Annotated in this window: 34 protein-coding genes; 22 read left to right on the top strand and 12 right to left on the bottom strand. The window is 73.7% G+C overall.

The window, feature by feature from the left end:
* From ACWCXH_RS32890 to ACWCXH_RS32875, 4 genes are all read right to left on the bottom strand, one after another.
* The coding region (locus tag ACWCXH_RS32890) for an amino acid adenylation domain-containing protein (RefSeq protein WP_449805158.1) at window positions 1–13391 on the bottom strand (13391 nt) is incomplete at its 3' end.
* A gap of 103 nt (window positions 13392–13494) precedes the next feature.
* On the bottom strand, window positions 13495–15777 hold the full coding sequence (locus ACWCXH_RS32885) for an ATP-binding cassette domain-containing protein (RefSeq protein ID WP_449805157.1): 2283 nt from the start codon (window positions 15775–15777) through the stop codon (window positions 13495–13497).
* A gap of 188 nt (window positions 15778–15965) precedes the next feature.
* Entirely contained in the window at window positions 15966–16322 is a 357-nt protein-coding gene (locus ACWCXH_RS32880) for a DUF5132 domain-containing protein (protein WP_449805156.1), read from the bottom strand.
* A gap of 305 nt (window positions 16323–16627) precedes the next feature.
* Window positions 16628–18322, bottom strand: coding sequence for a DUF885 domain-containing protein (locus ACWCXH_RS32875; protein WP_449805155.1), 1695 nt, complete (start codon window positions 18320–18322; stop codon window positions 16628–16630).
* Between the two features lie 218 nt (window positions 18323–18540).
* On the opposite strand from ACWCXH_RS32875, the gene ACWCXH_RS32870 reads away from it, so the two are divergent.
* From ACWCXH_RS32870 to ACWCXH_RS32850, 5 genes are read left to right on the top strand one after another with little or no spacing between them, the layout of a single operon-like run.
* Window positions 18541–20124 carry an ABC transporter substrate-binding protein gene (locus ACWCXH_RS32870; RefSeq protein ID WP_449805154.1) on the top strand — a complete coding sequence of 528 codons (1584 nt, stop codon included), beginning with the start codon at window positions 18541–18543 and terminating at the stop codon, window positions 20122–20124.
* 14 nt (window positions 20125–20138) lie between these two features.
* The gene (locus ACWCXH_RS32865) at window positions 20139–21107 is read left to right on the top strand and encodes an ABC transporter permease (protein ID WP_449805153.1); all 969 of its coding nucleotides are present in this window, start codon (window positions 20139–20141) and stop codon (window positions 21105–21107) included.
* A gap of 2 nt (window positions 21108–21109) precedes the next feature.
* A complete protein-coding gene (locus tag ACWCXH_RS32860; RefSeq protein ID WP_449805152.1) occupies window positions 21110–22975 on the top strand; it encodes a dipeptide/oligopeptide/nickel ABC transporter permease/ATP-binding protein in 1866 nt (621 codons plus the stop codon).
* Complete coding sequence (locus tag ACWCXH_RS32855) at window positions 22972–23763, top strand: ABC transporter ATP-binding protein (protein WP_449805151.1); 792 nt, start codon at window positions 22972–22974, stop codon at window positions 23761–23763. The genes ACWCXH_RS32860 and ACWCXH_RS32855 overlap by 4 nt, the downstream gene beginning before the upstream one ends.
* Window positions 23760–25058: an NAD(P)/FAD-dependent oxidoreductase gene (locus tag ACWCXH_RS32850; RefSeq protein ID WP_449805150.1), complete on the top strand. Its 1299-nt coding sequence runs from the start codon at window positions 23760–23762 to the stop codon at window positions 25056–25058. The genes ACWCXH_RS32855 and ACWCXH_RS32850 overlap by 4 nt, the downstream gene beginning before the upstream one ends.
* Here ACWCXH_RS32850 and ACWCXH_RS32845 read toward each other — a convergent pair.
* Window positions 25048–26112, bottom strand: a complete 1065-nt coding sequence (locus ACWCXH_RS32845; protein ID WP_449805149.1) for an alpha/beta fold hydrolase — start codon at window positions 26110–26112, stop codon at window positions 25048–25050. The genes ACWCXH_RS32850 and ACWCXH_RS32845 overlap by 11 nt on opposite strands.
* A 295-nt stretch (window positions 26113–26407) precedes the next feature.
* On the opposite strand from ACWCXH_RS32845, the gene ACWCXH_RS32840 reads away from it, so the two are divergent.
* A complete protein-coding gene (locus ACWCXH_RS32840; protein ID WP_449805148.1) occupies window positions 26408–27691 on the top strand; it encodes an amidohydrolase family protein in 1284 nt (427 codons plus the stop codon).
* A 100-nt stretch (window positions 27692–27791) separates the two neighbouring features.
* On the opposite strand, the gene ACWCXH_RS32835 is transcribed toward ACWCXH_RS32840, so the two are convergent.
* Window positions 27792–28973 (bottom strand): glycoside hydrolase domain-containing protein, encoded by a 1182-nt coding sequence (locus ACWCXH_RS32835; protein ID WP_449805147.1) that lies wholly within the window; start codon window positions 28971–28973, stop codon window positions 27792–27794.
* Window positions 28974–29190: 217 nt separating this feature from the next.
* On the opposite strand from ACWCXH_RS32835, the gene ACWCXH_RS32830 reads away from it, so the two are divergent.
* Complete coding sequence (locus tag ACWCXH_RS32830; RefSeq protein WP_449805146.1) at window positions 29191–29655, top strand: ATP-binding protein; 465 nt, start codon at window positions 29191–29193, stop codon at window positions 29653–29655.
* Window positions 29656–29804: 149 nt separating this feature from the next.
* Here the strand turns inward: ACWCXH_RS32830 and ACWCXH_RS32825 are convergent, their stop codons facing one another.
* The 3 genes from ACWCXH_RS32825 to ACWCXH_RS32815 all read right to left on the bottom strand — a co-directional run bounded on the left by ACWCXH_RS32825 (window position 29805) and on the right by ACWCXH_RS32815 (window position 32961).
* Window positions 29805–30164 (bottom strand): hypothetical protein, encoded by a 360-nt coding sequence (locus tag ACWCXH_RS32825; protein ID WP_449805145.1) that lies wholly within the window; start codon window positions 30162–30164, stop codon window positions 29805–29807.
* A gap of 239 nt (window positions 30165–30403) precedes the next feature.
* Entirely contained in the window at window positions 30404–31909 is a 1506-nt protein-coding gene (locus ACWCXH_RS32820) for an FAD-dependent monooxygenase (RefSeq protein WP_449805144.1), read from the bottom strand.
* Between the two features lie 323 nt (window positions 31910–32232).
* Entirely contained in the window at window positions 32233–32961 is a 729-nt protein-coding gene (locus ACWCXH_RS32815; protein ID WP_449805143.1) for a hypothetical protein, read from the bottom strand.
* Between the two features lie 800 nt (window positions 32962–33761).
* On the opposite strand from ACWCXH_RS32815, the gene ACWCXH_RS32810 reads away from it, so the two are divergent.
* The 12 genes from ACWCXH_RS32810 to ACWCXH_RS32755 all read left to right on the top strand — a co-directional run bounded on the left by ACWCXH_RS32810 (window position 33762) and on the right by ACWCXH_RS32755 (window position 46050).
* The gene (locus ACWCXH_RS32810; protein ID WP_449805142.1) at window positions 33762–35015 is read left to right on the top strand and encodes a M16 family metallopeptidase; all 1254 of its coding nucleotides are present in this window, start codon (window positions 33762–33764) and stop codon (window positions 35013–35015) included.
* On the top strand, window positions 35012–35875 hold the full coding sequence (locus ACWCXH_RS32805; protein WP_449805141.1) for a GNAT family N-acetyltransferase: 864 nt from the start codon (window positions 35012–35014) through the stop codon (window positions 35873–35875). Before ACWCXH_RS32810 ends, ACWCXH_RS32805 begins: the two co-directional genes overlap by 4 nt.
* Window positions 35876–35933: 58 nt before the next feature.
* Window positions 35934–37025 carry a hypothetical protein gene (locus tag ACWCXH_RS32800; protein ID WP_449805140.1) on the top strand — a complete coding sequence of 364 codons (1092 nt, stop codon included), beginning with the start codon at window positions 35934–35936 and terminating at the stop codon, window positions 37023–37025.
* Window positions 37026–37027: 2 nt separating this feature from the next.
* On the top strand, window positions 37028–37966 hold the full coding sequence (locus tag ACWCXH_RS32795) for an ABC transporter ATP-binding protein (RefSeq protein ID WP_449805161.1): 939 nt from the start codon (window positions 37028–37030) through the stop codon (window positions 37964–37966).
* Window positions 37966–38721 (top strand): ABC transporter permease, encoded by a 756-nt coding sequence (locus ACWCXH_RS32790; RefSeq protein WP_449805139.1) that lies wholly within the window; start codon window positions 37966–37968, stop codon window positions 38719–38721. Before ACWCXH_RS32795 ends, ACWCXH_RS32790 begins: the two co-directional genes overlap by 1 nt.
* The gene (locus ACWCXH_RS32785; protein ID WP_449805138.1) at window positions 38714–39550 is read left to right on the top strand and encodes a hypothetical protein; all 837 of its coding nucleotides are present in this window, start codon (window positions 38714–38716) and stop codon (window positions 39548–39550) included. Before ACWCXH_RS32790 ends, ACWCXH_RS32785 begins: the two co-directional genes overlap by 8 nt.
* A 112-nt stretch (window positions 39551–39662) precedes the next feature.
* Window positions 39663–40358 (top strand): hypothetical protein, encoded by a 696-nt coding sequence (locus ACWCXH_RS32780; RefSeq protein WP_449805137.1) that lies wholly within the window; start codon window positions 39663–39665, stop codon window positions 40356–40358.
* On the top strand, window positions 40349–40954 hold the full coding sequence (locus ACWCXH_RS32775) for a histidine phosphatase family protein (RefSeq protein ID WP_449805136.1): 606 nt from the start codon (window positions 40349–40351) through the stop codon (window positions 40952–40954). Before ACWCXH_RS32780 ends, ACWCXH_RS32775 begins: the two co-directional genes overlap by 10 nt.
* Before the next feature lie 123 nt (window positions 40955–41077).
* Window positions 41078–42010 (top strand): hypothetical protein, encoded by a 933-nt coding sequence (locus ACWCXH_RS32770; RefSeq protein ID WP_449805135.1) that lies wholly within the window; start codon window positions 41078–41080, stop codon window positions 42008–42010.
* 52 nt (window positions 42011–42062) lie between these two features.
* A complete protein-coding gene (locus tag ACWCXH_RS32765) occupies window positions 42063–44111 on the top strand; it encodes a PEP/pyruvate-binding domain-containing protein (protein ID WP_449805134.1) in 2049 nt (682 codons plus the stop codon).
* Between the two features lie 65 nt (window positions 44112–44176).
* Complete coding sequence (locus ACWCXH_RS32760) at window positions 44177–45667, top strand: ARMT1-like domain-containing protein (RefSeq protein ID WP_449805133.1); 1491 nt, start codon at window positions 44177–44179, stop codon at window positions 45665–45667.
* Between the two features lie 50 nt (window positions 45668–45717).
* On the top strand, window positions 45718–46050 hold the full coding sequence (locus ACWCXH_RS32755; RefSeq protein ID WP_449805132.1) for a hypothetical protein: 333 nt from the start codon (window positions 45718–45720) through the stop codon (window positions 46048–46050).
* Here ACWCXH_RS32755 and ACWCXH_RS32750 read toward each other — a convergent pair.
* Complete coding sequence (locus ACWCXH_RS32750) at window positions 46023–46565, bottom strand: helix-turn-helix domain-containing protein (RefSeq protein WP_449805131.1); 543 nt, start codon at window positions 46563–46565, stop codon at window positions 46023–46025. The two genes, ACWCXH_RS32755 and ACWCXH_RS32750, sit on opposite strands and share 28 nt — an antisense overlap.
* Before the next feature lie 395 nt (window positions 46566–46960).
* Window positions 46961–48010, bottom strand: a complete 1050-nt coding sequence (locus ACWCXH_RS32745; protein WP_449805130.1) for a LacI family DNA-binding transcriptional regulator — start codon at window positions 48008–48010, stop codon at window positions 46961–46963.
* Window positions 48011–48476: 466 nt separating this feature from the next.
* Here ACWCXH_RS32745 and ACWCXH_RS32740 point away from each other — a divergent pair, with 466 nt between their 5' ends.
* From ACWCXH_RS32740 to ACWCXH_RS32730, 3 genes are all read left to right on the top strand, one after another.
* Entirely contained in the window at window positions 48477–49799 is a 1323-nt protein-coding gene (locus tag ACWCXH_RS32740; RefSeq protein ID WP_449805129.1) for an ABC transporter substrate-binding protein, read from the top strand.
* A gap of 139 nt (window positions 49800–49938) precedes the next feature.
* Window positions 49939–50916 (top strand): carbohydrate ABC transporter permease, encoded by a 978-nt coding sequence (locus tag ACWCXH_RS32735; RefSeq protein WP_449805128.1) that lies wholly within the window; start codon window positions 49939–49941, stop codon window positions 50914–50916.
* Window positions 50913–51818 (top strand): carbohydrate ABC transporter permease, encoded by a 906-nt coding sequence (locus tag ACWCXH_RS32730; RefSeq protein WP_449805160.1) that lies wholly within the window; start codon window positions 50913–50915, stop codon window positions 51816–51818. Before ACWCXH_RS32735 ends, ACWCXH_RS32730 begins: the two co-directional genes overlap by 4 nt.
* Window positions 51819–52039: 221 nt before the next feature.
* On the opposite strand, the gene ACWCXH_RS32725 is transcribed toward ACWCXH_RS32730, so the two are convergent.
* A partial coding sequence (locus ACWCXH_RS32725) for a sigma factor-like helix-turn-helix DNA-binding protein (RefSeq protein WP_449805159.1) occupies window positions 52040–52162 on the bottom strand: 123 nt, incomplete at its 5' end.

The raw sequence follows: 52162 nt of genomic DNA, 5'->3' as shown, positions 1-52162 counted from the left end.
ATGTCCGTCCCCGCGCCCAACCGCGTGTACAGCGCGGCGAGGCCCGCCTGGAGCACCATGAACAGGCTGGTGCCGGTGCGTCGCGCCAACTCCACTAGAGCGGCGTGCAGTTCGGCGTCGATCCGGAGTTCCAGCAGGTCGCCGCCGTACGTCATGGCGGCCGGGCGCGGCCGGTCGACGGGCAGCGGCAGCTGCTCCGGCAGCCCGGCCAACTTCTCACTCCAGTAGGCGACTTGTCGGGCAAACACGCTGTCCGTGTCGTGCTCGTCGCCGAGGATCTCGTGCTGCCACAGGGTGTAGTCGCCGTACGTCACCGGCAGCGGCGGCCATGCGGGCGCCCCGCCGCCCCTCCGGGCGGCGTAGGCGGTGGCGAGGTCGCGGGCCAACGGGCCCATGGACCAGCCGTCGCCGGCGATGTGGTGCATGACCAGCAGCAGCACGTGCTCGTCCGGCGCGACCGCGAACAGCTCCGCCCGCAGCGGTACGTCCGAGGTCAGGTCGAAGCCGCGCACCGCCGCCTCGCGCAGCAGCGCGGGCACCTCCGCCTCGCCGGCCGTGTGCACGGCCAGCGGGACGGCCGCCTCGGTGACGTCCAGCACCCGCTGGTACGGGACACCGGCGGTGTGCGGGAAGACCGTACGCAGGGTCTCGTGCCGGGCCACCACGTCCGCGAGCGCGGCGCTCAGCGCGCCCCGGTCGAGGTCGCCGGACAGCCGCAGGGCCAGCGGCATGTGGTAGGTGGCACTCGGCGCCCCGAACTGCTGGAGGAACCAGAGCCGGCGCTGGGCGAACGACAGCGGCATCGGCTCGCGACGGGGCCGGGGCGCCAGGGCCTGACGCGCGGTGGCGGCGTCCTGCAGCCCGGCCGCCAGCCCGGCGGGCGTCGGCGTACGGAACAGGGCTCGCAGCTCCAGCTCGACCCCGAGGGTCGCCCGGACCCGCGACACCAGCCGGGTGGCGAGCAGGGAGTGCCCGCCCAGGTCGAAGAAGTCGTCGTCGACCCCGACCCGCGGCAGGCCCAGCACCTCGGCGAACAGCTCGCACAGGATCTGCTCCTGCGGCGTGCGCGCCGCACGGCAGCTCCCGGCCGCTCCCGGCTCGGGCGCGGGCAGCGCGGCCCGGTCCAGCTTCCCGTTCGGCGTCAGCGGCAGCGCATCGAGCAGCACGAACGCGGCCGGCACCAGGTAGTCGGGCAGGCGCTCGCGCAGGTAGGCCGCCAGTGCCGCCGTGGTGGCCGGCTCCGGTGCCGAGGGCACCACGTACGCGACGATCCGGGTCTCCCCCGGCCGGTCCTCGCGGGCGAGCACCGCGACCTGGGCCACACCCGGGTGCGCGGTCAACTCGGCCTCGATCTCGCCCGGCTCGATCCGGAAGCCGCGGACCTTCACCTGGTGGTCCACCCGGCCGGCGAACTCCAGCTCGCCGTCGGCGCGCCAGCGGACCAGGTCACCGGTGCGGTACATCCGCGCACCCGCCGGTCCGTACGGGTTGGCGACGAAGCGCCCGGCGGTGAGCCCGGGCCGGTCCAGGTAGCCGCGGGCGAGCCCCGTCCCGGCCAGGTACAGCTCGCCCAGCACGCCGGGGGCGACCGGCCGCAGTGACGAATCCAGGACGTACGCCCGGCAGTTGGCGATCGGACGGCCGATCGGCACCGGGAGCGGGCAGTCGGCGGGGTCGGCCGGCAGCGGGTAGGCGGTGATCACATGGGTCTCGGCGGGGCCGTAGTGGTTGTGCAGCGCCCGGCCCGGCCGACGGGACTGGAAGCGCCGTACGGCACCGCCCAGGCGCATCGCCTCGCCGGCCTGCGCGACCAGCCGTAGGTCCGGCAGGTCCAGCCCGGCCTCCTCGGCGGCCTCGGCCAGCGCCTCGACCACCAGGTTCGGTGCGAACAGCTCGGCGACGCCGTGCCGGTCCAGCCAGTGCGCGAACAGCTCGGCGCTGCGGCGCTGCTCCTCGGTCGGCACCACCAGGGTCTTGCCGTAGAGCAGCGCGGAGAGCACCTCCTGCACCGAGACGTCGAAGCTGATCGCGGTGAACTGCGCGGTGCGCGTGCCCGGTTCGCCGCCGACGGCCCGGTGGTGCCACTCCAACAGGTTCAGCAGTCCGGCGGCGGGCATCACGACGGCCTTGGGCCGGCCGGTGGAGCCCGAGGTGTAGATGACGTAGGCCGGGTGGCGCGGGTCCACGGCGACGGCCGGGTCGTGCTCCGGCCGTTCATCGGAAGGCGTGACGGCCGCGAGGTCGTCGAGCACCACGGCCGGCCGGGCGTCCTCCAGCATGTACGCGATGCGGGCGGCCGGGTAGTCCGGGTCGATCGGCAGGTACGCCGCACCGGTCTTGAGCACCGCGATGACGGCGACCACCAGCTCGGCGGAGCGCGGCAGCCGCAGGGCGACGACCTGCTCCGGCCCGACCCCGCGCGCGATCAGCGCGTGCGCCAGCCGGTTGGCCCGGCGGTTCAGCTCGCGGTACGTCAGCACGGTGTCCTCGAACACCACCGCCTCGGCCTCCGGGGTCGCCCGCACCTGCGCCTCGAACAGCGTCGGCAGACCGGCGGCGGGAGCCGGGCACGCGGTGTCGTTGCGCGCGACCAGCAGCTCGTGCCGCTCCTCGGCGGTGAGGACGTCGATCCGGCTGAGCGGCCGCCCGGGCTCGGCGACCACCGCCGCCAGCAGCCGCAGCCACCGGTCGACGAGGGCCTCCACCGTGGCGTGGTCGAACAGATCGGTGCTGTACTCCACCCGCCCGACGATGCCCTCGGCCGGCCCGCCGGTGCCGCCGCGCTCCAGCAGGTGGAAGCCGAGGTCGAACATCGCCGTGGGCGTCCGCACCAGGAGGATCTCGGCGCTCAGACCGCTCAGCGTGAACTCGGTGCGGGGCACGTTCTGCAGCGCGAGCAGCACCTGGAACAGCGGCTGTCGGGCGAGCGACCGGGACGGGTTGAGCGCCTCGACGACGTGGTCGAACGGCAGGTCCTGGTGGGCGTACGCGCCGAGCGCGTCCTCCCGCACCCGGACCAGCAGCTCGGCGAACGAAGGGTCGCCCGAGGTGTCGGTGCGCAGCACCAGGGTGTTGACGAAGAAGCCGACGAGATCGTCCAGCGCCTCGTCCGTCCGGCCGGCGATCAGGCTGCCGACCGGGATGTCCGTGCCCGCGCCGAGCTTGTCCAGCAGCGCCGCCAGCGCGGCCTGCAGCACCATGTAGACGCTGGCCCCGTGCTCCCGGCCCAGGCGAACCAGTGCGCCGTGCAGCTCCGGGGCCAGGTCGATCGCCAGGTGGCCGCCCCGGTACGAGGTGGTCGCCGGACGGGGCCGGTCGGCAGGCAACCGGATCTGCTCGGGCAGGCCGGCCAGCCGGTCCGTCCAGTAGGCCGACTGCCGGGCGAACAGGCTCGCGGGGTCGTCGCGGTCGCCGAGCAACCGGTCGTGCCAGAGGGTGTAGTCGGCGTACTGCACCGGCAGCGGCGCCCAGCGCGGCTCCTCGCCCCGGCGGCGCGCCGCGTAGGCGGTGGCCAGGTCGGCGGCCAGCGGGCCCAGCGACCAGCCGTCGCCGGCGATGTGCTGCACCACCAGGAGCAGCACGTGCTCGTCCGCCGAGAGCTCGAACACCTCCGCGTGCAACGGCGCTTCGGCCGCGAGGTCGAACCCTCGCGCTGCGGCCCCGGTCAGCAGCTCCGGCAGGACCGTCTCGTCGGCCGGGGTGACCGAAAGCCTCGGCCGCACCTCTCCAGCGGCGAGCACCTGCTGATACGGCACGCCGTCCACCGCCGGGAAGACGGTGCGCAGGGTCTCGTGCCGGTCGACGACGTCGCCGAGCGACTCCTCCAGGGCCACGACGTCCAGCGGTCCCGAGAGCCGCCACGCCAGCGGGATGTTGTAGATCGGTCCGGTGCCCTCCAGCTGGTGCAGGAACCACAGCCGCCGCTGCGCGGACGACAGCGGTACCAGCTCGGGCCGCTCCGCCCGTCCCAGGGCGAGCCTGGCCCGGTCGGCGCCGCCCAGCCCGGCGGCCAGCCCGGCCACCGTAGGGGTCCGGAACAGGGTTTGCAGCGCCAGCTCCACGCCCAGGGTGGCGCGCACCCGGGCCACCAGCCGGGTGGCCAGCAGCGAGTGCCCGCCCAGGTCGAAGAAGTCGTCATCGACGCTGACCTGCGGCAGGCCCAACACCTCGGCGAACAGCCCGGCCAGCACGTGCTCCTGGGGAGTGTGCGGCGCCCGGCCGGTTCGCGCCCCGGTGAACTCCGGCTCGGTCAGGTCGCGCCGGTCGAGCTTGCCGTTGACGTTCAGCGGCAGGGCGTCGAGGCAGACGAACGCGGCGGGCACCATGTAGTCCGGGAGCCGCTCGCGCAGGTGCGCCCGCAGTTCCTCCGGCTGCGGCTCCGTTCCGGTGGCGGGCACCAGGTAGGCGACCAGCCGGGTGTCCTCCGCCCGGTCCGTCCGTGCGACCACCGCGACCCGGCCGACCTGAGGGTGTTCGGCGAGCGCGGCCTCGATCTCGCCGAGCTCGATCCGGAAGCCGCGCACCTTCACCTGGTCGTCGGCCCGGCCGACGTACTCCAGCTGGCCGTCGGGGCATCGGCGCACCAGGTCGCCGGTGCGGTACATCCGCGCCCCGGCCGGGCCGAAGGGGCAGGCCACGAAGCGTACGGCGGAGAGCCCGGGCCGGTTCAGGTAGCCGCGCGCCAGGCCGGGGCCGGCGAGGTACAGCTCCCCGGTCACGCCCGGCGGCACCAGGCTCAGCCGCCGGTCCAGCACGTAGCCGCGGAGCCCGGCGACGACACGCCCGATCGGCGGCACGCCCGGCCCTGGCAGCAGCGGGTCGCTCATCGTCGCGACGACCGTCGTCTCGGTCGGACCGTACGCGTTGATCATCAGGCGTCCGGGCGCCAACCGCGCCACCAGCTCCGGCGGACACGCCTCACCGGCCGACACCAGCGTCGGGACGGTCACCGCGTCCGACGGCAGAGCCGCCAGGACGGAGGGCGGCACGAGGGCGTGGGTGAGCGCGAGGCCCGGGTCGGTCAACGCGGTGACCGGCTCGGTGGCGGGCGCCAGGACGAGGGTGGCCCCGGTCAACAGGGCGCCGCACAGGTCCCACACGGAGGCGTCGAAGCTCGGCGAGGCCAACTGGAGCACCCGGCTGCCGGCGTCGATGCCGAGCCGGTCGGCCTGCGCGGCCACCATGGCGAGCAGACCCTCGTGGCCGACCACCACGCCCTTGGGCCGGCCCGTCGAACCCGAGGTGTAGATCACGTACGCCGGGTGCCGGACGTCGACGGGAACGGCGGGGTCGGTCTCCGGCCACTTCGACGTCTCGGCCACGGTCGCCGGGTCGTCGACCACCACCGTCGGCTGGGCGTCCTCCAGCATGAACGCGATCCGCGACTGCGGGTACGCCGGATCCACCGGCAGGTACGCCGCCCCTGTCTTCAGAACACCGAGGACGGCCACCACGAAGTCCACCGACCGCGGCAACGCCACCGCCACGATCCTCTCCGGGCCGGCACCCCGGGCGATCAACGCGTGCGCGAACCGATTGGCCCGGACGTTCAATTGACGATATGTCACCTCCTCGCCATCGCCCACCAGAGCGACCGCGTCAGGCGTCGCAGCCGCCTGCGCCGCGAAGGCTTCCGGCAGGCTCGCGCCGGCCGCCCCGCCCTCGACGGCCGGCAGCAGCTCGCGGCGTTCCTCGGCGGACAGCAGGTCGAGGCGGCCGAGCCGCCGCCGCGGGTCGGCCACGGCCGCGGCCAACAGCCGGGCCAGGCGCGCGACCATCGTCTCGACGGTGGCCGGGTCGTACAGGTCGCTCGCGAACTGGACGAAGGCGTCGATCCCGGCCGGGGAGCCGTCCTCGGCGTGCCGCTCGGCCAGCGAGAAGACCAGGTCGAACTTGGACGAGGTCGTGGTCAACTCCAGCTCGCCGACCCGCAGGCCGGGCGGGGCGAACTCGGCCCGGTCGTTGTTCTGCAGCACCAGCATGACCTGGAACAGCGGGTGGTGGGAGAGCGACCGCATCGGGTTGAGGGCCTCGACCAGGTACTCGAACGGCAGGTCCTGGTGCGCGTACCCGGCCAGCGCGGTGTCCCGGACCCGGGCGAGCAGCTCGGCGAAGGTCGGGTCACCCGAGGTGTCCGTGCGGAGCACGAGGGTGTTGACGAAGAAGCCGACGAGCTCGTCCAGCGCCTGGTCGCCACGGCCGGCGGTGAGGTTGCCGACCGGGATGTCATCGCCCGCGCCGAGCCTGCTCAGCAGCGCCGCGAGCCCGGCCTGGAGCACCATGAACAGACTGGTGCCACTGGTGCGCGCGAGCTCGCGCAGACCGCGGTGCAGCTCCGCGTCCAACTCGGCCCGCACGATTCCGCCCCGGTGCGAGGCGACCGCCGGTCGGGGCCGGTCGGCGGGCAGCCGGGTCTGCTCCGGCAGGCCGGCCAACTGCCTCGTCCAGTAGGCCGCCTGACGGGCGAACGGGCTGTCGTCGTCGGTGACCTCGCCGAGCAGTTCGTGCTGCCACAGGGTGTAGTCGGCGTACTGGACGGCCAGCGGTTCGCGCTGCGGCTCCTCGCCCCGGCAGCGGGCCGCGTAGGCCTCGGTGAGGTCGGCGGCCAGCGGGCCGAGCGACCAGCCGTCGCCGGCGATGTGGTGGAGCACCAGCAGCAGCACGTGCTCGTCCGGCGCCAGCTCGAACAGCTCCGCGTGCAACGGCAGTTCGGCTTCGAGGTCGAACCCGTGGGCCTGTGCCGCCGCCAGTGCGTCGGACAGCCCGCCCTCCGTGGTCCGGTGCACGGCCAGACCCGGGCGGGCCGCGACGACGTCCAGCACCTGCTGGTACGGCACGCCGTCCACCACCGGGAACACCGTCCGCAGGCTCTCGTGCCGGGCCACGACGTCCGTCAGCGCGGCGTGCAGCGCCTCCCGGTCGAGCGGACCGGACAGCCTCCAGGCCAACGGGATGTTGTAGTTCGCACTGGCGCCCTCCAGCTGGTGGAGGAACCACAGCCGCCGCTGCGCGAACGACAGCGGGATCCGTTCCGGCCGCCGGGCCGGCGCCAGCGCCGCCTGCGCCGGTCCGGCCCCCACCAGGGCGGCGGCCAGAGCGGCCGGGGTCGGCGCCTCGAACAGGGTGCGCAGCGCCATCTCCACGCCGAGCGTCGCCCGGATCCGGGCGGCCAGCCGGGTGGCCAGCAGCGAATGCCCGCCCAGGTCGAAGAAGCTCTCCTTGGCCCCGACCGCTGCCACGCCGAGGATCTCGGCGAACAGCTCGCAGACGATCTGCTCCTGCGGGGTGCGCGGCGTGCGGCCGGTGCCCGCCGTGACGAGGTCGGGGGCGGGCAGGGCCCGGTGGTCCAGCTTGCCGTTGGTGGTCAGCGGCAGCGCGTCCAGCACGACGAACGCCGACGGCACCATGTACTGCGGCAGCCGCTCGGCCAGGTGCTCGCGCAGGACGGCCGGGCGCGGCGCCGTGCCGGCGGCCGGTACCAGGTAGGCGACCAGCCGGGTGTCGTCGGCGCGGTCCTGCCGGGCCAGCACGGCGACCTGCGCGACGGCCGGGTGTTCGGCGAGCGCCGCCTCGATCTCGCCGAGCTCGATCCGGAAGCCGCGCACCTTCACCTGCTGGTCGGCCCGGCCGACGTAGCGCAGGCTGCCGTCGGCGGCGCGGCGCACCACGTCGCCGCTGCGGTACATCCGGGCGCCGGCCGGTCCGAAGGGGTCGGCGACGAACCGCCCGGCGGTCAGGCCGGGCCGGTTCAGGTAGCCGCGCGCCAGGCCGGGGCCGGCCACGTACAGCTCGCCGGGCACGCCCGGGGCGACCGGGCGAAGGCCGTCGTCGAGCACGTACGTCCGCAGGTCCGGGATGGCCGTGCCGATCTGGCCGGCGGCGGTGCCGGAGCGGTCGAGCGCCGCATACGTGACGTGCACCGTGGTCTCGGTGATGCCGTACATGTTGACCAGCCGCGGCGCGTCCTGCGCGTGCCGCTCGTACCAGCTCGCCAGCCGCGCGTGCTCCAGCGGCTCGCCGCCGAACACCACCGTGCGCAGGGCGAGTCGGCGGCCGGTCTCCGGGGCCTGCGCGTCCGCCTGCATCAGTTGGTAGAAGGCGGACGGCGTCTGGTTGAGCACCGTCACCCGCTCACGGGCGAGGAGCTCCAGGAACCGGCCGGGCGAGCGGCTGGTCTCGTGGTCCACGACCACCAGCCGGCCGCCGTGCAGCAACGCGCCCCACAGCTCCCACACCGAGAAGTCGAAGGCGTAGGAGTGGAAGAGCGTCCAGACGTCCTCGGCGGAGAAGCCGAACAGCTCCTCGGTGGTGCCGAACAGCCGCACCACGTTCCGGTGCGGGACCACCACGCCCTTGGGGTTGCCGGTGGACCCGGAGGTGTGGATGACGTAGGCGGGGTGGCCGGGGTCGACGGGGATGCCCGGGTCCGTGTCCGGCAGCCCTTCGAGGCCGGCGGCATCCAGCGGCAGCCGGTCCAGCCCGTCCGCTCCCGGCAGGTCGCCGATCCCGCCCGTCGTCACGAGCAGTGCGGGCCGGGTGTCCTGGAGCAGGTAGGCGATCCGGGCGGCCGGGTACTGCGGGTCCACCGGCACGTACGCGGCGCCGGCCTTGAGCACCGCGAGCACCGCCACGACCAGCTCCGCCGAGCGCGGCAGGGCCAGCGCCACGAGCTGCTCCGGGCCCACGCCCCGGTCGATCAGGGCGTGCGCGAGCCGGTTGGCCCGGGCGTTCAACTCTCGGTACGTCAGGGTGACTTCGCCGTCCGTGAGCGCGACCGCGGCCGGGTTCGCCCTCACCTGCCGCTCGAAGAGGGCGGTGATGCCGCTCCCCGGCTGCTCCCCGGCGAGGAGTTCGCCGGCCGGGAGCAGCGCGCGGAGCTCGTCGGCGGACAGCACGTCCACCTGGCCGATCCGTCGGCCGGGATCGGCGACCACGGCCCGCAGCAGTCGCAGCCACCGGTCGACGATCCCCGCCACGGTGACCGCGTCGAACAGGTCGGTGCTGTACTCCACCACGCCCGACAGCCCGTCCGCGTCGGGCTGTTCGGCCAGGATGAAGGTCAGGTCGCACTTGGCCGTCCCGGTGTGGACCAGGTCGGTCGCCACCCGCAGCCCCGGCAGGTCGAACGCGCCGAGCGGCGCGTTCTGCAGGGCGAGCATGGTCTGGAACAGCGGGTGGTGCGCCAGTGTCCGGGTCGGGTTCAGCGCCTCCACCAGGTGCTCGAACGGCACGTCCTGGTGCGCGTACGCGGCCAGCGCGTCGGAGCGCACCCGGCCCAGCAGTTCGGTGAACGACGGGTCGCCGGACAGGTCGGTGCGCAGCACCAGGGTGTTGACGAAGAAGCCGACCAGGTCGTCCAGGGCCTCGTCGGTGCGTCCGGCGATCGGCGTGCCGATCGGGACGTCGGTGCCGGCGCCGAGCTTGCCCAGCAGGGCGGCCAGCCCGGCCTGGAGCACCATGAAGAGGCTGGCGCCGCCGCCGCGGGCGAGTTCGCGCAGGCCCTGGTGCAGCTCGGCGTCGATCCGCACCGGCAGGTGGGCGCCCCGGTAGGACATCACGGCCGGGCGGGGCCGGTCGAAGGGCAGCTCCACCTGCTCGGGGAGTTCCGCCAGCTGCTCGCGCCAGTAGGCGAGTTGGTCGTTCAGCAGGCTGTCCGGGTCCGCGCCGTCACCGAGCAGCTCGCGCTGCCAGAGGGCGTAGTCGGCGTACTGGACCGGCAGCGGCGACCACTCCGGCTTCGCCCCCTCGGCGCGGGCCGCGTAGGCGGTCGTCAGGTCCCGCGAGAGCGGCCCCATCGACCAGCCGTCACCGGCGATGTGGTGCACCACGAGCAGCAGCACGTGCTCCTCGGTCCCCAGCTGGAACAGTTCGGCGTGCAGCGGCGGCTGCGCGGAGAGGTCGAAACCGTACCGGGCCGCCTCCGCCAGCCGGTCCGGCAGGTCGCGCTCGCCGACCTCGGTCACCCGCAGCCGCAGCCGTGCCGCGTCGGGGTCCAGCACCCGCTGGCACGGCACGCCGTCGGCCACCGGGAAGACGGTGCGCAGAGTCTCGTGCCGCTCCATCACGTCCGCCAGGGCGGCCTCCAGGGCCCGCTGGTCCAGGTTCCCGGACAGCCGCAGCGTCAGCGGGATGTTGTAGGTGGCGCTCGGGCCCTCCATGCGGTGCAGGAACCACAGCCGGCGCTGCGCGAAGGACAGCGGGACCGTCTCGGGCCGCTCGCGCCGCCCCAGTGCCGGGCGCGCCCGGCCCGCGATGTCCACGGCCGCCGCCAGTTCCCCGACCGTCGGCGCGTCGAACAGGTCGCTCAGCCTCAGCTCCACGCCCAGCACCGACCGTGCCCGGGCGACCAGCCGGGTGGCCAGCAGCGAGTGTCCGCCGAGGTCGAAGAAGCTGTCGTCCAGCCCGGCCTCGGCCACCCCGAGCACCTCGGCGAACAGCCCGGCGAGCAGGTGCTCGGTCGCGGTGCGCGGAGCGCGGCCCGGGGCGACCGCGGCCTGCTCGGGCACGGGCAGGGCCCGTCGGTCGAGCTTGCGGTTCGGCGTCAGCGGCAGCGCGTCCAGCGTCACGAACGCGGCCGGCACCATGTACTCCGGCAGCCGCTCGCGCAGGTGCTCGCGCAGCCCGGTCGCGGCGACCGCGGCACCGGACACCGTGGCACCGGACACCGGAACCACGTAGGCGACCAGCCGGGCATCGCCTTCGGTACGCACCACGACGGCGGCCTGTGCGACCTGCGGGTGCTCCACGAGCACGGTCTCGATCTCGCCGAGTTCGATCCGAAAGCCCCGGACCTTGACCTGGTCGTCGGTACGGCCGAGGAACTCCAGGTTCCCGTCGGCGTCCCACCGCACCAGGTCACCGGTGCGGTACATCCGCGAGCCGGCCGGCCCGAACGGGTCGGCCGTGAAGCGCCCGGCGGTCAGCGCCGGCCGGTTCAGATAGCCCCGTGCCAGGCCCGCGCCGGCGATGTACAACTCACCCGCCACACCCACCGGCAGCGGCCGCAACGCACCGTCCAGCACGTACAGCCGGGCGTTGCCGACCGGACGGCCGATCACCGGACGCCGGCTCGACCCCAGCGGCGCGACGACCGAGTTGACCGTGCACTCGGACGGCCCGTAGAAGTTCAGGCAGGACACCCCGTCGGCCGCCCGCAGCCGCTCCCACAGCTGCTCCGGAACGGCCTCGCCGCCCGCCGCGACGATCGCCGGGCGCCACTGGGGATCGTCCAGCAGTCCCCGTGAGACGAGGACCTGGAGGTACGACGGGGTGGCCTCGACGAAGTCGAGGCGGTGGCGCCTGGCGTAGTCGACGAAGGCGTCCGGGTCGGTCCAGGTCGCGTGGTCCAGGACGTGCAGCTCGTGGCCGGCGCACAGGCCGAGCAACTGGTTCCAGGAGGCGTCGAAGGAGACCGACGTGGTGAGCGCCACGCGCAGCCGGCCCCGTCCCGTGAGCGGGGACGGTGCCCGCTGCTGGCCGGCGAACAGGTTGAGCAGCCCGCCGTGCGTCGGCACCACGCCCTTGGGCCGCCCGGTGGAACCGGAGGTGTAGATGACGTAGGCCGGGTGTGCCGGATCGACCGCCACCATCGGGTCCGCCGCCGGGCGACTCGCCACCAGCGCGGCCGTCTCCGGGTCGTCCAGCACCAGCCGGTCGACGGGACCGGCCCCGGGCAGCCGCTCCCCGGTCGGGGAGTCGGTCACCAGCACCGCGGGGCTGGCGTCGTCGAGCAGGTACGCGATCCTGGCGACCGGGTACTCCGGATCGACCGGGACGTACGCCGCGCCGGTCTTCAGCACCGCCAGGATCGCCACCACGAGTTCGGCGGAGCGCGGCAGGGCCACCGCCACCAGCCGCTCCGGCCCCGCTCCCCGCTCGGTCAGGGCGTGCGCCAGCCGGTTCGCCCGCGCGTCGAGCTCCGCGTACGTCAGCGAGACGTCCCCGCACACCAGCGCGGTGAGGTCCGGAGTCGCCCGCACGTGCTCCCGGAACAGCTCCGGCAGACTCGCGGACGGGACCTCCGTCGCCGGCCCCGTGCCGACGGCCGCCAGTTCCCCGCGGTCCTCGGTGGTGAGCAGTTCGATCCGGCCCACCGGCTCGTCCGGGTCGCAGTCCGCGACGGCGTCGAGCAGTGCGAGCAGCCGCTGCTGGTGGGCGGCGAGGTCTCCGTCGCCGTACGCCTCCGGCGCGCCGTGGAGCCTGAGGAGCGGAGGGTTGCCGTCCCGGTAGTCGAACACCCAGACCGCCAGGTCGGTGGTCGACCCCGACACGAAGTGGTGCACGGAGGCGGGGTGCCCGGCGAAGCTCGGCCTGGAGTTGAAGGCCATGATGTTGACGATCAGCGGGAACGCCGTCCCGATGCTGCCGGGCGCACCGAGGTCCCGCAGCAGGTCCTCACTGCGGTACCGCTCGTGCGCGACCGCCGACTCGACCTCCCGCGCCGTCTGGGCGGCGAGTTCGCGCCACGACATGTCCGGTCGCACGGTCAGCCGCAGCGGCACCACGTTGGACATCGTGCCGGGTACCGACATCAGGTCGCGGTCGGCGGACCGACGGGCGGTGACCGGGAGGGCGAGCACCACGTCCTGCGTGCCGGTCAGCCGGTGCGCGTAGAGCGCGGTCGCCGCGATCAGCAGGCGGGACCACCGGACACCGGCCTGTCCCGCCGCCGCCCTCAGCGCGTCCGGGCGCCGCAGTTCCAGTTCCCCGGCCAGCCGGAGGGCTCGGTGCGGGTCGGTCGCGGACCTGTCGGTGAGCCGCGTCGGTGCCGGCCGGTCCGCGAAGCGTTCCGTCCAGTGGTCGCGGTCGGCGGTGAAGTCCGCCGACGCGCGGTAGGCGGCGTCGCTGTCGACCAGGTCCCGCAGTGAGCCGAACGGCGACGGCGGCACCGGGGCGCCCTCGGCCAGCGCCGAGTACACGTCACCGACGCGCTGCCTGACCAGGGAGCTGCTGATCGCGTCCAGCACCACGTGGTGGTAGTTCAGGTACCAGAGGAAGTCCGTCGGCGACAGCCTGATCAGCGCGTGGCCGAACAGCGGGTCGCGGGCGAGGTCCAGCGGGCGCATCAGGTCCCGCTCCATCCATTCCATGGCCGCCGCACGGGGTGCGGCCTCCCCGCTGAGGTCCAGGTGCGCCGGCGCCCAGTCCCAGGTCTCGCGGAGGACCTGGCGCGGGCCGTCGCCGCCGTCGACGAAGCTCACGTGCAGGGCGTCGACCTCGTCGACCACCCGGCGCAGCGCGGCCTCGAACAGCGTCGGCTCCACCGGCCCGTGGATCTCCAGGCATTCGCCGACGCGGTAGCCGGGAATCGGCGTCCGGGAGCGCTGCTCCGCGAGCCAGATCTCACGCTGGGCAGCCGTCAGGGGAAGGACGTCGCCGTCGCGACGGGGCATGGGGGTACCTCCAGGAGTGTGGGCGGGCGTACGCGCACGACGCGCCGGGCCGCGCCGACCGCGGTGGCATCACGCGGTCGGCGGGCGGGGCGGCTGGCTTCGGTCAGGCGGCGAGTTCGCCGGCCTGGAGCTGCCAGAGGGATGCGTAGAGTCCGTGCTGGGCGACGAGTTCGTCGTGGGTGCCCTGCTCGGCCACGACGCCGCCCTTGTCCATGACGTAGATCCGGTCGGCGTGGCGGACGGTGGAGAGCCGGTGGGCGATGATGACCATCGTCCGGTCGGCGGCGAAGCCGCGGAGCGTGCGCTGGATGGCGGCTTCGGTCTCGTTGTCCACGGCGGAGGTGGCCTCGTCGAGGATGACGACCGGCGCGTCCTTGAGGATCGCCCGGGCCAGGGCGATCCGCTGTCGCTGGCCGCCCGAGAGGGCGGCGCCGCGCTCGCCGATGAGGGTGTCGTAGCCGTCCGGCAGGGTCGAGATGAAGGTGTGCGCCTCGGCCATCGTGGCCGCCGCGACCACGGCCTGGTCCGAGGCCGCGAAGCTGCCGTAGCGGATGTTGTCGGCGATGCTGCCGTCGAAGAGGAACGGGTCCTGGGCGACGAAGCCGATCGCGTTCCGCAGGTCCCGGCGCGGCAGGTCGCGCACGTCCCGGCCGTCGAGCAGCACGGCGCCGGACTCCGCGTCCTGGAAGCGCATCAGCAGCTTGGCGATCGTCGTCTTGCCGGAGCCGGTGGCGCCGACGAGGGCGGTGGTCCGCCCGGCGGGGATGGTCAGCGAGAGGTCGTCCAGTGCCGGCGGCCGGCCGGGGTAGGCGAAGGTGACCTCGTCGAGGACGATCTCGCCCTGCACCTTGTCGGCGTCGAGGGGTTCGCCGGTGCCTTCGGTCTCCAGGGGCAGGGCACGGAGCCGCTGGACCCGGTCGTAGGCGGCCAGTGTGCGCTGGTACTGGTCGGCGATGCCGCCGAGGCGGTTCATCCGCATCAGCACCATCTGGGGCAGGCCGATGAGCGGGCTGAACACCTCGAACCGGAGGCTGCCGTTGAGCACCGCGCGGCCGCCGACCAGCAGGGTGCCGGCCATCGAGGTGGTCGTGCAGGCCCGGACGGTCTCGGCGTGGCGGATCGTGCTCCGGTCGGTCTGCCGGTTGCCCTCCTGGGCCGCCTCGCCGAGCCGGTCGATGCGTTCGGCCTCGTAGTCCTCGGTGCAGAAGCTCTTGACGGTGGCACCGGCTTCCAGGGTGTTGACCAGCTGGCTGTGCAGCCTGGCCCGGCGTTCGCCGGAGACGGCGTAGTCGGCCGCGACCTTGTCCTGGTAGTGGAGCGACAGCCAGGCGATGACCGGGATGGGCAGGAACGCGATCCAGGCGATCTGCGGTGCCAGCAGCAGGAACGCCGGTACCAGGAGGGCCAGGCTGGTGCCCAGCTGCAGCACGTCGTTGGCCGAGCCGGCGAAGAAGGTGCCCAGCTGGCCGACGTCCTCGGTGAGCGCGCCGGCGACCCGGCTGGTTCGCTCGCCCTCCAGGTGCCGCAGTTCGAGGTGCTGCACGTGCCCGAACGTCCGGTTCCGCCAGTCGTGCTCGATGTCCTGGCCGAGTCGGCGCCACTGGAGGTTCGAGGTGTACGACAGGCCTGCCACGGCAGCGCAGGCGATGGCCACCAGCCCTGCCAGGCCCCAGAGTTGGGCGGAGGCGGTGGTCAGGCCGAGGCTGACCAGCGGCGCCGCCTCGCCCTTGATGAGCACCAGTCCCGTCCAGCCGAGGAAAGTGCCGAGCGCCATCTCCGAGACCTGACAGGCGACGGACAGCGCGGCGGCCCGGTAGAGGCGCCGGCGGTGCGGTCCGACGATCTCCAGCAGGGGGTGTCGTTCGGTCCCGGCCCCGGACAGGTCCCGGGGCGAGTCGACCGCCGTTCGCCAGGTCTTCCGGACGACGGCCGCGGTCGCCGCGGCCACGCCGCCCAGCGCCACCAGCTGCTTGCTCAGCGCCGACCCGCGGATCAGCGCGACACCGGCCGCCACCCCGCCCCCGACGGCGAGCACGGGGCGCACGACGACGCCGCGATCGGCGCGCGGAGCCGGTTCCGGTGCGGGGCGTGCGGCCCTGGCCGTGCCCGCCATGACCAGGGTGACGGCTCGGCGGACGATCCGGCCGACGTCCGTGGCGCTGACGCGCGCGTCGTGCCGGACGAGGACCCCGCCGGTGATCGGGCTGGCCTGCGCCTCGGTGATCCCGGGAATGCGCCGAAGGGCCGAGGCGAGGACTTCGGCCGTCTGTGGCCGCCCGAGAACCGGCTTGACGTCCCAGCGCTGGCGGCCCGGAATGACCGAGCGCGGGCGCACGTCCACATCCACGGAGCGATATCCGGCTGCGGCAGCCAGCAGAGATGGCATGTGTAGGATCACCTGTTTGCGGAGGTCGCAAAACCGTCACGGGCATGACGGATTACTGCGACGGAGTGGAATGTCCCGAGAAAAGAGTGATGCCGTCGGCGAGCCTGCGGCCGACTGCCGTGTGGACGCGTTTTCCAGGGGGACCGGAATTCACGTCCACACGGCGGCCGGGGCCGCCGGACAGGCGGTCAGTTCGGCTTGCCGGCGCCGGCGGTCGCGCGGATCTTCGGGGCCCTCGCCTCGGCCTCGGCCCGGTCGGCGGCCTCGTCCCTCTCGCCGTTCGACACGGTGCCCTCGACGACCCGCCGGCCGTCGTCGGCACGGACACCGATGTCACCTGTGGCGACCTGCGCCGCCACCATCTCGGCGGCCACCTCGGCCGCGAGGTCGTGAATGTTCTCTCCGGCCTCATGGGCCGCCTTCTTCACCTCGAGGGCGAGACCGACCGACGTCTTGACGACGCCTCGCACCAGCGGCTTGAGGAGACGCTTGGCCAGTGGCGCGACGATGAGGCCGACCAGGAAGGGCGGTACTACGGGCGGCATGATGCTCCATCCTCTCTACGCAGACGTATGACAGGGACTCCGGGCACTGCCAACACCGAAGCAGCGCACAGCCGGGCGGGCGGAAGCACCCGTTTCCGGAATTCGCGATTCACCTGCGGTGCCGAATTCCTCGTCGACGGGGTCCACCGCCCGCTCTGCCGTCACCGTAGTCGAGCCATGTGCATCGAGGCCAAACAGTACCGGCCGTCTTCACCCATGCGAGTGCCCCCGGCCGTCCCGAGTAACACGAATTGCCGTACGCACGGTCGCCGGAGAATTCACCAGCCTTGTTTTCATACTTATCCTTATCGAGAATTACTGAGCTCGCGAGCCACTCGCTGCCACAGGGCCGGAAACGGCAGCCCGCCGCCTCCGAGCACGGCCTCGTGAAAGGCCCGCACGTCGAATCCGGCACCCGGGCCGGCCTCCGCCCGCGCCCGCAGCCGGCCGAACTCCAGGTAGCCCGCGCGGTAGGAGAGCGCCTGCCCCGGCAGGTCGGTCGCGTAGCGCAGCAGGTCCGAGGCGATCTGGGCATCCGCCTCGGTGGAGTTGGCGCGCGTGAAGTCCCGTGCCTGCTCCAGGCTCATCGTCCCGAGGTTGAGCCCGGTGTCGACGACGAGCCGCTGTGCGGTGAACCGCTCCTGCGCGAGGCGCCCGTACGCGTCCCACGGATCGTCGTAGAGGCCCATCTCCCAGCCGAGGCCCGCCGCGTACTCGGCCCAGCCCTCGTTGAACGCACCGAACTCGGCCGTCTCACGCCGCAGTTGCGGAAGCGACCGGTCCTCCGCCTGGCGGGCGAGATGGAAATGGTGTCCCGGCGCCAGCTCGTGGTAGATCAGGGAGGCCGAACCGATCAGCGATCTCCGGTCCAGGTCCGAGCCGTTGTAGCGGTAGCGCCCGACCGGGCTGGCCGCGGTCGGCAGCTCGTAGTACCCGAAGGTCATCCCCGCCTCCAGCGCCGGGTCCAGCCGGGCCAGCCCGTACGGCGCGGCCGGCAGGGTGGCGAACCACCGCGGCAGCAGGGGGGCCAGCCGGTCGAGGTGGCCGCGGAACCGGGCCTCGACCTCCTCGGGCGTCCGGGCATACAGCCGGGACTCGCTCCTGAGCCGGTCGTGGAACTCGGCCTCGGGGCCCGGGAAGCCCAGGGTCGCGCGCACCTCCCGCATCCGCCCGGCCAGTTCGCGGCACTGGTCGCGGCCGAGCTCGTGGAGCCGCTCGGGCGGCGTGTCGCCCCCGGTGTGCGTCCGGACGAAGTCCCGGTACGCCTCCTCGCCACCCTCGTAGCGCGCCCAGCCGACCTCCTGCGGCGCCTCTCCCCGGTAGGCCGGGTCCTCGACGAGGGCGAGCAGCCGGTCGAAGGCCGGCGTCAACTCGGCCTCCACCAGCCGCCGTACGCCGTCCCGAAGGCGTCCGCGCCCAGCCGGCCCCAGCCCACCGAGCCGGTCGTCCGCCACCATCACCCGGCGCGCCGCGGAGGACCGCAGGCCCTCGACGGTGGCCCGCACTCCGGCCAGGGCCGGGGCGGGCACCCGGAAGCCGCGCGCGGCCTGCCCGACCACCTTGTCGCCGATCGAGCCGACCACCCGCGCCAGTTCGCGCACCAGAGTCAAGTACCGCTCGACGTCAGGCCGTTCGGCGAACCGGCAGGGGCCCAGGACCGCGTCGACGTAGAGCGACAGCGGGAACATCCGGTACGGCGTGACGGCGGGCGTCAGCCAGTACCACCGACGGGCCCGCAGCTCCTGCTCGGCCAGCGCCGCGAGGACGGCCGCGGTGTCCGCGTCGGCACCGGACAGCTCCGCGCCGTCGAGCATCCGGACCCGCTCCAGCACGCCCGCCGCGAACCGCGCCCGCTCCTCGGCCTCGACGAGCGACGCCCCCGGCAGCGTCTCGACCGGGAGCCCCTGTCGGACTCTCAGCAACGGGTCCCGCTCCAGCAGGAACTCCCAGTAGCGGTCCCCCAGGTGACCGACCTCGCGACCCGGTTCGTTCGTCCTCATGCCGACATACTGGCGATGACGGACCGCCACGTCGCCCGGTCGGCGACACACAGGCCGCGGCATCCTTCGAAAGAGTGAATCAGGATCGCGCCGCCCGCCGTCCCACGCCGACGCCCACCGCTCACGCCAAGGCAAGACGCAGCTCCACTCGTTCGAACACCCCTTCCTCGCACGTGAGTTGACTCGCGACCAGCAATGTCCGGTGGCACCATGGCGCCATGTTCCGCCGCCCCCTGCCGGTCGCCCTGACGGCCACCATGACCGCGACGGCTGTCGCGCTGAGCGGCTGCTGCGGCGGCGCCCGGTCCTCGACGACCACGCCCTTGGTGGACCGCGGGACCGTCCGTATCGCGGCGGCCAGTGAGACCCCGAGCTTCAACCCGTACACCGCCTTCGGCTCCGCCCAGGCCCGCTACGCCTACGACTCGCTGGTCAACATCGCCGCCGACGGCACCGTCGTCACCGGCCTGGCCTCGTCCTGGCAGGCCACGACCACCACGGCCGTCTTCACCCTCCGCCCGGGTGTCACCTGCTCCGACGGCACTCCCCTCACCGCCTCGGCGGTGGCCCGGGCACTCACCTACGCGGGCGACCCGGCCAACCAGCTCGCCGGCGCCCAGACCGTCCTCCCGAACGTCCCGTTCACCGCCGAAGCCGACGACGTGACCGGCACGGTGTCGGCGACCACCGCCGCCCCCTTCCCGTTCCTCACCCGCACCCTCGGCCTGCTGCCGATCGTCTGCCCCGCCGGACTCGACCGGCCCCAGTCGCTGGACCGCTCCTCCCAGGGCACCGGACCCTACGTGCTGACCCGCTACACCCCCGGCGGACCGTACGAGTTCACCGTCCGCGAGGGGTACGTCTGGGGCCCGGACGGTGCGACCACCGCGGAGCCCGGCCTGCCGGCCCGAATCGTCGTCCCGGTGGTGCCTCAGGCCTCCACCGCGGCGAACCTGCTGCTCACCGGCGGCGTCGACATCGCGACCGTGAACGGGCCGGACCGCGCCCGGCTCACCGGCCACGGCCTGGCCACCACCGACGTGGCGACCGTGGTCGGGCTGACCTTCTTCAACCAGCGCCCCGGCCGGGCCCTCGCCGACCCGACGCTGCGCCGCGCCCTGGTCTTCGCCCTCGACCGCCAGGGGCTCGCCAACGTCGCCGTCGGCGGTACCGGCCGACCCGCCACCGACTTCGACGCCGAGGGCGCCGTCTGCCACGCCGGCCTCGCCGCCGCCGGCCTGCCCGCGCAGGACACCGCCGAGGCTCTGCGCACCGCCGGCTGGACCCGTACCGGCGACGGCCCGCTGACCAAGGACGGCCGGGCGCTGCGGCTCCGCCTGATCACCAGCCCCGACCTCGGCCCGACCCTGCCGTCCGTCGCCGAGCTGATGGCCCGGGAATGGTCGGCGCTCGGCGCGCAGGTCTCCCTCGTCACCGAGAGCCTGCCCGCCCTCGTCAACGCCATGTACGAGAGCGGCGAGTTCGACGTGGTGGTCGGCACCTCTCCGGGCTTCGCCCTGCCGGTCGGCTTCATCCCGTTCTTCTCCGGCCCCACCCCCGCCCAGGGCCTCAACTTCGCGGGCGTGACCAACCCCGAGTACGACGCGCTGGTCGCCCAGGCCCTCCAGGAGACCGACACGGCGGGCTGCGGCACCTGGAACCGGGCCGCCGCCGCGCTCCTGCGCTCGGCCGACGCGCTGCCGATCGCCGACGGCCGGAGCAGCGTGTACGGCCACCACACCACCTTCGCCACCACCTTCGGCGGCCAGCTCATCCCCACCAGCATCCGCCTCCACCAGTGACCGGGGGACCCACCGTGTCCGTACCACAGCTGCTGCGGCACCCCTGGACGGCGTTCCTCGGCCGCCGCACCGCCCGGCTGCTCCTCTCCCTCGGGGTCGTGCTCACCGCGTCGTTCGCGATGATCCGCCTCGTCCCCGGCGACCCGGTCCGCGCCGCGCTCGGCGTCGACGCCGCCCCCGCCCTGGTGGCCGCCCGCAGACACCAACTCGGGCTCGACGCACCCTTCCTGTCGCAGTACCGGCACTATCTCGACGGCCTCGTGCACGGCGACCTCGGCACCTCGCTGGTCACCGGGACACCGGTCGCGGAACTGGTCCGCACCCGGCTGCCAGCCACCCTGGAGATCGCCGGCCTCGCCTTCCTGGTCACCCTCGCCGTCGCCCTGCCCGGCGGCCTCCTGGCCGCCGTCCGCACCCGCGACGGCCGGCATCCGCGCACCGAGCTCGCGTTCACCGCGGTCACCGCCGGGCTGGCCGGGGTGCCGGACTTCGTCCTCGCCGCCGGGCTCACCGCGCTGCTGGCCGTCGGCCTCCAGCTGCTCCCGGTGGCCGGTGCGGCAGGCGCCGAATCCTTCGTCCTGCCGGTCCTCGCGCTCTCCCTCGCGCCCGCCGCCGTCCTGGTGCGCATCGTCCGGGTGGAGGCACTGAAGGTGCTGAACGAGGACTACCTGCGCACCGCCCGGAGCAAACGGCTGTCCCCCGCACGCCGCTACCTGCGGCACGCCGCGCCGAACATGGCGACCGCCGCGCTCACCGTCGCCGGGAGCCTGCTGCCCGCCCTGATCGCCGGCACGGTGCTGGTCGAGAAGGTCTTCGCCTGGCCCGGCATCGGTTCGGCCATGGCGCAGTCCGTGGTCGCGCAGGACTACCCGGTGGTCCAGGCGATGGTGCTGGTGCTGGGCACGACCGTGCTGCTCGCCGGTCTCCTGGTCGACGTGCTGCTGGCCGTGCTCGACCCCCGTTCGGCGATCCGGGAGATCTGAACATGCCCCGTTCACCCGGACGCCGACGCCCGCCCATGGCCTGGGTCACGACGGCCATGCTGACGTCGCTGGTCGTGCTCGCGCTGGTCGGCCCGCTCGTCTGGGGCGCGTCGGCCGACCGCCCGGACCCCTCCGCGGTGCTCCAGGGCCCGTCCGCGGCGCACCCGTTCGGCACCGACAACCTCGGCCGGGACCTGCTCGCCCGGGTCCTGACGGCCACCCGGCCCTCCCTGCTGCTCGCGCTGACGGCGGTCCTGCTCGGCTCGACCACGGGCGTCCTCCTCGGGGCATCCACCGCCGTCCTCGGCCCCCGCGCCCGTCGGCTGCTCGCCGGGCTGGTCAACCTCCTGCTCGCCTTCCCCGCGCTCCTGGTCGCGATGTTCCTCGCCGTCGTGTTCGGCGCGGGCGCCGGCGGGGCGGTGCTCGCCCTCGCGGTCGCGGGCGTCCCCGGATTCGCCCGGCTCGCCCAGACCCTCGCCGCCGGCGTGGCGGGCACCGACCACCTGGCCGCGGCCCGGGTGCTCGGCCTGCGCCGCCACCGCCTGCTGTGGCGGCACGTCCTGCCCAACATCGCCGAGCCACTGCTGCTGAGCACCACCACGGCGGCGGGCACCGCCCTCGTCGCGCTCTCCGGGCTGAGCTTCCTCGGCCTGGGCGTCCAACCGCCCGGCTACGACTGGGGGCAGCTGCTCAACCAGGGACTCGACCGCGTCTACGCCGAACCCCTGCCCGCACTCGCCCCGGGCCTGGCCATCCTCTACGCGGCCCTGACCTTCCAGCTGCTCGGCGAGGTCCTGGCCGGCGGCGTCGCCCGGCGCAGCCCGGCACCGCGCACGCCCGCGCCACCGCTCGCCCCGAGCGGGCCCGCCGAGGACGGCCTGGTGCTCCAGGTCGAGGACCTCGGCGTCGAGCTCACCACCCCGGACGGGGTGACCCGGCCGGTGCGCGGTGTGAGCCTCTCGCTGCGGCCGGGCGAGATCGTCGGGCTCGTCGGCGAGTCGGGCTCGGGCAAGTCGCTCACCGCGCTCGCCATCGCCGACCTGCTCCCGGCGGGTGCCCGGGTGTCCCGGCACACCCTGCGCCTGCTCGGTGCCGACCTCGCCGCCATGACACCGAGGGAGCGGGACCGCCACCTCGCGACGGGCCTGGCGGTGATCTTCCAGAACCCGGCCTCGGCGCTCAACCCGTCCCTGCGGGTCGCCACCCAGCTCACCGAGACCGTCCGGGCCCACCGCGGCGCGAGCCGCGCTCAGGCCGCGTCGGAGGCCTCCGACGCCCTGCGCCGGGTCGCACTCCCTCCGGCACTGCTGCGCTCACGCCCCCACCAGCTCTCCGGCGGCCAGCGCCAGCGCGTGATGATCGCGTCCGGGCTGATGGTGCGGCCGGGCCTGATCATCGCCGACGAGCCGACCGCCGCGCTCGACGTCACCGTGCAGCGGCAGATCACCCGGCTGCTGTCCGAGATCCGGCGGGACACCTCCGCCGCGATCCTGTTCATCAGCCACGACGTCGCGCTCGTGGGCGAGTTCTGCGAACGGGTCCTGGTGATGTACGCGGGCACCGTCGTCGAGACCCTGCCCGCCGGCCGCCTCGCCGGCGGCACCCGGCACCCCTACACCCGGGCCCTGGTCGCATCGGTACCGGACCTCGCCGCCGACCGCGACCGGCCGCTGCCGACGGTCGAGGGCGCACCGCCCGACCCGCTCGCCCCTGCCCCGGGCTGCCCGTTCGAGCCCCGCTGCCCACGCCGCCGGGACCACTGTGCCGAGCAGGCTCCGCCGCTGGAGGACCTCGGTGCCGACCACCGGGTCGCGTGCTGGTACCCGGTGCCGGTGGCGGCGGACCCGCGGACGGCGGTCCCGTCATGACCACCCTCCAGGTGTCCGACCTCACCGTCCGCCACCTCGGCCGGCACGGCCCCGTCGCCGCAGTGGACGGTGTCTCGCTGGAGGTCCCGTCCGGCACCACGCTCGGGCTCGTGGGCGAGTCCGGCTCCGGGAAGTCGAGCCTGGCCCGCGCGATCGTCGGCCTCGCCGCCCCGCACGGTGGCCGGGTCCTGCTCGACGGCCAGGAGGTCCGTACCCGCACCGTCCGCGACCGGCGCCGGCTCGGCCGCCTGGTCCAGGTCGTCCTCCAGGACCCGGACACCGCGCTGGATCCCCGGATGACGATCCGCCAGACGCTCGTCGAAGCGGCCACCGTCTTCCACCGGCTCGACCGACCCGCCCGTGCCGCGCGCGTCGCCGAGCTGCTCGGCCTCGTCGGCCTGGACCCCCGGCTCGCCGACCGCCTGCCGCGCCAGCTGTCCGGCGGTCAGCGTCAGCGGGTCGCCATCGCCCGTGCCCTGGCCGTCGAACCCGGCCTGCTGATCGCCGACGAGATCACCTCGGCACTCGACGTCTCGGTGCAGGCCGCCGTCCTCAACACGATCCGCGAACTCCAGCGGCGGCTCGGCCTGTCCATGCTGTTCATCGGCCACAACCTGCCGGCGGTCTGCCACGTCTCCGACGTGGTGGCGGTCATGCGGCACGGCCGGATCGTCGAGACCGCCCCCACCGGCGCCATCCTGCGCACCCCGCAGCACCCGTACACCCGGACCCTGCTCGCCGCCGTGCCGAGTCTGCGCACGGCCCCGCCCGACGGGAGGCCGTCATGACCGCCATCCGACCGGACGCGCTGGTCGTCGGAGCCGGGGTGATCGGCTCCGCCATCGCCCTCGAACTCGCGCGCACCGGGCGGCAGGTGGTCGTCGTGGACAAGGCGGGTGCCGCGGGCCACGGCTCCACCAGCGCCTCCAGCGCGGTCATCCGGTTCAACTACTCCACCTTCGACGGCGTCGCCACGGCCTGGGAGGCACAGCACCTCTGGACGTCCTGGCCCGACCACCTGCGGCTCACCGGCCGCCGCCCGCTCGCCGCCTTCCACCGCACCGGCGCCGTGCTGCTCGACTCCCCCGCAGTCGCACCGTCCGGGGTTGTCACCCTGTTCGACCGCGCCGGCGTCCCGTACGAGCGGTGGGACACCCCGGCCCTGCGCGGGCGCCTGCCCGGGATCGACCCCGGCCGGTACTGGCCGCCGAAGCCGGTGGACGACGACGCCTTCTTCGCCGGCCCGGCCGGTGAGCTCGGCGCCCTGTTCACCCCGGACGCCGGGTTCGTCGACGACCCGCAGCTCGCCGCCCAGAACCTCGCGGACGCGGCGGGCGAGCTGGGCACGCGCTTCCTGTTCCACCACACCGTGGTGGCCGTCGACCGGCACGCGAACCGGGTGACGGGCATCCGCCTGGCCGACGGCGCACGGATCGCCGCACCGGTCGTGGTCAACGCCGCCGGTCCCTGGTCGGGCGGCCTCAACCGGCTCGCGGGGGTCGGAAGCGACTTCACGATCGGCGTGCGCCCGCTGCGCGAGGAAGTCCACCAGGTCACCGCACCGAGCGGCCACGCCCCCGGCCCCGTTGTCGCCGACCTCGACCTCGGCACCTACCTGAGACCTGCCTCCGGCGGGCACCTCCTGGTCGGCGGGACCGAGCCGGACTGCGACCCGCCCGAGTGGATCGACGATCCGGACGAGGCCGACCCCCGCCCCACCGCCCACCGCTTCCGCACCCAGGTGACCCGGGCCGCGCGCCGTTTCCCGGCGATCGGCGTCCCCAACCGGCCGCTCGGGGTCGCGGGGGTGTACGACGTCGCCGACGACTGGACCCCGATCTACGACCGCACCGCCCTCGACGGCTACTACGTCGCCATGGGCACCAGCGGCAACCAGTTCAAGAACGCCCCGCTGGTGGGCCGCTTCCTCGCGGCCCTGATCGACTCGGTCGAAGCCGGCCACGACCACGACGGCGACCCGGTCCGGTACCGCTGCGAACACACCGGCAACGTCGTGGACCTGGGCGCCTTCTCCCGCCGACGCCCGGTCCGCCCGGACTCCGCGCGGACGGTCATGGGCTGATCACACGTAGCTCCCGCACCAGGTCCCCGACCACGCCGGCCACGAACCCGGGCGCCTCGTGCGGGAAGTCGTGCCCCGTCCCCTCCGGCGTGTGCACCAGCCGTGAAGCCGTCGACGCCGCCAGGTACCGGACCCTGCTCCGGAGGTAGAAGCGGCTGATCCGCTCGGCCTCGACCGCGTCCCGGGCGCCGGCCAGCACCGCCTCACCGCCGATGAGATCCCGCGGTATCACCAGCACCAGCGGGAGGTCTCCGAGGTCCCCGTCGTACACCACGGTCTCCCAGCCCACTCTCGCCAGCCCGGACGGCGACAACTCGGCGAAGATCGACGCGGCGGCGCAGGCCTGCCCGGCCCGCGCGCCGGTGCCGCGGTGCGCGCCGAACAGCTGCCGCACCGCCGTCAGAAGGAGACCGCGGCGCATCCCCGCGAGCCGGCGGTCGGGCCGCGCGAAGGCGATGACCTCCAGCGGCGTCGGATCCAGCAGCACGAGCCCGGCCACCAGCTCCGGCCGGCGCCTGGCCACGTTCGCGACCAGCAACCCGCCGAAGGAATGACCGACGAACACGAAGGGGGCTCGCTCCCCCGCCCCCTCCAGCGCTGCCAGGAGCTCCTCCGCCTCGCCCGCCGTCGTCCGCGGGAAACGCCCGACGTCACTCCAGCCCGAACCGAGCCGGTCGACCAGCACCGAACGGGTCCGGGCCGCCAGCATCGTGTGCAGCTCCCGGAAATCCTCACCAGGGGCGTGCCCGCCGGGCATCCAGACCACGGTCGGCCCGCCCCCGGCCTCCCCCTCGGCTAGGACGTGCATCCGGTGACCGCCCACATCGACGAGCTGCCCCGGCGGCGGATTCTCCCGTCCCTCGCGCGCCACCAGCACCAGGTGACGAACAGCCCCGGACAGCAACACCGCACCGAACGCCACCGTCAGACCACCGAGCGCCACCGCCCAGGCCGCCCCCACACCGACCAGGCCGCCGCCCACTCCTGCCGCCACCAACGCGACCGGCACTCCCACCCAGTCCCGGCTCAGCAGCGCGAGCAAGAAGTTCGCCACCCGCCCGTCCCCGCGCATCGGTCCTCCGCGACAGCAGCCCGACAACTGACCCTGTCCCTCTTCTTCCCCCAACCGCTCGCGCCCTCACCCCACACCCGCTTGAGTACGCATCGCGCACGCCCGGGAACCCTGGGCCGTCGCCCGGGACGGCAGGATGCGGACCGCACTCCGAGGCAGCCTCGACACCACCTGCGCGCACGGGGCTGCGCCGGTCGACTGACGGCCGGGCGTCGCCGGATCGACCGATCGGCCCGTCCCCCTGGTATCGGCTCCGTGACCGGTCGACGATGGCGGCATGGGTGTCGACGACTCGGGTGCCGGGCTGCTGGTGACGAACGTGCGCATCTTCGACGGGATCGGCGAGGAGACGGTGGCGGGACACGTCCGCATCGAACGGGACAGGATCGCGGAGGTGGTGCCGGGCCGTCCCCTCCCGCGAAGCGCGCCCCATGGGGCGACGGTGCTCGACGGCGGAGGCCGCACGCTCATCCCGGGCCTCACCGACGCACACGTCCACCTGTTCGCGATCGGCGGCACCATGACGGAGCTCCAGCTCGCGCCGACCGGCACCGTCTACTACCAGGCCCTGGCCGCCGCGCGCGACATGCTGATGCGCGGGTTCACCACGGTGCGGGACATGGCCGGCGACACCGAGCCGCTGCGGCGGGTCCTCGACCGCGGGCTGTTCCCGGGTCCACGGATCTACCCGAGCCAGGCCGCCATCTCCCAGACCGCCGGCCACGGCGACTTCGGGGCGGTCTACGACGCCCCGACCGCCCTGGGCGGGCCGCCGGCCCGATCCGAACAGATCGGCTTCACCCGGGTGGCCGACGGACCGGAGCGGGTGCTCGCGGCGGTGCGCGAGCAGCTGAGGAAGGGCGCCGCGCAGATCAAGCTGATGGCCGGCGGCGGCGTCATCTCCGACTACGACCCGCTGGACGTGCTGCAGTTCACCACGGCGGAACTGGAGGCCGCCGTCGCCGCGGCCTCCGACTGGGGCACCTACGTGACCGTGCACGTCTACACCTCCGCAGGTGTGCGCCGCGCGGTGGAGGCCGGGGTGCGCTGCATCGAGCACGGGCACCTCGTCGACGAGGACACCGTCCGCTACCTCGCGGAGAAGAACGTGTGGCTGAGCACCCAGCCGTTCGAGGTCGACGACCACCACCACGCGTCCCCGGACGGCGACCGCAAGAACCGCGAGGTGTGCGAAGGCGTCGCCCGCACCTTCGGCTGGGCGGTGAAGCACGGCGTGCGGCTGGCCTTCGGCACCGACCTGGTGCTCGACCCCGGGAGGACCCACCGGCAGAACGAGATGCTGGTCCGGCTCGGCACCCACCTCAGCCCGGTCGAGGCCCTGAAGACGGCCACCTCCGGCAACGCCGAACTGTTCCGCCTGTCCGGCCACCGCGACCCCTACCGAGCGGCGCCGCTCGGGGTCGTCGCACCGGGAGCATGGGCCGACCTCCTGGTCGTCGACGGCGACCCGACCACCGACCTGTCCGTCCTCGCCGAGCCCGAACGCAACCTGCGCCTCATCGTCAAGGGCGGCGTCGTCCACAGGAACGAACTCGACTGACCCCGCCCGCCACCTCCTCGCGGCCTCCCACCCACCTCAGGGCCTCCGGCAAGCGCAGGGCCACCGCTGGTTCCTGCCCGGGGTGGGTGGGCCGGGAGCATCAGCCGATCACCGCGACCGGCCCGTTCCAGGCGTCGTGGTCGACGGTGAGGGCTACGCCTCCGTAGCTCTCCTGCTGGTCGACCGCGTACTGGTGGCCCCGCCAGGGGCCGCTCCACTGGCCGGCCGGGTAGGGAAAGCCACTGCTGGTGTCGTCCGCGCCGTCGTACAGGGCGTACCACAGGGCATCCGGCAGGCCGGTCGCACCGGACGATGCCGCCTGGCTCATGGCCAGGGCGCTGGACTTGCTGAAGCCGTAGAAGCCCGCCCAGTAGCCGTGGGCGTGCAGGGCCGCGTCCCAGGCCTGGACGTACGTCAGCACCGCGCCGCTGCACGCGCGGTCGGAGGCGTCGTAGGCCTCCATGTCGAGGTAGACGGCGCTGCCCGTGCCCATGCCGAGGCCGGCGGCGTGGGCAACTGCGTCGGCGCCGTCGGAGGAGCCGAGGGAGGCCGCGTTGGCGGCGGTGATCCGCTCCGGGTTGCCGGAGGTCTGGCAGGGTGGCTGCGCGCCCACGTAGAGAGGGATCAGCTGCCATCCAGCGGCGTGCACGGTGTGCACCCACGAGGACGTCAGGTTCGGCTGCGAGCAGCCCCGGTTCTGGCCGCCGATGTAGACCGCGGCCGCGCCGTAGGGCGACTGGCCGTGCCACGCCTGCATCGCGGCCGAGGACGGTGCGGTGCAGGTGTCGAACGCCTTGCCGGTGAAGACGGCCGGTCCGCGCGCAGGCGCGGGCGCGGGGGCGGGGGCGTTGTTCGCCGGGACCGCTCCCTGGCCGGCGACGGCCGGTGCGGGAACGGACGACGCGCTCGAAGGCGCCGGGTGCAACGACGATGCGGACGCCGAGGCCGACGCGGAAACGGACTTGGACGGCGAGGCGGAGGCGGACGGCGAGCCCGAACCGGACGGCGAGGCGGAGGCACTGGCGCTCGCACCGGCGCTCGTCGCGTCGGCGGTCGGCAGGCCGGTGGCGGCGTCGGCCGCAGTGCCACCACCGGCGGCCGGGTGTGCCACGGCGCTGCCGCTCGGGGAGGAGTGCCCGACCAGCCCGGTGGTGACGAGCGTTGTCACGCCTGCGGCCACGAGCACGCAGGCGGCGCTCAGCGCGATGGCCCGGCCGTTGCTGCGCTGTCGCGGCCGGGCACGGCGGGGGGTGGTGGTACTGGAGCTGTGCTGGTCAGACACGTGAGGTCCCTGATAGGCGGTTTGGCGAAGAAAGACACTTGATCGGATTATGGTGACAGAGCGTCTTCCGGACTTCGCCACCGCCCTCACTTCTGCAGCGGGGGGGGATAACGCACAGCCAGTATCGGCTGAGCGGCAAACTGGTGAGCTGTCACAGCAGTGCCGCTGGATGAGGTCCTGCCGAGTGGCGTAGCAGCGATCAACGACGAGTGCACTCGTGCAGCCACTGATCCCGGATTCACGGGTGTTCGACGCCGAGAAGGTCGGCGAGACACTCATGGACATCACGCCGGGGCTGTCCAAGACGGACAACTTCCAGCACTGGCCGCCGTGGCGGCAGCTCGTGGTCGAAACCGCCCGCCGCGTACTCGACTACACCGGCGGCACTCTGGTGATGCCCATGACTGTCCTGGTCGAGCAGTACTGGCGCGAGATCAGCGCAGGCCTTGCCCAACATGCCATCCCGGTAAGGCACTTCGTTCTCCACGCCGACCAGGACACCCTCCGCGGGCGCATCGAGGGAGACACTGTTCTCGGCCCCTCCCCATTCCGTCTCACATACCTTGAGCCCTACGCCGAGGCAGCCCGCACCTGGCTGCACCGCGAGGCCGAGGTCGTCGACACCACGCACCTCACGCCCACCCAGGCCGCCCTGCGGATCGCGGAGGCCGTCAAGAGCTGAGGTCCACCCGAGCGGGGCCCGGCCGGCCGCACAGCGGTCGGGCCCCGCTCGTCCACCAGGACGGTTGCTCCACCGTCACGCTCCTCGCCAGGTTGCGCGGCTTGTCGACGTCGGAACGTGTCGAGGTGCCCGCAGTCGGGCGGTTCGACTCACTTCGTGGGTGACCACGGGACCCAGGGAAGAGCCTCACGCCAACCCGCCCGCCCGTAGGCCCAGTCCTGAAGCACCTCAGCCACAGGTTCCACCGCGAAGACCTCGTGCTCGCGGGGCACCCATGCCTGAAAGTGCCTGTCCGGCCCTCCCTCGCGGTATTCCACCTGATAGCTCAGGTCGTCGTTGAGATAAACCTGCATGTAGTGCTGGTCGGCGGGCTCAATATCAAGCCGCCGTACAACGACGAACCTCCAGGTGAGGCTCATGTCGGCCAGCAGATCGTGCAGTTGTTCCTCGGACGGGTCGTCCCAGGAGGTTCCGTCCGCCTCGATCGCCCGCAGCACTGGTTTCGCCATGAAGGCGACTGTACTGGCCGATCACGCCCCCGACCTCGGCGGGACAGGCGGTTGCCGCCCCGTCGTGGTGGTCGGCCAGGGAGGGTGCCCGGTGGATCCTGCAACTGTCTGCGATTGCTCCGAAGCCGCTCAGGTCGTGATGAGTGAGGTCGTCGGTTGACGCCCAGCCAGGTACGGCGGTTCGTTCGCCAGGGCGCTGTCAAAACCGGCGTTATCCGCTTCGGAGACCGACGGCCCGTTCACGCTGCCCGGCGGTCCACCGCGCCCAGCCATTGCGTCAGGGCCTTGCGCACCTCGTCCGGGTCGGGGTCCTCGGCCGCCCACGCCGCATAACCGTCGGGCCGAACCAGTAGGGTCGGGCGCAGGCTGGTCGCCGGGGAGGCCGTCACCACCCGCCCCGCCCACGGCGCGGCGACCGCGGCGACATCGCAGCCCACCAGCACGAATCTGCCCTCCCGCAGCGCCTCGTAGAGCCGGGCCGGCTCCGCCGCCAGGCGGAGGTCAGGAACCCGGCGCCCGGCGAGCGGATGAGAGCCCCGGGGCGCGGGGTAGGTGATCCCGATGCCGGAGATGCCGCGAGACGCGCGGGCCTCCACCACGGCCAACTGGTGCACGACGGTGGCAAGCGCGGCCCGCAGCGCGCGGATCAGGGGTGACCCGGTGGTGACGGCCGTGAGGAGTGCGTGACTGACCCGCAGGACCATCCGCCCCACCGGGTGACGCTCCGCGTGGTAGCTGTCCAGCAATGCGTCGCCGACCCAGCCGTGCGCAACGACTGCCAGCTTCCACCCGAGGTTGGCGGCGTCCTGCAGCCCGGTGTTCATGCCCATGCCGCCGGCGGGCGAGTGGACGTGTGCGGCGTCGCCCGCGAGGAACACCCTTCCCTGCCGGTAGCGGGGCACCTGCCGCTCGTCGCTGTGGAACCGGGAGAGCCACCGCGGGTCGTGCATCCCGAGGTCGCTGCCGATCGTACGCTTCGTGATGTCCCGGACGTCCTCCAAGGTGAGCGGCGCATTGTCGGGCACCTGTCGGTGCCGGTCCCAGCCGATGATCCGGTACCAGCCGTCCCCGAACGGCGCGAAGAACGTGAAACCGTCCTCGTTCGAGGCGAAATTGAAGATCTCGTCGGGGGCGCGGTCGAGCAGCACATCGGCCAACATCACCGAGCTGATGACCGACTTACCAGGGAACGGCATACCCAGGCTCTGCCGGACGGTGCTGCGCGCCCCGTCCGCACCGACGACGTAGCGGGCCCGGAAGATGGACGCGGAGCCGTCCGGATGGAGCACGTGCACGTCAACGCCGTCCGAGTCCTGTCGCAGCCCGGTGACCCGAGCCCCACGGAGGATGCTGGCTCCCGCCTCCTCGGTCCGGCGCAGCAGGGCCCGCTCGACCTGCCACTGAGGAATGGTGAGGATGAAGGGAAAGCGCGTCCGGAGGTCGGAGAAGTCGATGCTGAGGCGGCCGAACGGGTGCAGCGCCCGGGTTGGTGTGCCGATACGGAGCAGTTCGTCGGCCAGGCCGCGGGCATCGAGCTGCTCCAGGGTTCGCGCGTGGAGGCTGAAGGCGCGGCTCAGGTTGGATTCGCGATCGCGTTGCTCCAGCAGTGTGACATCGACTCCGGACCTGGCGAGGTCACCCGCGAGCAGCAGGCCGGTCGGGCCGGCCCCGACCACCAGAACGTCCGCGTCTGGTGCCCCGTGTCGGTTCGAGGAGGCACCCGGTGACAGGTCCGTCGTGTTCATGCTTCCGAGTCTCAGGCCTGTGTGAGGGTGCTGCACGGTGGGACCGCGAGTGGCGGCGCACGGCGAGGCCGTCCCGGTCGGTCGCCGGCGCGCCACGAGCGAGCGTTACCAATGGTTACGGCACCGTGCCGATATCTGCGCCGAAGCACTTCACACTGGGGGCCCACCGTGCACCACCTCCTGCCGACGTTCTCCGACGAGGTCACCGCGAAGGTGCTCGTCATCACCCTGACCTTCCTCGCCGACCTGATCCGGCAGACGTCACCCAGACCTGGCGGTACCTGATCTCCGAAACCAGGGCCGAAACGCCCCGTTAGAGCTCCTCAACTGCCAGCTCGCTCCGGCTCTTCGATGATGGTCGGGCCGTTGACCTGAACCGGAGGAGACGACCAGGCGGAGCCGTGCTCTCGGGAGAGTTCGCCGGAGACGTGGCTGTACGCTGCGTCCAGTTCGGCCAGTTTTCCGCGCATACCCTTCAGGCCCTCCTCGACGATCTGGACTCCAAGATCGTGCCGGAACGCGAGCCGCAGCAGATAGACGCCGTCGGACAGCGAGTCGTCGAACCAGTTCTTCGCCCGATCGTAGGCCACTTCGGGGTCCGGGCTGCCGGGTAGGGCTTTGACGATCCGGTAGCCGAGTCCAAGGGCGGCGTTGAGCTCGGAGGCGATGTCAAGGACCAGCTTCGGGATCACCATCTGGGCCTGCGCGTACTGGTCGTTCCACTCGTCCCGCGCACCGTCCAGGCGCGCCGAGTCGATGCTCTCACCGCGTTCCAGAGCGAGCACCGCGTCCCGGGCGGCCACCCGGTAGGCCCGGCCGGCCGCGTTGAGCGCGGCGTAGATCTCGCGCTTCATTTGCAGGGCCCGTTCGCGTTGCTCCGCCTCGCGCTCGATGTCGCGCCGGCGCTGGTCCTCAGCGCGTTCTCGCTCGGCTCGACGGTTCTGCTCTGCGACCTCGGCACCATGGGCACGCTGCGTGAGCATCGTGGCGCACAAGGTGCCACCTACGCCGACGAGCGCGACGGCGAGCGTGGTCCAGTCCGATGCGGACATCCCCCGGTCCCCCTGAACTTCCGTGTACGGCCTGCGGGCATTCAGGTCCGAACTGTAGTCCGCTGGCGAGGTGCGCGAGAAGCAGATGAGCGCCCTGCCGATCTGCCGATCGGCAGGCGCTCATACCAGGACGGCGTCGTTTCAGGGTGTCTGTCTGGTCTGATGCCGATTCAGGTAGTTGATGGTGCCGGGCAGTTCAGAGCTCGGGCGGAGCGGAGGCAGGCACGACCTCCGGGTGATCACGAGGTGTCGAGTCCCTTATCGCCACGACGGAAGACCGTGCCCGCCCGTTCATCATCGCCCCTCCCCGTCGGCCTGGACCAGCTTGCCGGCGCCCGGCCCCCGAGCCCGGGGAACAACCGGGCCTGCTGAACTGCCTCGCGGCCGTGCCCGATCCACGCCGGGCGCGAGGCCGCCGTCATCCCCCCGGGAGGGCTGACCGAACGCCCCCGGCTCCGCCCCCGCTCACCCCGCGTCCGGCAGTTCCCGCCTTCGCCGACGCCATTTCTGCAGGGAACTCCCCATGGTTTCCGCCTGCCGTTCCTCATGGTGAACCCCTGACGGGGAGTGATTGCATCGTGGTCGGCGGACGAACCTCGCACGGTTCGCCCCGCCGGCCGAATCCCACTCCCACCCGTCGAAAGGAGGTGCCCCGTGATCCGCAACCACAAGATGACGCTGCGTCCGCGCCTGGACAAGATCCGCGTCCGCCCGGGCAAGTGATGACACAGGGGCCCGCGGTCTCATTCCGCGGGCCCCTGTTCGGCCCGTCCGGCCAGAGCACAGGGGGGAAGAGGATGATGACGAGGGAATTGAACGAGACCAGCGGAATTCCGTTCCTGTTCGACACCGAACGGAGCCGCCGCACCACGGGGCTGTGCCTGTCGATCGGCTACGGCGGGCGGCACGACCCGGCGGGCCTGGAGGGATCCGCCCACCTCCTGGAGCACCTGCTCATGTCCGCGCCGCTCTCGGGCGGTCCGTCGCTCTCCGAGCGCATCGAGGCCCTCGGCGGACAGTGCAACGCCTCCACCGGACCGGAGTCCCTGCTGTTCTTTGCCGAGGTCCTGAACGAGGACGCTCCGGCGGTCGCCCGTTGGATGGCGGACGCCGTCCTGCGGCCCGAGCTCTCCACCGACCTCCTCGCCTCGGAGCGGCGGGTCGTGCTCCAGGAGCTCGCCGCCGCGGCGGCGGACCCCAGTGACACCGTCCAGGACCTCTTCATGGCCGAGCTGTTCGCCGGCCACCCGCTGGGCCGCCCGTGCGGCGGCACGGTGGACAGCGTCGGCGAGGCGACGGTGGCCGGGCTGCGGGACATCCACGCGCACGCGACCACCACGCGGCCGCTGGCCTTCGCCGCCTCCGGCGGTGCCGACCCTACGGCGCTCCGGAGCTCCCTCGCCTCGTCCGCACTCGCCGCCCTGGACCCCGCCGCCCCGGACACCACCCCCGCGCTGCCCACCGCCCGGCCGCAGCCCTCGCCGCCCCGTCGGCGGACGACCGCCACCCACCACACCCCGGAACAGTGGCCCGACCGCTTCTGCTGGTTCGTCGCCGGTGCCCGGGGCCCGGCCGTCGACGACGAACGCCGGTACGCCTACACCGTCCTGTCCCACCTGCTCGGCGCCAGCCCGGTGTCCGCGCTCTACCGCCGTCTCCGTGGGGAACAGGGCCTCGCCTACGCGTTCCGGTCCTGGTCGCGCAGCTACAGCGACGCCGGCGCCTGGCGCATGGTGGCCGGCAGCGAGCCCGGCAACGCCCCGCGGATCCTGGACGTGCTGTGCGAGGAGCTGGCGCACGTCGCCGCCGGCGCACTGAACGGTGAGGACGTCGAGGCCGCACGCCGCCAGGCCGTCATGGAGGTCGTGCGCGAGGCGCAGGACCCGCTCGAACACGCCATCACCCTCGCCAACCGCCGCTGCGTCCGACGCGACCGCTGGGACCCGGAGCACGAGATCCGGACGCTCCGCCGGACCTCCGAGACCCAACTCGCCGCCGCGGCGGCCGAGATCGCGGACTCGCTGGTCGTCGTGGTGGACCGGGAGCAGGCGTGACCTCCTTCGCCGTGTCCTCGGACTTCCTCCGGGGCGCAGGCTCGGAGGGACTGCTGCGGACGGTCGCCGGAGCCGAGTGCGTCTACGGCGCCTACCACGACCCACTGACGGGCGACCTCCGCTGTCTGGTCGAACACGCCGAACCACGGCTGCTGCGCGACCTGTCGCCGCTGCTGGAGGTGGTCCGCGAGGAGATCCCCGGCTGCACGGCGGTGCTCGCCCGCACCCTGCCGGGGCAGGACGTCGACCCGCGGCTGCGCCCGTTCCTCACCTATCTGCGCCACACCGGCCCGATCGGCTCCGGGGCCACAGTCCACGACGGAACCGCACCGCGCAACGGTGCCGCGCCGGGCGGCGACGTCCGCACCGACGGGGAGGTCCGGGTCACCGGAATCACCGACGAGTGCGCCGACCGCGTCGCCGAGTGGCTGGCCCGGGCCCTCGTCGACGGCACGACCGACCACGGACGGGCCTGCGCACCGGCCGCTGCCCTGGACACGGCCCGTCAGACCCTGGACGACCCGGCGTGCCGCACCTTCGTCGCCTGGCTGGGCCCGGTGCCCGTGGGCCACGCCACCGTGAACCGGGAGGCGTCCGACGATCCCAGCGGCGTCGAGTTCGTCGACCTCCTGGACGTCCTGGTGGAGCCCGGGGCCCGCCACACCGGAGCCGGCCGACGGCTCGTGCGGGCGTGCGCGGAGCTGGCCGAGGCCGCCGGCCTCCCGCTCGTCGGCAACGTCGTCCACCCCGCGTCGCCCGCGGGCCTGGTGCGCAGCGAGGGCGTCGTCGCCGACCTGCGGAGCCGCGGCTGGGAGCCGGCGTTCGCGTACCGGTGCCTGCCCGTCGTCCCCGTCGTCTGAACCCGCTCCCTGGGCTCGGGCGGCCGACCGCCCGTTCACTCGCTCTCGAAGGATGATCATGTCTGCCGAAGGTCGTCGCGCCCCCGTCACGGTGGGCCTCCTGCGCCGGATCCTCGACGTGGGCCCCGACGAACCCCTCAGGGACGTCGTGCGTGCGGCGCGCGCGTGGCGCGGGCACCTCGCGCCGCTCGTGCTGTCGGCGGCGGAGGCCGAGGGGGCCGTCCTGGGCACGGGTTCCGGGGACGAGCTGCGCCGCATGGGCGCCCGGGTGGAGGACTACCGCCGGCTCGCCGAGCTGCTGACCGCCGCGGTGCCGGGCGCCCGGGTGCTCAAGGGCCCGGCGCTCGGCCGTCACTGGCCGGCCGCGCTGCTGCGTCCCTGCGGGGACCTCGACGTCCACGTGCCCGACGCGGCCGCGCTCTGGCGGGCCGTGCGCGCGGTGGCCGACCACCGGCCGCTGTACGACCTCGACGTCACCGTGCTGCGGCGTGGCGACGTCCTGCACTGGGTGGTGGTGCTCCGCTGGCAGGCCGAGGACCCGGTGCTGGACATCGACCACCGCGTCGAGCTGGCGACCTTCGCCTACCCGGGCGACCTCGGGGTCGTCGACGTCCGCACCGGGCCGCCCGCCCACCAGGCGGTGGCCGACCTGCTCGCGCTCGCCGAGGAGCGCTTCGATCGGCCGTTCGGCCCCAAGGACCTCCTGGACCTCGCCTTCGTCCTGCGTTCGACCGACTGTCCTCCCCTGCCCGAACTGGCCGCCGCCGCCGAGCGGTTCCGGCTCGCCCCGGAGCTGCGCGAGCTCGCCGAGCGCCTGCACGGCGTCGCGGACCTCACCAGCCCGGCCGCCGAGCGCCTGCTGATCCTGCTGGACGGTCCGGCGGAGCGCGAGCGGGCCGCACGGGCCGCACGGCCACTTCCGGACGCCGAACTCCCCCTGCACGGGTTCCGGCTCACCGCGGCCGTCCGCGTCCGCCACTCGGACACCGTGGAGTTCGTCCGCTTCGACGGCGGCACCGTCCTGCGGTGCCCCGTCGGGGACTTCCTGCTCGTCGACTCGGACCGGGTCGACCCCGACGTCCACGACGCGGCGCTCGCCGCCCTCGCCGCCCTCGGCACGCCGGACGACGTCGAGCGGAGCGCCCGGTGAACATGGTCGAGGTCGAGCACGTGAGCCGCCGCTTCCGGACCGGCGGGAACCGCTGGACGGACGCGCTCACGGACGTCTCCCTGTCGGTGGCGGCCGGCGAGGTCGTCGGGCTCCTCGGGCCGAACGGCGCCGGGAAGACGACGCTGTCGCGCATCCTCACCACCCTCCTGCTGCCGTGCGAGGGCCGGGCCCGCGTGGCCGGGTACGACGTCGTGCGCGACGCGGCGGCGGCCCGGGAGCGGATCGGCCTGGTCCTCGGCGGTGAGCGCGGCCTCTACGGGCGGCTGACGGCACGGCAGAACCTGCGCTACTGGGCCGCGCTCCGAGGCGTCTCGGGCCGGGAGGGCCGCCGCCGGGCCGACGAGTTGCTCGAACGGCTGGGCCTGTCGGCCCGGGCGGACGAGCGGGTCCAGACCTACTCCCGGGGCATGGTCCAGCGGCTGCACCTGGCCCGCGCGATGATCAGCTCGCCGCCCCTGCTGATCATGGACGAGCCGACCAGCGGGATGGACCCGCACGCCGCGCAGGGCTTCCGCGCCCTGGTGGCCGAACTGCGGGCGGGCGGCACCACGATCATGCTGGCCACACACGACATGCAGGAGGCCCAGGAGCTCTGCTCCCGGGTCGCCATGATCGATCGTGGGCGGATCCTGCGCCTGGACACCACCCGCGCACTCCTGGCCGACGTCGGGGTCTCCCGCGTGGTCACCGCGGTGGGCGCCGGTCCGGCCGCGGTGGCGGCCGTGGCCGCGATCGCCGGAGCCGGCACCGGCGCCGGTTCGCCCGACGGCCGGCTGACCGTCGAGGCCGCCGACACCGTGGTGGCCGGCGCCGTCGTCAGGGCGCTCGGAGCCCACGGCGTGCACGACGTGTCCGTCGCGGCGCCGACGCTGGCCCAGGTGTACCGGACCGTCATCGAGGACCGGGAGTTCACCGTCTGATGGCGTCGTTCGTCCGCCTCCAGTGGCTCCTGCTGATCCGCTCCCCCCGGCTGTTGGCGACCCTGGTCGTCCTCCCCCTGTACGCGCTCGTCCTCTTCGGGACCGTCCGCTCCCATCCCGCCCCCGACGTCGCGGCCACCGTTACGCTCGGCGTGTTCCTGATGTCCATGTGGTCGCAGGCGATGTTCGTGGCGGCCGAGGTGGTGGGCGACGACCGGTGGGACGGCACGCTGGAGCCCTCCCTCCTCACACCGCGGGCCTACGTGCTCTCCCTGGTGGTCCGGGTCGTCACGACCACCGCCCTGAGCGTGCCGGCGCTGTTCGAGGTGATGGCCATCGGACGGTTCGGCTACGGCCTGCATGTCCCGGTGCACCACCCGCTGCTCGCGGCCGTCACCGTGGTGCTGCTGGTCGTCGGGACGAGCGGGTCGGCCCTGCTGGTCAGCGGGCTGATGGTGGTGGCGCCGGGGAGCCGTTCCTTCCAGAACGCGCTGACCTATCCCTTCTACATCCTGGGCGGTCTCATCCTTCCCGTCACCTCGCTCCCGGAGCCCGTCTCCTGGCTCTCCCGGCTGTTCTTCCTGTCCTGGGGGACCGACCTGCTGCGCGCCGCCTTCACCGGTGGCCCCGGGCCGGACGGCGCCGGCCTCCTCGCCCTCCTCGCGCTGTCCGCCGCGCAGCTGGCGTTGGGGATGGCGCTGCTCGGACGGGCGCTCGCCCGTGCCCGCGACGGGAGGGCGAGGCTCTATGCCTAGGCCCGGAACGACCGCGCCGGGGCACCGCCCGGTCCGCCCGACCCGCCCGGCCGTCCTGCTGCGCCAGGCCGGCTACGGCCTGCTGAGCAGTTATCAGGACTACCGGGCGCAGCACACCTGGTGGTCGTGGCTCTTCGGCTGGCTGGTGCGCCTGGTGTGCCAGGTCCTGTTCTTCTCCATGGTGGGGCGGCTGGTCGGGTCGCCGGATCTCCAGCGCTCCATCGCGGTCGGCAACGCCGTACTGCTCGGACCGCTGTGCGCGCTCGGGGTGGTGTCGTCGAGTGTCGGCGAGCGCCGCGGCGGCACGCTCCCCTTCCTGCTCCTGAGCGTCGGGGGACCGTTCCCGGCGCTGGCCGCGCGCGGTCTCTACTGGGCGGTCGACGGTGCGCTCACCTCGTGCATCGCCCTGTGCACGCTCCCCGCCCTGGTGGGCCTGTCGCTGTCCCCGGCGACGGCGTGCCGGTGCGCGGCGCTCATCCTGCTGACCGCGCTCAGCGGCTACGCCCTGGCCCTCGGCCTGGCGGGCATCAGCCTGCGCTGGCCGGAGAGCCGGATGTACCTCACGGCCGGCACGACCATCCTGCTGATGGCCCTGACCGGGGTCAACGTGCCCTCCCCGGAGGGCGGCGCGGCGGGTGCGCTGGCCGGCCTGCTCCCGGCCACCCACGGCCTCGGAGCCGTGCGGGCGGTGCTCGCGACCGGGCACCTGCCCGCCGGGCAGGTCCTAGGCGAGTGCCTGGTTCTCGTGGGCTGGGGCGCGGTGGGCGCCCTGGCGCTGACCACGTCCCTCCGTCACCAGGTCCGCACGGGATCCCTGGACCTGAGCTGAGCCCGGCCGTGCCGGCCCGAGTCGTCCTGCGGCCGAACCGTGCCACCCTGCGGCTGAGCCCGCGACCACGGCCACCCACCCCCCTCGAACCGATCCGAAAGCGAGAACCCCCATGGCTCCCAGGCGCGTGGTCGCCCTGACCGGACCACCCGGCTCGGGCAAGTCCACCCAGGCCCGGCGGCTGGCCCGCACGCTCGACCAGGACGGTCACCCCGCTCTGCTGGCCTCGGTGCCGGCGCTCTTCCGCGGCTCGGGGCCGGTGTGGGCGCTCGTGACGCCGGACGAGGCCGCCGAGATCCGGCGGTTGCGGGACGCGGCCGAAGCCCTCGCCTCGCAGGGCCACCTGATGCCGTGCGTACTGGACCGGATCCTCGTCGCGGCGGTCCGGCGGGCCGCACCCGGCACCACGGTCATCCTGGACGGCGCGCCCCGGGGCCTCGCCCAGTCGCGGCTCCTCCTCGCGGGCCTGCCGGACGTCCGGCGCCTCACCGTCGTCCACCTGCGTCTGCCCGGTGATCCGGTCCTGGCGTCCTTCGCCCGCCAGACGGCCAGGGAGCGGGCCAGGACCGGGGAGGAGCCCGGTCCGGACGTCGAGCGGCGCCTGCTCGCGAAGGCGCGCACCTACGTCACCGACACGGTGGCCGGCCTGGTCGAGGCCCGCCGGGCGGGGGTCCGGATCGTCGACGTCGACGCGGCGCTTCCCGAGGACACGGTCGGGGCGCGGATCCGCCGCCAGGTCGGACTCCCGTCCGCCGAGCGGGTCGCCGCCGGCACCCGGATGTCGCCGGGGGCCGCGCCGTGGAACTGATCCTCGTCCGGCACGGCCGGACCGACGCCAACGCCCGACGGCGCCTCCCGGTCTCCGGCGGGATCCCGCTGGACGAGGTGGGACGCGAGCAGGTGCGCCGCACCGCCGAGCGGCTGCGCGACGAGGCGCCGCGTGTGGCGGTCGTCCACGCCAGCGACGCCACCCGCGCCCTGCAGACCGCCGCCGTCCTGCGCCGCGCCCTCTGCCCCGGGCTGCCGGTCCTGGCGGAGCCGCGGCTGCGCGAGATCGACTGGGGTCTACTGCGCGGCGCGCGGAGCGACGCCGGGGCCGAGAGTGCCGGTGGCGAGGGCGGGTCCGGTGGCGAGGAGACGGCCCTCGCCCGGTGGACGAGTGACCCGACGGTCCGACTCCCCGGCGGCGAGAGCCTGTTGGACGTCCGGGAGCGCGTCCGGGCGTTCCTGCGCTCCCTTCCCGCCACGGCGGGGGACGGCGCCGTCCTCGTGGTGTCGCACGCGGTCACCCTGACCGTGCTCACGGCCGAGGCGGCCCGGTGGCCCCTGCTGGAGACCTGGCACTCCCACCGCGCCCACCTGGCGACCGGGCAGTACCGGCGGCTCGTCCCGGTCTCCCCCTGACACCCCGTCGCCCCGGCACCCTCCCCCACTCCCCCGGATCGGCCCGCCCGATCCGTTCCCGGCGCCTTCCCCGGCCGCCTGGCCGTTCTCCACCCCACCACGCGCCCCTTCGAAGGAGTCCCCTTGCGTTCCACCACCCTCGCCCCGCTCGTCGACCAGGGCGTGCTCGACGACGTCCTCGACCGACTGGGTTTCATCCACGCCAACGACCACTGCCGCCGCAACTGCACCCACTGCCCCGCCTTCGGCGACACCACACCCGTCGTCATGACGCCCTACACCGCGCTGCGGACGCTGGTCGCCGACGTCGGCGAGGCGTACCGCCTGCGCGACCGCGCGCCGTCCCGCAGCATCGCCTCCTGGCGGATCAGCGACCCGCTCGACTACCACGTCCGGGACGGCTCCGGCACCCGGACGACCTTCGACGTCGCCCGGCTGTGGCGCGAACACCTCGGCCAGGGCCTGTACCTGGTGACCAACGGCAGCGAGGGCAAGCGCTTCGCCCGGACGGCGCTCCAGCGGATCGCCGCCGAACCCGAGGTCGTCTCCCAGGTCAAGCTGACCGTCACGCCCTGCGATCAGGGCTGGGGCACCGAGCGCCACCTGACCGGCATCGCCGAGGACATCAGGGTGCTCGCCCCGCTCTGGGACCTGGGGTCCACCCGGATCGAGGACCCGGACGGGCTGCGGTTCCGCATCAACCTCAAGGCCACCCGCGGCCGCCGCGAGGAGGCGTGGGAGTTCACGGCGAAGGCGCTGGAGCTGGCCGGCATGTCCCGGGGCGACATCGACAAGGCGTTCGGCGACCCCCGGCGGATCAGCGCCAAGGACGTCTACGACCTGGGATCGCGGCTGGGCGACAGCCCCGTCCCGGAGGCCGTCAGCATCAAGTCCTCGGACGGCACCCGCTACAAGCCGACGGAGGACGAACGCTCCCGGCACCAGTTCGGGATCTACCCCGACGGATCGGTGCGGCTCATCGACATGTACGGGTTCCGGGTGCACCCCGCCACCGGCCCCTCCGGCGCCCCGCTGAGGGTCGCCCTGCCCAGCTGACCGGGACGACCGGACGCCAGCACGCATCACCACGACCACCGAAGAGGAACCCTTGACCAGCGAACGGATCGTCCCGCTCCACGAGGCCGACCAGCACGGGCCGTCGCAGATCGGCCACAAGGCCCGGGCCCTGGCACGGCTGCGCCGGCACGGCGTCCCCGTCCCGGACGGCGTCTGCCTGACCTCGGCCTGGTTCGGGGACGTCATGCGGCGGACCGCCCTGGGCGGAGTCGTCACCGATCAGCTCGCGACACTGCGGGCCGTCCCCACCGGGACGGGTCGATCGCTCGAACTGATCCGCCGGGCCGTCCTGGCGACGGAGTGGCCCGAGGAGGCGAGGGCCCTCGTGAGCGCGGCCGTCGAACCGCTGCTCGCCGACGGGCCGGTGGTGGTCCGGTCGTCCGTCCCGGCGGAGGACGGGGCGGACCGGTCGTTCGCCGGCGTCTTCCACTCCGAGGGCCCGCTGGAATCGGTCGAGGACGTCCTGACGGCCCTCCGGCGGTGCTGGGCCGCCCTGTGGACGGCCCGGTCCTACGCGTACACCCGGGGCGACCTGCCGCGCGAGTACGCGGCCTTCGTCCAGCGGTGGGCCGAACCGCGGATCCACGGTGTGACGTTCACCCGGGACCCGCTCGGTCGCGCCCCGGGCCCGGTCACCGAGGCCTCCTGGGGCGGCGGCGACACCACCGAGGGCACGGGTTCGGCCGTCCGGGTCACCACGGGCGAGGAGCAGGACGGTCCGCAAGCGCGCCACCTGCCGGCGGAGCTCCGGGCCCGACTGTCCGGGCTCGCCACGCTCGCCGAGGACATCCTCGGGCACGCCCTGGACATCGAGTGGGTCTGGAACGCCGCGGGCCTGCACGTCCTCCAGGCCCGCCCGATCACCGGCGCGGGCGGCCCGGTCGCTCCCCCGGCCGACCGGTGGTGGCCGGACGCCCGCGTCGCCGAGCTCTACGACGTCGACCTGGGCCACCTCCGCCGCCGGTTGGAGAGCGGGCTGCAGAAGCACATCTGGCTCCGCCGCCAGTGCGGGGCCGCCGGTGTGGAGACCTACCGCGAGGCCTACGCCGTCTACCGCGCCGAGAGCGCGGAGCGGGTCGCCGAGGGCCTCCGCTCCCACCTGCGCACCGAGTTCGTCCAGGTCAACTGGAGCGCCCGGGGCACCGACCTGGTCGTCCCCGTCGACCGGCTCGGGGAGGCGCTCGCGGCCGGACACGCGCGCAACCCGCTCGCCGACCCGGCGTTCAGCGCCGTGCACCTGGGCGAGATCGTCCCTGCCGAGGCCTCCGGGTTCTCGACCGTCCTCTCCGACGGCACCGTGATCGTCGAGGCCTTCCCCGCCGGCCTCCCCGGGATCAAGGAGGGCTCGTTGATCCCCTCGGTCTTCACCGTGGACGAGCTTGACGCCGTGCACCGCCGCAACGTCGCCGTGTTCGACCGGCGGTGCACCGTCCGGCCCGGGGAGGGCTGGTGGTGGCACCCGCATCCCACGGCTCCCTACGCCTTCGACCGCTCCGACCGGGAGATCCGCGACGTCGCGCGCATCACCCGGGCGATGTGCGGCGCCCTGGGGGAGGCCCGGCTGGAGTGGTACAGCCAGGGGGAACGCGCCATGGTCCGTGACGTCAGCCTGGAAGGCCGCCGCCTGCACCCGCTGGGCGCCGGCCCGGACGCCGGGCACGTCATCGCGGGCGGATCGGTGATCGGCACCGCGCTCGTCGTGCCCGAGATCGCCGCGCTCGACGACCTGGCGCGCGCGTGGGAAGTGAGCGTCGTCGGCTTCGGCTCCGACAACACCGCGATCATGGCGGACGACGTCATCACCTCGACGGTGGCCGCCGCCCGCGCCGTGGACGCCCCGGTCATCGTGGCCGAGTACCCGTCGGCCGGCCTCATCCCGCTGGTCGACGTGGCGAGCGGCTTCGTGTTCGAGCGCGGCAACCTGCTCTGCCACACGGCCATCGTCCTGCGCGAGCGCGGGGTGCCCGCCGTCGTCCTCCCGCGCGCCAGGGAACTGCTGCGGGACGGGCAGTCGGTGGAGATCTCCCCGGCCGGCGTCACCGTCGCCGGTTCCGGCTCCGGTACGGGACGCGCCCGATGACGAGACGGGTGTACGAGGGGGCTCCGCCGCTCGTGTCGCGGCAACTATCCTTCAGGAGGTCCGAGTTGCACCAGGCCGGGCTCCACCGGCTCGATCTGGGCGACGCACGCCAGCTCGCGCTGCTGCTGTGCGACGACTCGGTGCGGGACGGCCACTCGGGGCAGGACGGCCACTCGGGGCGGGACGGGGGCAACCCTCTCCTGTCCCGCCCCGACTTCGCCCCCGACGGCTTCACCGTCGCGGAGCGGATCGCCGGGAGCGTCCCATTGGAAGCCGGCGAGGAGGACTTCGACTCCTGGCTGACGCGCGGCGTCGCGGGCAAGGTACGGCGGGCCCTCCCCGGCACGGATCCGGCCGCGGCGGCCGCCATCGCGGAGTTCTGCGCCGGCGAACTGCTGCGGCTGCTGGACCACCGGCACGGCGGCGAACGCGTCGCGGACGGCCTCTGGAACCAGGAGCTGACCTCGGTGATCGACCGCGTGATCGCGCACTGCGCCCTCGGCGACGCGCGCGCTCCGCTGGTGACCCACGCCGGCTACGCGACCCTCGGACGCCGGGTGTCCCTCGCCCTGGCCCCGCGCGTCGTCGAGCACTGCCGCGGGGACGTGGCCCGGCTGCTCCGCTTCAGCCTCGCGGCCGGCCTGATCGGCGCCGACCGAAAGCTACGGGTTCCCCGGCCGGGGCTCGCGTTGGACCTCCGTCCGGACGAGGACCCGCAGGCCGCGGCGGCCCGGCTGTGGCCCGCCTTCGCCGAACGGGCCGAACGCGTCCCGGTCGTGGACGACACCTCCTCCTTCCTCGGGGAGGTCCTGGACCGCCCGACCCGGTTGGCGTGGTTCTTCGACGACTGCCCGGAGACCGCCTTCGACCTGCTGCTGCTCTCCCGGCTGACCGAACTCAACCCCCGGCTCCGCATCACGATGGTGCCGAAGTCGCTGCCCTGCTACACCGACGCCGACACCGGCTACGTGCGGCGCCTCCTGGCGTCCCCCGCCCTGCACCGGCTCGGGGCCACCGCCCGCCTGGCTCCGGCCGCCCTGTGCCGCTCCGGCCCCACGATGGCGACCGCCAACCTCCGCAAGCTGTCCCCCGATCTGGCGGCGCGCCTCGGCGCGGCCGACTGCGTCTTCGTGAAGGGCACGAGCATCCACGAGATGTTCCAGGGCGGTCTCGGCCGACCGATGTACACCGGCTTCACCCTGGTGAGCGGCTTCAACGAGAGCGCGATGGGCCTCGACGCGGCGGAGGCCCCGCTGATGCTCGTCCGCACCGGCGCGGGCCAGTACACGAGTTGGGGATTCGATGGCCGCGCAAGCCGCTGGGCGACCTTCGCCGGCCCGCGGACGGTGCGACTGTGCTGGAACACCGTCGCGGACCGGCTGCGCCGCGGTGCCGCCGACCGGGAGACCCTGCGCGCGGAGCTCCTGCGGCTCGACCGGCTCGCCCCGCAGGTCGCCCCGCGCACCCGCCACGCGCTGGACGCGGAGCGAGCCCTGGTGCGCCGAGCGCTGACCGGGGAGCGGAGCCCGGTCGGCAACGGGGCACACCGCCCGTGACCCGACCCCGGCCCCGCATCGAATCCACCGGCCCCCGTTCCAGGAGCACCGTGCGACCGCCCGCATCCGACTGGCTCGACGACGTCGTCGACCTGGTCGCCGCCACCGCCAACCGCTTCCCCGCGCACAACGGGGCCTTCCACCTCGTCGCCCGGCTCGCCGAGGAGAGCGGCGAACTGGCCCAGTGCGTCAACCACCTGGAGGGGATGGGTCGGAAGACGGAGCGCCACGGGCCCGCCGACGTCGAGGACCTCACCAAGGAGGTCCTCGACGTCGCCCGCTGCGCGATCGCCCTCGCCGTCCACTACGGGTGCCTGGACGAGCTGCGGGCCCTCACGCGGGAGAAGCTGGCGTCCTACCGGGCACGGGGCTGGTCGTCCTGACGGGCGAGCCGGGAGCGCGCTGCCGGCCGGGGCTGCGAGCAGCGCCGGCGAGGTTGGCAACACGGGCCGTTCCCAGCGGAGTTCTTCAGCGGCACCACCATCACGACCACTGCGGACTGCGCCTCGCCCGCCGCCCAGGCCTCGCGTGGGAGGCCCTCCCACAGGAGGCCGTCGTCCGACAGGTCCGGCCCCTCGCGCGGGTCCGGTTCCCCGCGCGGCGCGTCCGGGCCGTCGTGCGGGACGCCCCGCCCCTGGTGCGGCACGCGCGGTCCCTCGTGCGCTCGATCCGGTCCGTCGCCGCCGCCGTCATGAGGCAGGGCCCGCGCGGCGCGGAGGAACCGCTCCAGGTGTGGAGCGCCCAGGTCGAGCGCCGCGGCGAGCTGCTCGACGGAACGGCGGTGCGGCCGCCGCACCCGCCCCCGCTCGATGTCGCTGATCGTCCGCACGCTGACCTGGGAGATCCGGGCCAGCTCCTCGTGCGTGAGTCCCGCCTCGTGGCGGAGAGCTCTCAGCATGTCCCCGAATCCTGCGTCCATCTGTCGTGCCCTTGACACGTTCACCCCCGGCATTCCTGCCCCGCTTTCCCTGCCACGTATGTGGCGGGCCCCCTCGGGCCGTTTCCACCAACGGTGGACGGCACGGAACACGGGCCCGCCGACTCCCCTCAGCCCCCGCACGAGGGAGAATCCACGATCGATCGCGTTTGGGAGCGCTCCCAAACCGCATCGGGAGCGTAGCAGCACTTGACACCGGCGAAGCCGTGACACACGGCGGAGCGCGCGATCCGGAGGACCGGACGAGGGTGTCGAGGCGGGGAGGTCCGGACGAGGACGGGCCGGACGAGGATGGTCGGGAAAGGACGGACCGGCGAGGACGGGCCGCCGGACACCGCACGGCGGCCGATGGGGCGTCAGGCCGAGGCCCGGACCGCCAGTTCGGTCGGCAGGACCACCTGGCGACGCGGCCGGCCGGGCTCGGCGATCTCGTCGAGCAGCAGCTGGACCATCAACCGCCCCATCGCCTCCGTCGGTTGGCGCACGCTGGTGAGCGGCGGTTCGGTGCTCCGGGCGATCACGGAGTCGTCGAAGCCGACGACCCGCACGTCATCCGGCACGCGCCGCCCCGCCTCGCGCAGCGCCCGGAACGCACCGACGGCCATCAGGTCGGAGGCGCAGAACACCGCGTCCAGGGCGGGGGCCCGGTCCAGGAGCTCCCGCATCGCCGCGTAGCCACCCGGCTCGGTGAAGTCCCCGGTGGCGACGAGCGCGTCGTCCCGCGCGAGCCCGGCCTCCGCGACCGCGTCCCGGTACCCCGCCAGGCGCGCCCCCGCCGCCTCCATGTCGAGCGGCCCGGTGATCGTGGCCACCGTGGCACTTCCGCGCGCGAGCATGTGCCGGACGGCGGCCCGGGCCCCACCCGCGTTGTCCGCGTGGACGTAGCTCAGCGGCTCCCGCTCCGAACGCCGACCGCCCAGCACCGCCGGCATGTCGAGCCGGTCGAGCAGGTCGGGCAGCGGGTCGTCCCGGCGGACCGAGACCAGGAGCACACCGTCGACCCGGCGGGCGGTCAGGTAGCGCGTCAACCGCTCGCGCTCGCGCTCGTTGCGGACCAGGATCAGCAGCAACTGCAGCTCGGTCGAGGCGAGTTCGTCGGAGATCCCGGCGATGACGTCCGAGAAGTACGGCTCGGACCGCAGCCGCGCGAAGCTCTCCGGAACGACCAGCGCGATGACGTCCGTCCGCGAGGTGACCAGGGACCGCGCCGCCTGGTTCGGCACGTAGCCGAGCTCGGCGATCGCCCGCTCGACGTCCTCCCTGGCCTTGGCGCTCACTTTGGGCGACCCGTTGATGACGCGCGAGACCGTTCCCCGGCCGACTCCCGCGCGCGCGGCCACGTCCTCCAGCGTCGGCCGTCCGGCGGACCGGGCCGACCCCGGTCCCGGCTGTTCGGTTCGGGTCATGACCACACTCCGGCGCGGCTCACGGGGCGATCGCCCGGAGCGGGACGGCGGGGGATCCCCGGAGTCGGCCGGTCCGGAGACGCGCGTGCTTCTCGGGCACGGGCGATCCTACACGCCGATTAGAGCGCTCCCACGCACCCTTCCGCCGGCCCGTCCGCCCACCCGACCCACCCACCAGCCCGCCCTGGGCGCCGTCCGCCCGGATCCGTCAGCGCGGCACCCGCGGCCGCCGTTGGTGCACGCATCGTCCCTGCGCCGAGGAGGGCCGGGGCCGACACGGTCGCCGTCCGGCGCGGATGCCACACCGGCACGGTGATCGAGTTGGCTTGACATGTCATCAGACGAGAAAGCACTCTTCTCTCACATCTCGGTGAAAGCGCTCCCACAGTCATGCCCGCCCACCACGTCGGCAAGCCGGGCCCGTCGGCGGCGCATCCCTCGAAATTCTGGACAAGAGGACTTCGGCATGCGCATACCCGGAACGGCTTCGACGGCCAGGCGCGTGTCCCGGGCCGCATCGGTGCTGGGACTCTGCGTCACGCTGGTCAGCGGCTGCGGCGTCGCGGGCGACCCCGACCCGGCCGGCGCCGACGACGCGGGCCACGGGATCACCCTGACCATCGGCGACTTCGGCACCTTCGGCTACAAGGAGGCCGGACTGTTCGACGAGTACATGAGCGCACACCCCGGAATCACCGTCGTCGAACACAACGTCCAGGACGAGAACACCTACTACCCGGCGTTCCAGACCCGTCTCGCCGCCGGGCGCGGCCTGGACGACATCCAGGCCGTCGAGGTCGGTCGGATCGCCCAAGTGGTCAAGCAGGCGGACAAGTTCGCCGATCTCACCACGGCCGAGGGGGTCGACCGGAGCGCCTTCCTCCCGTGGAAGTGGCAGCAGGCCACCACGCCGGACGGCCGTACCGTCGCCCTCGGCACGGACATCGGCCCGCTGGCGGTGTGCTACCGGAAGGACCTCTTCCAGCAGGCCGGCCTGCCCACCGACCGCGACGAGGTGGGCCGGCTCTGGCAGGGCGACTGGGCGCGGTTCGTCGAGGTCGGCCGGCGGTTCCAGGCCGGGGCGCCCGCAGGCACCCACTTCATCGACTCCACCAGCGGCCTGTTCAACGCCGTGGTCGCCTCCGGCAGCCCCCAGTACGACGACGAGGGCGGCCGGCTGGACTATCGGAACAGCGCCGGCGTGCAAAGCGCCTGGGACCTCTCGCTCGGCGCCGCCCAGGCGGGCATCAGTGCCGGGCTCAAGCAGTTCGATCCCCAGTGGAACCAGGCGTTCGCCAACTCCGCGTTCGCCGCCGTCGTCTGCCCGTCGTGGATGACGGCCATCATCGCCGGCAAGTCCGGGGAGGCCAACCGGGGCAAGTGGGACATCGCCGCGGCTCCGGCGGCCGGCAACTGGGGCGGCTCCTTCCTCTCCGTCCCCGGCGCGGGCCGCCACCGCCGGGAGGCCGAAGCCCTCGCCGTGTGGCTCACCGCGCCCGAGCAGCAGGCGAAGGTGTTCGTCCGGGCCGGGAACCTGCCGTCCACCGCGACCGCGTTGAGCCGGCCCGAGGTGCAGCACGCGGCGCTGGACTACTTCGGGGACGCCCCCACCGGGCAGATCTACGCCGCCGCGGCGACCTCCGTCCAGCCCGCCGTGATCGGTGAATGGGACGGCCTGGTCAAGAACTGCCTCGCCGACACCCTGCTCAGCGTGGAACAGCACCGGCGCCCGGCCGCCGAGGCGTGGTCCGCCGCCACGCGGGAGATCGACGGCAAGGTCGGCGACTGAGCCCGGCCGACGCACTGTCACCGCCCTGCCACCGCCTGCCACCGCCTGCCACCGCTCGTCCGCGACACCCGTCCGTCCTCCCGGCGTTCCCGCCGCCCGGCTCATCGGGGCCGCGACTCCCTCCGGAGAAGACCCGCCCGTGCACACCGCCCAGACCGACCCGCCCGCGTGCCCGCGGCCCGCTCCGCCGCACCGCCGGCGGCCACTTCGCACCCGCCTCCACCGGCTCGACGTGAAGGCCGCTCCGTACGCCCTCGTCGCCCCCTTCTTCCTCTGCTTCGCGGCCTTCGGCCTGTTCCCGCTCCTCTCCACGGCCTGGATCTCGCTGCACGGCGTCAGCCTCGTCTCGCTGGACGACACGCGGTGGCTCGGCGCGGGCAACTACGTCCGGCTGCTCCACGACGATCTGTTCTGGAACGCGCTGCGCAACACCCTCACCATCGGCGTGCTGTCGACCGTGCCGCAGCTCCTGCTGGCCCTCGGCCTGGCCCACCTGCTCAACCACCGCCTCCGCGGCCGGGGCTTCCTCCGGATCGCGATGCTCGCCCCGTACGCGACCTCGATCGCGGCGGCCGCCCTGGTCTTCTCGCTGCTGTTCGGGCGCGACTTCGGGGCGATCAACTGGCTGCTCGGCCGGATCGGCGTCGGCGGCGTCGACTGGGAAGGCGGCCGGTGGAGCTCGCAGATCGCCGTCTCCGCCATCGTCGTCTGGCGCTGGACCGGCTACAACGCCCTGATCTACCTCGCCGCCATGCAGGCCGTCCCCCGGGACCTGTACGAGACGGCGGCACTCGACGGGGCCGGCCGCTGGCACCAGTTCCGGCACGTCACCCTGCCGTCCATCCGGCCCACGGTGGCGTTCACCGTCCTGGTGTCCACCATCGGCGCCACCCAACTCTTCGGCGAACCCCTGCTGTTCGGCGGCTCCACCGGGCACGGCGGCGGCTCGGCCCACCAGTACCAGACCCTCGGGCTGTACCTGTACGACGAGGGCTGGTACGCGTTCCGCCTCGGCCGCGCGGCCGCGGTGGCCTGGGTCATGGTGGTGATCACGCTGCTGATCGGCGCGACGGGCTACGCGGTCGGCCGGGTCCGGCGCGCCGGTGGAAGGGGCTGAGCCCGGTGTCCGACACCTCCCCGCGCGCCGGACGGGCCCCGGCGCGCCGCCGCCACCACCAGACTCGGACCGGGGTCCCGGGCATCGACCGGCCCGGACCCGTCGGCTACGCGGTGCTGGCCCTGACGGCGCTGGTCTTCCTGTTCCCGCTGTACTGGGCGGTGGTCGGCGCGTCGACGTCCGGCGGGCGGATCGCCCGGACCCCTCCCCCGCTCCTGCCGGGGGGCAACCTTGGGCGGAACCTGGACACCGCCTGGAACCAGGTCCACATGGGGCGGGCCCTGGTCAACTCCGTGGTGGTGGCGGGCTGCATCACCGTCAGCACGGTGCTCTTCGCCACCCTGGCGGGCTTCGCCTTCGCCAAGCTGCGCTTCCGCGGTCGCGGCGCCCTGCTCGGACTGACCGCGGCCACCATGACCGTCCCCTCCCAACTCGGCGTGATCCCGCTCTACTGGGTCATGGCGCAGCTGCACTGGACCGACCGTCTGCCGTCCGTCATCGTGCCCAACCTGGTCGCCGCGTTCGGCGTGCTGTTCATGCGGCGCTTCCTGGCGACGGCGCTGCCCACCGAGCTGGTCGAGGCGGCCCGTGTCGACGGCGCGAGCAGCCTGCGGATCGTGGTCGGCGTCGTGCTGCCGATCGCGCGGCCCGGCATGGCCGTCCTCGGGATGCTGGTGTTCGTCCAGTCGTGGAACGACTTCTTCTGGCCGATGATCGCGCTCAGCCCGGGCAACCCGACCGTCCAGGTGGCCCTGGCCGGTCTCGGCGGCGGCTCGTACGACGCCGACCAGGCCGTCATCCTCGCCGGCACGCTGATCGGCACCGTGCCGCTGATCCTGGTGTTCGTCGTGCTCAGCCGGCACATCGTCGCAGGCATCACCGCCGGAGCCGTCAAGGCCTGACGCGGCCCTCGGCGGGCGGGCCCACTCGGTCGGGGTGAGCCCCTCGAAGTCGATCACGACGTCATCGCGGCAAAGCGCGGGTCCTCCCCCGCCCCGACCTGACATCACCGAGACGGGGACACGCAAGCGGCGGCGCGTTCGCGCTGCCGCTTGGCCCCTGCGGCCCCGGCCGGGCGTGTGGCCGGAATTTCTGCTCCGAACGTCACGGCCCCGGGCCGGCGTCAGAGCACCAGGCCGTGCTCGCGCAAGGCCAGGCGCAGCGCGCGGATGGCGTAGAAGCAGCGGGACTTGACGGTGCCTTCGGGCACGCCGAGCAGCTGGGCGGTCTCGGCGAGCGAGCGGTG

Source organism: Kitasatospora sp. NPDC001660, assembly GCF_053596725.1.
The sequence above is the reverse complement of the archived record's forward strand: the minus strand, read 5'-3'. Positions and strand labels throughout refer to the sequence as shown.

Bases quoted from the DNA above. Each gene is read 5' to 3' on its own strand.
- ACWCXH_RS32885 (WP_449805157.1), bottom strand. From the start codon at position 15,777: ATGCCATCTCTGCTGGCTGCCGCAGCCGGATATCGCTCCGTGGATGTG.
- ACWCXH_RS32880 (WP_449805156.1), bottom strand. From the start codon at position 16,322: ATGCCGCCCGTAGTACCGCCCTTCCTGGTCGGCCTCATCGTCGCGCCA.
- ACWCXH_RS32875 (WP_449805155.1), bottom strand. From the start codon at position 18,322: ATGAGGACGAACGAACCGGGTCGCGAGGTCGGTCACCTGGGGGACCGC.
- ACWCXH_RS32870 (WP_449805154.1), top strand. From the start codon at position 18,541: ATGTTCCGCCGCCCCCTGCCGGTCGCCCTGACGGCCACCATGACCGCG.
- ACWCXH_RS32860 (WP_449805152.1), top strand. From the start codon at position 21,110: ATGCCCCGTTCACCCGGACGCCGACGCCCGCCCATGGCCTGGGTCACG.
- ACWCXH_RS32855 (WP_449805151.1), top strand. From the start codon at position 22,972: ATGACCACCCTCCAGGTGTCCGACCTCACCGTCCGCCACCTCGGCCGG.
- ACWCXH_RS32850 (WP_449805150.1), top strand. From the start codon at position 23,760: ATGACCGCCATCCGACCGGACGCGCTGGTCGTCGGAGCCGGGGTGATC.
- ACWCXH_RS32840 (WP_449805148.1), top strand. From the start codon at position 26,408: ATGGGTGTCGACGACTCGGGTGCCGGGCTGCTGGTGACGAACGTGCGC.
- ACWCXH_RS32825 (WP_449805145.1), bottom strand. From the start codon at position 30,164: ATGGCGAAACCAGTGCTGCGGGCGATCGAGGCGGACGGAACCTCCTGG.
- ACWCXH_RS32820 (WP_449805144.1), bottom strand. From the start codon at position 31,909: ATGAACACGACGGACCTGTCACCGGGTGCCTCCTCGAACCGACACGGG.
- ACWCXH_RS32815 (WP_449805143.1), bottom strand. From the start codon at position 32,961: ATGTCCGCATCGGACTGGACCACGCTCGCCGTCGCGCTCGTCGGCGTA.
- ACWCXH_RS32810 (WP_449805142.1), top strand. From the start codon at position 33,762: ATGACGAGGGAATTGAACGAGACCAGCGGAATTCCGTTCCTGTTCGAC.
- ACWCXH_RS32800 (WP_449805140.1), top strand. From the start codon at position 35,934: ATGTCTGCCGAAGGTCGTCGCGCCCCCGTCACGGTGGGCCTCCTGCGC.
- ACWCXH_RS32795 (WP_449805161.1), top strand. From the start codon at position 37,028: ATGGTCGAGGTCGAGCACGTGAGCCGCCGCTTCCGGACCGGCGGGAAC.
- ACWCXH_RS32790 (WP_449805139.1), top strand. From the start codon at position 37,966: ATGGCGTCGTTCGTCCGCCTCCAGTGGCTCCTGCTGATCCGCTCCCCC.
- ACWCXH_RS32785 (WP_449805138.1), top strand. From the start codon at position 38,714: ATGCCTAGGCCCGGAACGACCGCGCCGGGGCACCGCCCGGTCCGCCCG.
- ACWCXH_RS32780 (WP_449805137.1), top strand. From the start codon at position 39,663: ATGGCTCCCAGGCGCGTGGTCGCCCTGACCGGACCACCCGGCTCGGGC.
- ACWCXH_RS32750 (WP_449805131.1), bottom strand. From the start codon at position 46,565: ATGCTGAGAGCTCTCCGCCACGAGGCGGGACTCACGCACGAGGAGCTG.
- ACWCXH_RS32745 (WP_449805130.1), bottom strand. From the start codon at position 48,010: ATGACCCGAACCGAACAGCCGGGACCGGGGTCGGCCCGGTCCGCCGGA.
- ACWCXH_RS32740 (WP_449805129.1), top strand. From the start codon at position 48,477: ATGCGCATACCCGGAACGGCTTCGACGGCCAGGCGCGTGTCCCGGGCC.